This is a genomic window from Helicobacter rappini, assembly GCF_900198625.1.
GTDB classification, from domain to species: domain Bacteria; phylum Campylobacterota; class Campylobacteria; order Campylobacterales; family Helicobacteraceae; genus Helicobacter_A; species Helicobacter_A rappini.
Map to the genome: position 1 here is coordinate 1 of NZ_FZPK01000017.1, position 57671 is coordinate 57671.

General features: G+C 36.1%; 49 protein-coding genes and 2 tRNA genes (1 of these 51 running past the window's edge). 30 read left to right on the plus strand and 21 right to left on the minus strand.

Features of this window, described 5'->3' with window-relative positions; translation table 11 throughout:
* Positions 1–159: 159 nt before the first annotated feature.
* Positions 160–2286, minus strand: coding sequence for a dihydroxy-acid dehydratase (ilvD, locus tag C6H17_RS04305; protein ID WP_005218829.1), 2127 nt, complete (start codon positions 2284–2286; stop codon positions 160–162).
* Positions 2287–2423: 137 nt separating this feature from the next.
* Here ilvD and C6H17_RS04310 point away from each other — a divergent pair, with 137 nt between their 5' ends.
* The 3 genes from C6H17_RS04310 (at position 2424) to C6H17_RS04325 (ending at position 5686) form a co-directional block, all read left to right on the plus strand.
* Positions 2424–3596, plus strand: coding sequence for a lysozyme inhibitor LprI family protein (locus tag C6H17_RS04310; RefSeq protein WP_005218834.1), 1173 nt, complete (start codon positions 2424–2426; stop codon positions 3594–3596).
* Between the two features lie 101 nt (positions 3597–3697).
* Positions 3698–4981 (plus strand): MFS transporter, encoded by a 1284-nt coding sequence (locus tag C6H17_RS04320; RefSeq protein ID WP_020995607.1) that lies wholly within the window; start codon positions 3698–3700, stop codon positions 4979–4981.
* Positions 4982–5164: 183 nt separating this feature from the next.
* Complete coding sequence (locus C6H17_RS04325; RefSeq protein ID WP_005218838.1) at positions 5165–5686, plus strand: cation transporter; 522 nt, start codon at positions 5165–5167, stop codon at positions 5684–5686.
* A gap of 340 nt (positions 5687–6026) precedes the next feature.
* Here C6H17_RS04325 and rimM read toward each other — a convergent pair whose 3' ends face one another.
* Genes rimM through rpsP form a run of 3 tightly spaced genes read right to left on the minus strand, consistent with a single transcriptional unit; the run spans position 6027 to position 7236 of the window.
* Positions 6027–6689, minus strand: a complete 663-nt coding sequence (gene rimM, locus C6H17_RS04330; protein ID WP_005218839.1) for a ribosome maturation factor RimM — start codon at positions 6687–6689, stop codon at positions 6027–6029.
* A gap of 12 nt (positions 6690–6701) precedes the next feature.
* The gene (locus tag C6H17_RS04335) at positions 6702–7004 is read right to left on the minus strand and encodes a KH domain-containing protein (RefSeq protein ID WP_005218846.1); all 303 of its coding nucleotides are present in this window, start codon (positions 7002–7004) and stop codon (positions 6702–6704) included.
* 4 nt (positions 7005–7008) lie between these two features.
* The gene (gene rpsP / locus C6H17_RS04340; protein WP_004084322.1) at positions 7009–7236 is read right to left on the minus strand and encodes a 30S ribosomal protein S16; all 228 of its coding nucleotides are present in this window, start codon (positions 7234–7236) and stop codon (positions 7009–7011) included.
* 226 nt (positions 7237–7462) lie between these two features.
* On the opposite strand from rpsP, the gene C6H17_RS04345 reads away from it, so the two are divergent.
* From C6H17_RS04345 to dnaE, 6 genes are all read left to right on the plus strand, one after another.
* Entirely contained in the window at positions 7463–10141 is a 2679-nt protein-coding gene (locus C6H17_RS04345; RefSeq protein ID WP_005218851.1) for a heavy metal translocating P-type ATPase, read from the plus strand.
* 73 nt (positions 10142–10214) lie between these two features.
* Positions 10215–12815, plus strand: a complete 2601-nt coding sequence (gene bamA, locus C6H17_RS04350; protein ID WP_005218852.1) for an outer membrane protein assembly factor BamA — start codon at positions 10215–10217, stop codon at positions 12813–12815.
* A 75-nt stretch (positions 12816–12890) separates the two neighbouring features.
* Positions 12891–13709, plus strand: a complete 819-nt coding sequence (locus C6H17_RS04355; RefSeq protein ID WP_005218854.1) for a hypothetical protein — start codon at positions 12891–12893, stop codon at positions 13707–13709.
* A 30-nt stretch (positions 13710–13739) separates the two neighbouring features.
* Entirely contained in the window at positions 13740–14063 is a 324-nt protein-coding gene (locus C6H17_RS04360) for a hypothetical protein (protein WP_005218856.1), read from the plus strand.
* A gap of 449 nt (positions 14064–14512) precedes the next feature.
* Positions 14513–15613 (plus strand): 23S rRNA (adenine(2503)-C(2))-methyltransferase RlmN, encoded by a 1101-nt coding sequence (gene rlmN, locus C6H17_RS04365; RefSeq protein WP_005218863.1) that lies wholly within the window; start codon positions 14513–14515, stop codon positions 15611–15613.
* A 219-nt stretch (positions 15614–15832) separates the two neighbouring features.
* Positions 15833–19639 (plus strand): DNA polymerase III subunit alpha, encoded by a 3807-nt coding sequence (gene dnaE, locus C6H17_RS04370; protein WP_005218869.1) that lies wholly within the window; start codon positions 15833–15835, stop codon positions 19637–19639.
* Positions 19640–19767: 128 nt separating this feature from the next.
* On the opposite strand, the gene C6H17_RS04375 is transcribed toward dnaE, so the two are convergent.
* The 3 genes from C6H17_RS04375 to gap all read right to left on the minus strand — a co-directional run bounded on the left by C6H17_RS04375 (position 19768) and on the right by gap (position 23641).
* Entirely contained in the window at positions 19768–20361 is a 594-nt protein-coding gene (locus tag C6H17_RS04375) for a hypothetical protein (RefSeq protein WP_005218871.1), read from the minus strand.
* A gap of 18 nt (positions 20362–20379) precedes the next feature.
* Complete coding sequence (speA, locus tag C6H17_RS04380) at positions 20380–22230, minus strand: arginine decarboxylase (protein ID WP_005218872.1); 1851 nt, start codon at positions 22228–22230, stop codon at positions 20380–20382.
* 409 nt (positions 22231–22639) lie between these two features.
* Entirely contained in the window at positions 22640–23641 is a 1002-nt protein-coding gene (gene gap / locus C6H17_RS04385; RefSeq protein ID WP_005218874.1) for a type I glyceraldehyde-3-phosphate dehydrogenase, read from the minus strand.
* Between the two features lie 188 nt (positions 23642–23829).
* On the opposite strand from gap, the gene C6H17_RS04390 reads away from it, so the two are divergent.
* Positions 23830–24123, plus strand: a complete 294-nt coding sequence (locus C6H17_RS04390; RefSeq protein WP_005218876.1) for an HU family DNA-binding protein — start codon at positions 23830–23832, stop codon at positions 24121–24123.
* 161 nt (positions 24124–24284) lie between these two features.
* Positions 24285–25496: a phosphoglycerate kinase gene (locus C6H17_RS04395; protein ID WP_005218878.1), complete on the plus strand. Its 1212-nt coding sequence runs from the start codon at positions 24285–24287 to the stop codon at positions 25494–25496.
* Here the strand turns inward: C6H17_RS04395 and hemH are convergent.
* Positions 25432–26427 (minus strand): ferrochelatase, encoded by a 996-nt coding sequence (gene hemH, locus C6H17_RS04400; protein WP_005218881.1) that lies wholly within the window; start codon positions 26425–26427, stop codon positions 25432–25434. The two genes, C6H17_RS04395 and hemH, sit on opposite strands and share 65 nt — an antisense overlap.
* A gap of 58 nt (positions 26428–26485) precedes the next feature.
* Between hemH and C6H17_RS12115 the strand changes: the two genes are divergently transcribed.
* Complete coding sequence (locus C6H17_RS12115) at positions 26486–26623, plus strand: hypothetical protein (protein WP_155243502.1); 138 nt, start codon at positions 26486–26488, stop codon at positions 26621–26623.
* Between the two features lie 31 nt (positions 26624–26654).
* Here C6H17_RS12115 and C6H17_RS04405 read toward each other — a convergent pair whose 3' ends face one another.
* The 3 genes from C6H17_RS04405 to C6H17_RS04415 form a co-directional block, all read right to left on the minus strand.
* Positions 26655–28046, minus strand: coding sequence for a methyl-accepting chemotaxis protein (locus C6H17_RS04405; protein WP_020995609.1), 1392 nt, complete (start codon positions 28044–28046; stop codon positions 26655–26657).
* A complete protein-coding gene (locus C6H17_RS04410; RefSeq protein WP_005218886.1) occupies positions 28036–28539 on the minus strand; it encodes a PAS domain-containing protein in 504 nt (167 codons plus the stop codon). Before C6H17_RS04410 ends, C6H17_RS04405 begins: the two co-directional genes overlap by 11 nt.
* Positions 28540–28856: 317 nt before the next feature.
* Positions 28857–29624 carry an exodeoxyribonuclease III gene (locus tag C6H17_RS04415; protein WP_005218888.1) on the minus strand — a complete coding sequence of 256 codons (768 nt, stop codon included), beginning with the start codon at positions 29622–29624 and terminating at the stop codon, positions 28857–28859.
* A 398-nt stretch (positions 29625–30022) separates the two neighbouring features.
* Here C6H17_RS04415 and C6H17_RS04420 point away from each other — a divergent pair, with 398 nt between their 5' ends.
* The 9 genes from C6H17_RS04420 (at position 30023) to C6H17_RS04460 (ending at position 39779) form a co-directional block, all read left to right on the plus strand.
* On the plus strand, positions 30023–30583 hold the full coding sequence (locus C6H17_RS04420; RefSeq protein WP_005218890.1) for a pyruvate flavodoxin oxidoreductase subunit gamma: 561 nt from the start codon (positions 30023–30025) through the stop codon (positions 30581–30583).
* 21 nt (positions 30584–30604) lie between these two features.
* Positions 30605–31012 (plus strand): 4Fe-4S dicluster-binding protein, encoded by a 408-nt coding sequence (locus C6H17_RS04425; RefSeq protein ID WP_005218893.1) that lies wholly within the window; start codon positions 30605–30607, stop codon positions 31010–31012.
* Positions 31013–31023: 11 nt separating this feature from the next.
* Positions 31024–32247 (plus strand): 2-oxoacid:ferredoxin oxidoreductase subunit alpha, encoded by a 1224-nt coding sequence (locus C6H17_RS04430; RefSeq protein WP_005218895.1) that lies wholly within the window; start codon positions 31024–31026, stop codon positions 32245–32247.
* A 40-nt stretch (positions 32248–32287) separates the two neighbouring features.
* Positions 32288–33232, plus strand: a complete 945-nt coding sequence (locus C6H17_RS04435; protein ID WP_005218897.1) for a thiamine pyrophosphate-dependent enzyme — start codon at positions 32288–32290, stop codon at positions 33230–33232.
* Positions 33233–33767: 535 nt separating this feature from the next.
* Positions 33768–34574, plus strand: a complete 807-nt coding sequence (gene rpsB / locus C6H17_RS04440) for a 30S ribosomal protein S2 (protein ID WP_005218899.1) — start codon at positions 33768–33770, stop codon at positions 34572–34574.
* 80 nt (positions 34575–34654) lie between these two features.
* Positions 34655–35722 carry a translation elongation factor Ts gene (gene tsf, locus C6H17_RS04445; protein WP_005218901.1) on the plus strand — a complete coding sequence of 356 codons (1068 nt, stop codon included), beginning with the start codon at positions 34655–34657 and terminating at the stop codon, positions 35720–35722.
* Positions 35723–35908: 186 nt separating this feature from the next.
* The gene (locus C6H17_RS04450; RefSeq protein ID WP_020995611.1) at positions 35909–38230 is read left to right on the plus strand and encodes a secretin N-terminal domain-containing protein; all 2322 of its coding nucleotides are present in this window, start codon (positions 35909–35911) and stop codon (positions 38228–38230) included.
* Between the two features lie 128 nt (positions 38231–38358).
* A complete protein-coding gene (locus C6H17_RS04455) occupies positions 38359–39420 on the plus strand; it encodes a phospholipase A (RefSeq protein WP_005218904.1) in 1062 nt (353 codons plus the stop codon).
* Between the two features lie 282 nt (positions 39421–39702).
* Positions 39703–39779: transfer RNA gene (locus tag C6H17_RS04460), tRNA-Ile, on the plus strand.
* A 326-nt stretch (positions 39780–40105) separates the two neighbouring features.
* On the opposite strand, the gene ggt is transcribed toward C6H17_RS04460, so the two are convergent.
* On the minus strand, positions 40106–41860 hold the full coding sequence (ggt, locus tag C6H17_RS04465; RefSeq protein ID WP_005218905.1) for a gamma-glutamyltransferase: 1755 nt from the start codon (positions 41858–41860) through the stop codon (positions 40106–40108).
* Between the two features lie 221 nt (positions 41861–42081).
* Here ggt and C6H17_RS04470 point away from each other — a divergent pair, with 221 nt between their 5' ends.
* Positions 42082–43377 (plus strand): DUF814 domain-containing protein, encoded by a 1296-nt coding sequence (locus tag C6H17_RS04470; RefSeq protein WP_005218906.1) that lies wholly within the window; start codon positions 42082–42084, stop codon positions 43375–43377.
* Between the two features lie 3 nt (positions 43378–43380).
* Positions 43381–43743, plus strand: coding sequence for a hypothetical protein (locus tag C6H17_RS04475; RefSeq protein WP_005218907.1), 363 nt, complete (start codon positions 43381–43383; stop codon positions 43741–43743).
* A gap of 158 nt (positions 43744–43901) precedes the next feature.
* Here C6H17_RS04475 and rsfS read toward each other — a convergent pair whose 3' ends face one another.
* From rsfS to C6H17_RS04495, 5 genes are all read right to left on the minus strand, one after another.
* Positions 43902–44267: a ribosome silencing factor gene (rsfS, locus tag C6H17_RS04480; RefSeq protein ID WP_040462909.1), complete on the minus strand. Its 366-nt coding sequence runs from the start codon at positions 44265–44267 to the stop codon at positions 43902–43904.
* A gap of 18 nt (positions 44268–44285) precedes the next feature.
* Positions 44286–44885: a nicotinate (nicotinamide) nucleotide adenylyltransferase gene (gene nadD, locus C6H17_RS04485; RefSeq protein WP_040462911.1), complete on the minus strand. Its 600-nt coding sequence runs from the start codon at positions 44883–44885 to the stop codon at positions 44286–44288.
* A 2-nt stretch (positions 44886–44887) separates the two neighbouring features.
* Positions 44888–45052, minus strand: coding sequence for a hypothetical protein (locus C6H17_RS12450; RefSeq protein ID WP_004084278.1), 165 nt, complete (start codon positions 45050–45052; stop codon positions 44888–44890).
* A gap of 27 nt (positions 45053–45079) precedes the next feature.
* Entirely contained in the window at positions 45080–45916 is an 837-nt protein-coding gene (gene lgt / locus C6H17_RS04490; protein ID WP_005218909.1) for a prolipoprotein diacylglyceryl transferase, read from the minus strand.
* Between the two features lie 236 nt (positions 45917–46152).
* A tRNA-Phe gene (locus C6H17_RS04495) sits at positions 46153–46228 on the minus strand.
* A gap of 312 nt (positions 46229–46540) precedes the next feature.
* On the opposite strand from C6H17_RS04495, the gene C6H17_RS04500 reads away from it, so the two are divergent.
* Together C6H17_RS04500 and C6H17_RS04505 are read left to right on the plus strand one after the other, a co-directional pair.
* Positions 46541–47248 carry a cytochrome c biogenesis CcdA family protein gene (locus C6H17_RS04500; protein WP_005218910.1) on the plus strand — a complete coding sequence of 236 codons (708 nt, stop codon included), beginning with the start codon at positions 46541–46543 and terminating at the stop codon, positions 47246–47248.
* Positions 47249–47261: 13 nt separating this feature from the next.
* Positions 47262–48509: an amidohydrolase family protein gene (locus C6H17_RS04505; RefSeq protein WP_005218912.1), complete on the plus strand. Its 1248-nt coding sequence runs from the start codon at positions 47262–47264 to the stop codon at positions 48507–48509.
* Positions 48510–48892: 383 nt separating this feature from the next.
* Here the strand turns inward: C6H17_RS04505 and C6H17_RS04510 are convergent, their stop codons facing one another.
* Entirely contained in the window at positions 48893–49486 is a 594-nt protein-coding gene (locus tag C6H17_RS04510; protein WP_005218915.1) for a UbiX family flavin prenyltransferase, read from the minus strand.
* A gap of 207 nt (positions 49487–49693) precedes the next feature.
* On the opposite strand from C6H17_RS04510, the gene C6H17_RS04515 reads away from it, so the two are divergent.
* The 4 genes from C6H17_RS04515 (at position 49694) to C6H17_RS04525 (ending at position 51872) form a co-directional block, all read left to right on the plus strand.
* Positions 49694–49957 (plus strand): ComEA family DNA-binding protein, encoded by a 264-nt coding sequence (locus C6H17_RS04515; protein WP_004084273.1) that lies wholly within the window; start codon positions 49694–49696, stop codon positions 49955–49957.
* Between the two features lie 127 nt (positions 49958–50084).
* Positions 50085–50222: a hypothetical protein gene (locus C6H17_RS12120; protein ID WP_155243503.1), complete on the plus strand. Its 138-nt coding sequence runs from the start codon at positions 50085–50087 to the stop codon at positions 50220–50222.
* 115 nt (positions 50223–50337) lie between these two features.
* Positions 50338–51342: a 3'(2'),5'-bisphosphate nucleotidase CysQ family protein gene (locus C6H17_RS04520; protein ID WP_005218920.1), complete on the plus strand. Its 1005-nt coding sequence runs from the start codon at positions 50338–50340 to the stop codon at positions 51340–51342.
* A 20-nt stretch (positions 51343–51362) separates the two neighbouring features.
* Complete coding sequence (locus C6H17_RS04525; RefSeq protein ID WP_005218923.1) at positions 51363–51872, plus strand: GNAT family N-acetyltransferase; 510 nt, start codon at positions 51363–51365, stop codon at positions 51870–51872.
* Positions 51873–52135: 263 nt separating this feature from the next.
* Here the strand turns inward: C6H17_RS04525 and C6H17_RS04530 are convergent, their stop codons facing one another.
* Genes C6H17_RS04530 through ppsA form a run of 3 tightly spaced genes read right to left on the minus strand, consistent with a single transcriptional unit; the run spans position 52136 to position 55746 of the window.
* A complete protein-coding gene (locus C6H17_RS04530) occupies positions 52136–52639 on the minus strand; it encodes a hypothetical protein (protein WP_005218925.1) in 504 nt (167 codons plus the stop codon).
* A 45-nt stretch (positions 52640–52684) separates the two neighbouring features.
* Positions 52685–53317 (minus strand): UPF0323 family lipoprotein, encoded by a 633-nt coding sequence (locus C6H17_RS04535; RefSeq protein ID WP_005218933.1) that lies wholly within the window; start codon positions 53315–53317, stop codon positions 52685–52687.
* An 11-nt stretch (positions 53318–53328) separates the two neighbouring features.
* Positions 53329–55746 carry a pyruvate, water dikinase gene (ppsA, locus tag C6H17_RS04540; protein ID WP_020995613.1) on the minus strand — a complete coding sequence of 806 codons (2418 nt, stop codon included), beginning with the start codon at positions 55744–55746 and terminating at the stop codon, positions 53329–53331.
* A 186-nt stretch (positions 55747–55932) separates the two neighbouring features.
* Here ppsA and purL point away from each other — a divergent pair, with 186 nt between their 5' ends.
* Positions 55933–57671, plus strand: the 5' portion of a protein-coding gene (gene purL / locus C6H17_RS04545) for a phosphoribosylformylglycinamidine synthase subunit PurL (RefSeq protein ID WP_005218937.1). 658 nt of this gene lie beyond the right edge of the window; only the first 1739 of its 2397 coding nucleotides appear in the window; the start codon lies at positions 55933–55935; its stop codon lies off the right edge, out of view.

Below are 57671 nucleotides of genomic sequence, written 5' to 3' on the forward strand. Positions count from 1 at the left end.
GTTGAAAAGTTAAACTTTAATCTAAAAGATTAAAAATCTCATCTTCATTAAAAGCAGAGTTAATTCGCCCATCGCGACTTTGTTGGCTTAAATGTAGATTTTGCTGTTGTAAAAATTCCACAATTTCTTCAAGTTTCTTGGGTAAAGTTTTATTCCCTTTTACAACTCCGTCTTTAAAACCGCGCCATTTGCAGCGTTGCTTACAAGTAGTGAGTAGCGTTTAAGCCATTTGCTTGTTATCTCTTTTTTGATTGGCTTCCATTTTGCCTTTCTAGATTCTAGAATCTTAGAATCTACTTTTAGCTCCAAGCTCCCACGCGAGACAGAAATCTCTATAATATCGCCATCTTCAATAAGTGCGATAAGCCCTCCTTCAGCAGCCTCTGGGCTTATATGCCCGATACAAGCCCCCCTTGTCGCCCCGCTAAATCGCCCATCGGTGATGAGTGCCACGCTTTCGCCTAAGCCCATTCCCATAATAAGACTTGTGGGGCTTAGCATTTCTTGCATTCCCGGTCCCCCCTTTGGTCCTTCATAGCGGATAACTACGACGCTTCCAGCCTTTACCTTGCCCCCTGCAATGCCCTTAATCGCTTCATCTTGGGAGTTGAAGCAAATTGCTTTACCGCTAAATTCTTTCATAGATTCTGCTACTGCTGCGACTTTTAGCACCGCCCCTTGCTCGCACAAATTGCCAAAAAGGATTTTTAATCCGCCAACTTGTGAGTAGGCGTTGTCATTATGGCGGATAATTTCGGGGTCTCTAATATTTGCGTTTGCTATGCGTTGCCCCAAAGTCTCCCCTGTAATTGTGAGAGCGTCTAAATACAAGCTTTGCGTTGTCTCTTTGGTGCTGCTGGAATTTACCACCATAGAATCTAGTCCTACAATTGCATTAAACTGCTCTTTATTTGTTTTAAAATATGTGCCTTGTATGGTGTCTCCATACTTATCAAAAAAACCATAACTTTCTTTGTAATATTTTTTTATTTCCAAACTTACATCGTTTATGTCTATATTTAAGTCATTGATGTGTTGCAGAGTGATTAAATCCTCTGTATTCTCTATTATCTCAAAAATACCATCAAATTTTTGCTGACCAAAGGCATAGGTTAGAATCTTATCGCCTTTTTTCATTTCTTCTAAGCATTTTCCATACTTTCTTATATTTCCACTCTCATTATATTTATCCCACTCCCATTTTCCACTTATTCTCAATCGTGCGTCTTCTTCATTGTTGTAATAACCTGCAATCCAATAATCCACTGCATTGCCACGCTTAGAAATCTCATTCATCACTGCCGACACTCCCCCTGCTCGGTTAATATCTTCCATATGGATTGTGCTAAGAGCCGGGGCGATTTTAGCGATATGTGCGACATTTGCAGCGATGTTATTGATAGATTCTAGGTTGAAATCCACTTCCGCTTCTTTGGCAATCGCTAACATATGTAAAATCGTATTTGTGCTGCCCCCCATTGCCATATCCACGACAAAGGCGTTATGCACGGCTTTTGCGTTCAAAATATTGCGGAATCTAAATTTTTCACTTAGGCTAGAATCTAGGGCAATCTCTACAATGCGTCTAGCCCCCTGCCTTAGCAGCTCTTCTCGCTCTGGTGTAAGAGCTGGAATCGTGCCATTGCCAGGCAACGCCACGCCCATAGCTTCACACAGCGTATTCATAGAGTTTGCTGTAAACATTCCGCTACAACTCCCCCCACTAGGACAGGCTTGACACTCTATCTCGTGTAATCTTTTTTCATCAATTTTGCCGCTTTCATACGCCCCCACCGCTTCAAAAGCGGAGTTTAAATCAAGTATTGTGCCATCTTCTAGTCGCCCCGCTTTCATAGGACCACCGCTCACAAAGATAGTCGGCACATTCACACGCAACGCCCCCATAAGCATTCCGGGCACGATTTTATCGCAGTTTGGCAGGCAAATCATCGCATCTAATGCGTGGGCGTTCATCACAGATTCTATACAATCAGCAATCAGCTCTCGACTTGGCAGAGAGTAGAGCATACCGCTATGCCCCATAGCGATGCCATCATCTACGCCGATAGTGTTAAACTCAAAAGGCACGCCCCCTGCCTTGCGGATTTCATCTTTGACAATCTCGGCATATTTGTTTAGGAAAAAATGCCCCGGAATGATGTCAATATAGCTATTTGCCACGCCGATAAAGGGCTTGCTAAAATCCTCATCTTTTAGCCCTGTTGCCCTTAGCAAACTTCTGTGTGGGGCGCGATTATGTCCCTTTTTTACAATATCACTTCGCATAGAATCTCCTTAAGTAATCTCTGCGACATTGTAGCATTAAAGCGTGATTGTGAAGTGTATGTGAGAACATTTCTATAAGAATTCCTATAAATTTAGCTATAATGCAAAGCTACAAATAGATTCTAAGGGGAGTTGTAATGTATAAGATACTAGCAAAATGTTTGGTGATAGTTGTGTTATGTAGTGGAGTTAGCACAGCTGATATAGTGGAGCCACGCAATTTTATTAGCAGAAATGCTGATAGTTTTTCTAAAGGCAGTGAGTGGGAGGGCGTATGGGGAGAGGTGAGCCTGTGCGATCCACTTAATAAAATCGGCTGGTGCTATAAGCAAAGTGCGTTACAAATCTATGACTGCTACCAAGTAAATGAATATAATTATGAAGATAAAAGTGCGGTATGCACGCTTGGTTTAGCAATGCGTCAAATTCTTGACCCCGCTCAGCCTACCGAACATCTCATTTGTGATAGTGGGGCGTTCCCGGGTGAAGTGGAGATTCTCATAAATGGCAATAAGGCAGAGCCTCTAAATCAGATAGAGTATTTTGATCTTGTGTGTGGCCATACAGAAGGAGCAGAGCGGATCAAGTGTGAGAAAAATATGAGATTTACTCTTAGCAAAGATTCTAAAGGGATTTATTTTCACTCTAGTAAGGGGTTAGATTCTAGCACTTGTGAGACGCCAAGTGATGAGAGTAGGGCAGGCACTCTAAGTGGAATCTATCCGCGATTTAGAGGGAGCTTTGATTGTGAGAAGCAGGGTTTGAGTAAGATTGAAAAAGGCATTTGCAATAGCTTTTATACTCTGCGTGATGATGTGAGCTTAAATGCGATGTTTGAATATGCGATGGATTTTGCGTGGAGCAATGAGCAGAGATCTAGGCTTAAAAAAGAGCAACTACAATGGCTAAAAGAGCGTAATATGAAATGTGTTAAGGCAAAAGATGGCGAAGAGCTTTTAACCTGTTTGTATCAAGCGATAAATCATCGTATAAAAGAATTGCACGAAACAATAGATAAATCACAGCAAGTAACGCTAGAGCTAGTAAGCCAGATAGGTGCGGTAAAAATCTATGAAAATCCAAGCCTAAAATCCCCTGTGCTTTATACAAAGATTCTAAATAGTGAGGGGGAAAATGCAAGAAGGGACTATGGGGCGATACTACTTGCACCAAAATCTATTAATGGTTTTACAAAGATTATGTTAATGGAGTTTTCAAAGGATACAAATCCTAATGGTAATGCCATTGTAGGCTATGTGCAAAATGCTAATGTGAAAAGGGATAAGGAGCAAGAGAGTGCGTTGAGATAAGCGGAGTGGTGGCAAAAATAATAGTGATTCAAATGCTAATATTTGTTATGAATAAACTTGTAGAATCTAGCTAACACCAATAAAAGACATAAGGAGTGAAAGTGTCATTACAAAATCTTTGTGCGCAAAGGGAATTATTTCTTGCACAATATGCAGATATGGAAAAACCTATCCAAACTTTGCGTGAGTTGTGTAAAGATAATAATGAAAAGCTTGAGATTATTGAGAGTTTTGATAAGTATATGAGGCAAAAATATGAAATCTTTGCTGATTTGCAAGATATAGATAATAAAAGGCAAAAAATTGATGAGCTTAATAGGCAAATACATTACGCTGTGTGTGCGATATTGCAAAATATCAAAAAGGAATCGCAGACAACGAAAGATACATTAGAGATGACAATAAGATATTTGCGGGAATTGCAGATTCGTTATGATACGCAAGAATTTATTGAGTCGCTTAAAGGTGTGGGAAAATATGTAGGCAAACATTTATCTTTGCTTATTTGGATTCCAATTGTTATTGGAGCATTGATTTTGATGTTTTATTTTGCTTTTAATGCTCAATATTTACCAACTATCAGCAAAGATAGTGTGCTGTATTATGCTTTTGCTACGACTATTTTGGGTGTTTTTATTGCTTTTGTGATGGGTATATTTTTTCTTTATCCTATCTATGCTATTCATCTTATATTTTATGATAAGCCAAGACTAGAAAAATGGGCAAGTATGGCTTTTGGGGTTATTGCTATATTGCCAACATTTGGTTTGTTTGTGTTTATATTGCTTTATTTATTTGATATTCAACTAAATTACTCACTTTTTGCCCTTGTATTGTGTCTTATTCCTTGTGTTTTGCTGATGTATTATTTTGGTTTTAAAAATATAATATTGCTTGTTATATTGTATTTTATGTTAATGCTGAATTATCTTATGATAGTGAGTTGGATCATTGCATTTGATCCTACTATGGAACCCAAAGATTTTATTGGGCTTTCTGTTTTGATTGTTTTGTTATTTGCGTTTTGTGTGGGGGCTTTGGCATCTACTCATTTTAATTTGGTAAAGCTTTCATTTCTAATTGGCATTTTATGCCTAGTAGTTATACCTTTTTTGTTAAGCTCCTTTATTGTAAGCAAATTCCACATAGGCAACTACACAGCAAAAGAGCTTATTTTCACACAAGAAGCTGAAAAATCCATTGCTCCATGTCAGCCGACATATAATGCAAACAACACACTTGCAATTTCTAATGTAAAGGTTATTTCTTCGCTTGGAGAGTATATACTCTTTGAATGCAACGGCATAGAAGGTCGCCGAAAAGTCCCAATGCGATTTTTGGTAGGGGAAATGTTACAATCAAATGCAGACAAAGATAAAAAGTAGATTCAATAAAAAAATCAATAATGGGCTTATGATAGCCCATTAGTAAGCCGACTTCATTGCTGTGTTTGGATAGGGCAATAATGATTCTAGAATCCTTAATACATATACCCCCTATATGTATATTTACAAATATGTGGAATAATGCCTAAAAATTGACACCACGATATAAAAAAGGCATTGCAAATGGATAGGCAAACAACACTAGCACAGCATACGACTCAAGCATTTTTAGCGGACAATGAAACTTTAACACAGGATAGCACTTTAGCAAACCCTACATATAAAGACTATACGCTTTCAATCTCTGGGCTTGATTGCCCAAGCTGTGCTTCACGCATAGAAGATTCCCTAAACGCCCTGCCGCAAGTGAGTAAAGCAAATGTTGATTTTAGCACTAACACACTTTATCTTTCAACAAGTGATTTAAGCCTTGCTAAATCCACAATTTACGCCATTGAGCCACAAGCTAGGCTTACTTCGCCCCAAGATTCTATAAGCATAGATTCTACACAAGATTCCACGCAAACGCCACAACCACAAAAGGGCTTTGTATTTTTAGAATCTGTGTTTATATTCACGCTTATAGGGATTTTTGGCTTATGTATGGGGGTGTTGCACTTGACAACTTTTGGGGAGAGTAATGCCCCTTATGTGTATGGAGTTTTAGCTCTTTTGTATCTCATTGCCGGAAAGCCTATTTTTTAAACATGCTCAATAGAGTTTTTTGGATATTTTACGCAGCAATTTATAAAACGGACACATAAAAATTGGCTTCTACACAGCATTCAGGACTTTTATTTCCCAATTAGCCCTATTAGTTTAGGAGTCAACGCGATAAGCTAACATTATCATCTCTCTTTAGCATTTTTCTGCCACATACTTCATTTTATTTTGCTACCACATTTGCCCAATCTAAAAATAACATAATTTTAACACCACTAACCCACTTTAATCACGCTTGATTGCCATAGTGATACAAACATTGATGATACTGGTGAGACCATTCTTAGCAAGATAATCCTCTCAATCTTGTTCAAATTAAAATTCAAGCCATGCGTAAAAAGCGTGCGTCTTTTGTGATTATTTGTCTATTTTCTAAATCAACTGAAAGCACATAGCGGTCAATATAAGGTATCAAAAAATGCTTATCAAGCACGAGATAATGTGTATTTGCTATCTCTTGTATGTCTTTTACAATGCCAAGATTTATGCCATCCTCCACTACGCACATGCCGATAATATCAAAGTAGAAAAACTCATCTTTTTCTAGCGTGCATAGCTCTCTTGTATCATCAAGTGTGCTATAAAAAAGCATATTGCATAAAAGTTCTGCTTCTTCGCGTCTTATGATTTCTTTAAATTCTACAAGCTTTTTTGTGGAATGAAAAGTTTTGAGTATTAGGGGCAAATATGCCCTTGTGTTCTCTTGTGTGGGGTTATGTTTTGTAGCTATTAAACCAGCCTTATTCTGCGTGTTGTTTGTGTTGTTAGAATTCAGCTTATTGTTAGAGAGAATAGTTGAGAGTTTATCCACATATTCTATATAAAATACATTATCACTTGCTAAAATCTCGGGAAAATCTGTTAATATCGTAGCACGAATACCGCCTTTTAATCCTACGCTTCTACCAAACTTGCCGACAACAACCATATTTGATGGTGTGAAGTGCGGTAAAGATTCTATGTATTTTGCATGATTAAGGGGCATTAGAATCCAAAGTTATTGCGACTTTGCATTACCACATGGATTTGTGCTATCATGGGCTACGACTATAAGCTCGTATGAGACATTATCCTTTGCCTTACATGCAGAAACGACATTCTTCAAAGCACTTACCATTTTGCCATCTTTGCCTATTATCTTACCTATATCTTCGTTTGCAACTTGAATGCAAATCATATAGTCAGAATGTTTTCCTGCACTCGTGGTAATTGCCACATCATCTGGATATTTTACAATTTTCTTAACATATTTTTCTAAGAAGTCTTGCACAGAAAACTTTTGCATACTACTTACTGCCATGTAACTATTTGCTCAAAATTGCAACTCTTTCACTCATTTTTGCACCGACACTTTTCCAATATTCTAGTCGCTCTCTATCTAGCTTTACAACTGCTGGATTAGCCACAGGGTTATAAAAACCAATAGATTCAATCCAACCACCATCTCGTCTTTTTCTTGAATCTGTAACTACTATTCTATAAAATGGTTTTTTCTTACGACCCATTCGTGTTAATCTAATTACTGTTGCCATTGTATTCCTTATAAATGAAAAAAATTTTCGCTATTCTATCACAAAACTATGAATTTTTATAAATATTTTCCCAAAATTAAACTCTTCTTTCCAAAATCTAAACCAGACATACTATGATAGTAAAAAGCAATCAAGCAAAATCAATAAACACACAAGGCAATAAGCAAGTAAAACAATGCTAAAATTTTTTATTGTAAAATTCATTTATTAAAGATAAAGGCAGAATATGCAGATCCCATGCTCTCATTGTAAGCAAGTATATAATAAAGACGCATTAAAAGAAGTAAAAGATACAGAATCTAAAAAGACTTTATATTTTTGCTGTAATGGCTGCGAGCTTGCCTATTCGCTATTAAAATCATGTAATTTAGAATCTTTTTATACAAAGTTAGGCGATAATACCCTGCAAACAAAAAAGCTACAAGATTCTAAAGTGGCTACAAACTTTAACTCCATAAATTTCACACAAAAATATCTAAAAGATTCTAATGGCTTAAAGGAAGTGCATTTCATAATAGAGGGCGTTGTATGTGCGGCATGCGTATGGCTAAATGAGCAGATTTTAGCAAAAATGCAAGGTATAAAAGAACTAAAGATAAACTACACTACACATAAGGCAAAAATACTTTTTGATCCAAATGAGACAAGCTTTCAGCAAATCTATGATGAGGTTGCAAAGATAGGCTATAAGGCTATCGTTTATGACCCGCAAGATAGGGAGCAAAATGATAATGTGAGAAATAGGGAATACTACATTAAACTAGCCGTAGCAATATTTTGTGCAATGAATGTTATGTGGGTAAATGTAGGGCAGTATAGTGGCTTTTTCTCTGGGATAGATTCTATATCAAGTAATATTTTAAATCTTGCGAGTTTTATCCTTGCTACACCTGTGCTTTTCTTTTGTGCGAGTGATTTTTATAAACAAGCATATAGGGGGCTAAAAAATGGTGTGATAGGTATGGAAATGCTTGTTATAACAGGCACGAGCCTTGTGTATTGCTACTCGATTTATGCGTGGCTTAGTGGGAGTGGGCATACCTATTTTGAGTCTGTTTGCATGATTATTTTATTTGTGCTAAGTGCGAAGTTTTTAGAATCTTTAAGTCAAAAAAGAGCAAATGATAATCTCTGTAAATTAAATGCGATACTACCGCTTGAGGCAAGAAGAGAGAATGGCGAAATAGTATCAGTATATGATATAAAGGCTGGGGATACCCTGCTTGTGTTGGCTGGAGAAATGCTTTGTGTTGATGGAATCTTGCTTAGTCCAAACGCACATTTAGATTATGCTAATATTAGCGGTGAGAGTGTAGCTATCACAAAAGAAGTGAATGAAGAGATTATGGCAGGAGCAATTGCCCTTGATAAGCCACTTATCTACAAGGCACAAAAAAGCTTTGAAGATTCTAGCATGAGTAAGTTAGCAAGGCTTTTAAAAGAGAGTGAGTTTAGCACGCCACAAATCGCAACGACTGCTTTTAAAATCGCTGGGAAGTTTAGCCGCATTGTTTTAAGTATCGCTTTACTTAGCTTTTGCTACTACTATTTTTTCACACAGAGTGGCTTTGAGTATGCCCTGCTTATTGCGGTATCTGTGATTGTGATTGCTTGTCCTTGTGCGTTAGCCCTTGCTACGCCTATTGCTAGTGTAGTGGGCTTAAATGTAGGCTTTAAAAATCATATTATTTATACAAAGGCTGACTTTTTAGAATCCTTAGCAAAAGCAGATTCTATAATCTTTGATAAGACAGGCACACTCACACAAGGAAATATGAGTGTAGTGAGTATGACTCAACATAATGGTTTTAGGGAATTACTTGGGGGTTGTGCTTTAGATTCTAAAGATTATCATATTGACCTTGAGCAAAGCGAAAGGGAAATATCTAGCATAGAAAATATAGAATCTAAACAAAGCTTAGAGTCTATAAACAAAGATTCCATAAAAGATATAGAATCTACAATAAGCACCAAAACAAAACAAAGCCGCAGTTTCTTTAGCAAAGAGACAATGCAGGTAAAGCAGAAAGAAAAAGGATTTCTATATGCTTTACTCAAACACAACAACCACACAATCGCAAAAGCTATATTACAATCTTTATATAAGGATAATGCAGAATTAGATTCATTAAAAGATTTAGCAAATACATATAATTTTAAAGACTTTTCACTTATTGCAGGTAGTGGATTTGAATCTTATTATAACAATACACATATTATAGGTGGTAGCAGGGCATATATGGAAAAAATGGGAGTTAGTCTATTAGATTCAAACAAGACAGACACAGACGATGATATAACAGAATGCTTCATTGCCTATAAATTAGAGAATGAAAAAAGCTACACTCTTGCGTATAGATTTGGCTTAAAAGATTCTATAAAAGATGGAGCAAAAGATCTTATCTTGCTTCTGCATAGCTATAAAAAGAAAGTAAGCATTCTTAGTGGCGATAGAGAAAGTGTTGTGAAAAAAGTAGCACAAAGCCTGCATATCAAAGACTATAAACATTCAAAAACACCCTTGCAAAAGGCAGAGTTTGTGAAAGATTTAATAGCAAAGGGGCATAATGTCGTTATGATTGGTGATGGATTAAATGATTCACTTGCATTAAAATACGCACAAGTTGGCATTGCTATGGGGAGTGGCAGCGAGATTGCCCTGCAATATAGTGATGTGATTATCCTTGATGATAGTTTAAAAAGCCTTTCAAAAGCCTTTAAAATCGCACATAAAACATTGCGTATTATAAAAGGCAATCTTATTATGAGCTTAGTGTATAATGTCTTAGCCATTCCGCTTGCATTTTTTGGCTTTGTGATTCCATTATTTGCGGCGGCATTTATGAGTTTAAGTTCATTATGTGTTGTGCTAAATTCATTGCGACTCTACAAAAGTAGGCTTTAATATTGTTTTTAATCCGCTATAATTTTAGCTTTTTTGTAGGTTATTGAATCTTTTTTGAAAATTTGGGAGCATTATGCGTCTTTTATTACTTATTTTTTGTATGTTTAGTCTATCTTTTGCAGAAGTTATACAATCTGTAAAAGTGAATAATATAACTTATATGTCAGAATCTCTAGCAAAAGATATAATCAATATAAAATCAGGCGAAAAGCTTGATTATGGCAAGGTGGATACCGCTATCCTAGCCCTTTATAAGCAAGGCTACTTTAATGATATTTATGCGACTTTTGATAATGGAGTCTTGCAGTTTTTTGTGAAAGAGAAACCAGCCATTGCAAGTATTGAGTTAAAAGGCTATGGCACACAGAGTGAAAAAGAAACAATTTATGGACAGATTGGAATCAAAAAGGGCGATACCTATGATGATATAAAGCTTGATAAAGCCCTTGAAACACTCAAGCAAATGTTAGAATACAAGGGCTATTATGGCAGTGTGATTGAGCCTAGCGTAGTAGAGCTTAGTGAGGGCAGAGCAGTAGCAATAACGCTAAATGTTAATCGTGGGGATACAATCATCATTGAAAAAAGCTATTATGAAGGTGCGACAAAGCTACCAAAAAGAAAGCTAGAATCTCTTAGTGCGAATAAGCAAAGAGACTTTATGGGTTGGCTACCCGGGCTTAATGCTGGTAAGCTTATGCTAGGCGAGATTGAGCTAGATTCTTTAAGGATACAAGATTCTTATATGCGTAATGGTTTTTTAGACGCACAGGTGTCAAATCCGCTTCTTTCAGTCAATATGACAAATCACAAAGCACAGCTTTACTACAATGTAAGCGAGGGAGAGCAGTATAAAGTCAGTGGAATCTCTTTTGTAATTGATAGTGAGCATAAAGATGAAATCACAGAAGAAGAGCTAAAAAAAGATTTAAGTGCTAAGATTGGCGAAGTCTTTAATATACAAAATGTAAGAGATGATTCTCAACGCATAAAGCTAAAAGTAGCAGATTTGGGTTATGCTTATGTCGCAGTGAATCCGGATTTAAAAAAGAATGCTGAAAAGCAAGAAGTGGAAGTTGTATTTCACATTGACTTTGGTAAAAAAGTGCGTATTAATGATGTCTTAATCACAGGCAACACACGAACAGGGGATAGAATCATACGCCGAGAGATTCTCATTGCACCGGGTGATATTTACTCTCTAGGTAAGATTCAAAGCAGTGAGATTGCATTAAAGCGTATTGGATACTTTGAAAATGTCCGCATTGATGAAAGGCGTATTAGCGAAGATTCTATGGATTTAGTCGTAAATGTTACAGAGGGTAGGACAGGGGAGCTTACCTTTGGTATCGGCTATGGTAGCTTTTATGGACTTATGGTAAATGCGAGTGTAAATGAGCGCAATCTCTTTGGTAGTGGCTTTGGGGCAAGTTTATATGCAAATGTAAGCTTTGGGGGCGATTTCTCTTTTTATAATACAAGCAGGACTAGCTTTTTTACCGCTACACAACAAGCCTTTAATCTAAGCCTTACAAACCCTAGAATCTTAGATTCTAAATGGAGTTTGTCTATGAATCTTTATTATAGTCGCTATCTTAACTATGTTTATACGCAGCAAAGCGTAGGTGGTGGCTTCACTGTTGGGCGATTATTACTTCCTACTTTAAGGCTTAATGTAGGCTATGATATTAATAAAACAGATACCTTTGGATTCTACAATCTTTACACAGGACAAGCCCAACCGCAGTATCAAAAGTATTATGATTCTGGAAATATTGATTACACAATTAATAATCCAAATTGGGACGGAAAGACAAATGCGGGACAAACAGAGGATTGCACTGCCGTTGGCTCTTGTAGTAACACCATCACGAACAAAGAATTTCTAAAATACCGCACACAAGGCTTATGGGATAGAAGCTATTCTGGTTGGGATAATGCACCTATTAAAAGCTCTATTACCCCAAGCCTTGTATTTGATAACACAGATGACTACTATTTTCCTAAGAATGGTAACTCTACAACGCTTTCTTTAAATATCGCAGGTATCGGTGGTGATGTGTATTATACAAAGCTGTATGCTAAGACTGGATTCTATTTTGATATTAGTAAATGGACTAAAATCGATTTAATCGCACGATATAAGGCACAAGGGGGCTATCTCTTCCGCTATAGTCCAAACCACTTTTTACCGCTTAATGATACTTTCTATATGGGTGGTGTAGGCACAATCAGGGGATATTCAAGCTATTCTATTACACCGCTAGACATTGATGGCTTACGCGTTGGTGGTGATGGAATCTTTACAAATTCAGTAGAACTTAGCTATGGCTTAATCCCTAGTGCAAAAATGCGTGTAGCCTTATATGCAGATTATGGAATCTTAACCTATCATGGTGCAAATGGTGCGGCAAACTTTAAGCAATATGGCACAATTTATGGTAACTCAAGTATATTAGCAAGGGGTGCAGCAGGTGTTGCAGTCGAATGGGTATCGCCTATGGGACCCATTGTAATAGTAATCCCTATGCTATGGTATGGACCAACAGACCCTATGGGTATAGGACCTAGCAAAATCTTTAGCTATGGCACAGCAAACGACATTCGTGCAAGTGGTGGCTATCTTACAAACTATCCTAGCTTTTTTGAATTTACTATGGGGACTAGATTCTAATCTTTGTATTCCTATGTGTAATGCGGATTCTAAAAGCTATTTTGAAAGTGTGCGGACAAGTTTGCAAGGATTTATATGTCATTATCATCATATATTTTGAACGCATTATCTTTGCGACAAAAGATAGTCATTATTCTGCTTTTTAGTAGCGTTATGCTTGGTATTGTAAGTGTGTGTATTATGCGTAGTGAGTGGATATTCTCACTTCTTTGTGGCTGCTTATCTTATATACTACTTATGATAGTAACATTTCAGTCTATCCGCACAAAGATTACACAAAAGATACAAGAAGCCGACACAGAAGAAAAGCTACTCAAATATGCAAGCAAATATGATGATGACACACAAGATATTACACAAAAAGTTATCTCACAAGATTCTAAGCATAACTTAAAAACTACAGAATCTATGCAAACACAAAACGAAGCGGTGCAACATAATGAGAATTTGGAATCTTGTCATATTGAGCGAAGCGAAATATCTAACACAGAATCCAAACAAAGTAAAGATTCCATAGACACAAATTCTTCACTCTCCCCAAACATTCAAAACAGCACAAACTCACCCAAAACAACAGAAAATACAGAATCTAATCCCAACACAAAGCAAAGCAAAAAAGAAAAAAGCAAAGAGAGATTAAAACTCCTTGATTTATCAAAGGCGAGTTTGGGTTTTGAACTCAGCTTTTCACTCCCTAGAATCTTTGTATTCATCGGCATGATTGTGTGTTGTGTTGTGCTGGTGTGGTTTAGGGCATTCTATCCACTTGTATATCTTTTTGGTGTATTTCTTGGCGTTGTGATTATTATGTGCTTTTTACTTATGAAGCGATGGCATGATGATTTTATGCAAAATTCACACAAACACGACACCAAATCATGTAAAACTTGCTAGAATCTACAAAATCTTTTAATAGGAGCGGTTATGAAACATGTAGGTTTTGTATTTTTTGTGAGTGCGTTTCTTATGGTAAAGTCGGCTTTTTGTGTGCCTGCTACAATGCAAAATGCGTATGATAATATTTGCTGGACTTGTTATAGCCCAGAAGTTGCGGTGCAGAATTTTCTCTCAAAATACCGCGAACCATTGCGGAATCTATGCTTCAAAAAAGATGCGAAAGCATGTGAAATGATGGCTACTCTCTACTCGGCATTACAAAATGACATAGACGCACAGGACTACTACCAAATGGCTTGCAAACTTGGTGTAAAAGACTCTTGTGCTAGGGTGGATGTAGAAGAAGAATAGAATGTGATTCTGTCTCGTCTTTTTCTTACATGATAAAGCTATATTCTCGCTTTTTAAAGTGGGAATCTTTTTATTGCATATATACTTTTACAATATAGCTTAGAGATTAAAATCTTATTGCAATGTGTTTTTGATGTCATAGATTAGACTTTATAACACACATACATGGATAAAAGCAGAAAATAGACAAGCATATCCTTAAAGTCTATGTAAATATGATACAATCTTTCTTTATTTTAATATGAGTCTTTGCATAATGTTTGTTTGCAAAGGCAATTGATTCTAAATATAGCAAAGCCACAAATGGATTAAAAATGACAATACAAAAAAGAGATGAAAAAGATAAAAAAACACAGGATTCTAAAGCGAAAAAAGATATAACAAATACGCAAGATTCTAAAATAAAGACTCATGCAGTAAAAGCACAGAATCACAATGTAAAAAAAGATATGCCAAATCTACAACATGTTACCGCAAAAGAAGCACAAGATTCCAATATTTATTCATATCATTTAGATGAGTTAGAGAGCCTTATAACCCCAAAATTTAGGGCAAAGCAGATATACAACTGGCTTTATAAACATTATGTCAGCAACATAGAATCTATGAAAAACATTCCAAAAAACTTACAAGAGATTCTAAAGCAAACCTTTAGTTTCCCAAATCTAAAGCCCATACGCATAGAAGAAAGCGGGGACGGCACAAAAAAATATCTCTTTCAAACAAGCGATGGTGCGACTTTTGAGAGTGTGTTTATCAAAATGCGAGAGAAAGAGTATGATGAAAATAATCGCGTGAAAAAAAGTGAAAAATATACTTTTTGCGTGTCATCGCAGGTTGGTTGCCGTGTCGGCTGTGCGTTTTGTTCTACCGCAAAGGGTGGCTTTGTCCGCAATCTTAGTGCTGGTGAGATTGTCGAGCAAGTCGTAGCACTCAAACGCGATAACAACCTGTCTGCACACAAGAGCATAAATATCGTGTTTATGGGTATGGGAGAACCACTGGATAACCTTAATAATGTCGCAAAGGCTATAAAGATTCTGAGTCATGAAGAAGGGCTTTGTATCGCTACTCGCAGGCAAACTATCTCTACAAGCGGCATTGCCCCGCAGATAGAAAAGCTGGGAGCTATGAATCTTGGCGTGCAAATCGCCCTTTCATTACACGCAGTAGATGACTCGTTGCGTAGTCGCCTTATCCCTATGAATAAGGTTTATAACATTGAGCGGGTGTTACAAGCGTTAAAAAACTTTCCACTTGATACTAGAAAACGCATTTTATTTGAATATTTAGTGATTAAGGATATAAATGATGATTTAGCAAGTGCGAAAAAGCTAGTGAAACTTCTACATGGATTTAGGGCAAAGGTAAATCTCATTCCATTTAATCCACATGCAGAAAGTGAGTTTCAACGCCCATGTATTGATAAAATGCAGGGCTTTGCTGACTATCTTTATAAGCGGGGTATTGTGGCAACGATACGAGAATCTAAGGGTATTGATATTAGTGCTGCATGCGGGCAGTTGAGAGCAAAGCAGATGAAAGCATAATTAAAATGCAAGAATGTAGCTAAAATCATCAGGGTATGTTTTATTTGATTAGAGTCTAAACATCACGCAACATTATAGCATGTTAATAAAAAAATGCTTGGTGTAAGCGAACATGACACATAAAATCTTAAAGCAGTATAATGCAAAATCTATAGATTCATAGCTTTTTAATCTTATGTAGTGTAACATTGCAATCATGGTTTATAAAAAGGAAAAAATATGAATAATACAGAAAATATACCATTTACACATTTGCATTTACATACAGAATATTCACTACTTGATGGGGCAAATAAGCTTGATGTCTTAGCAAAACGCATAAAAGAGCTTGGCATGAATAGTGTTGCAATGACAGACCATGGCAATATGTTTGGGGCTATTGAGTTTTATAAGATTATGAAAAAAGCAGGGATTAAGCCCATTATTGGCATTGAAGCCTATATTCACAATAAAGAGGATTTAGGCGATAAATCCCCGAATACACCAAAGTTTCATATCTGTCTTTACGCAAAGAATGAAGAAGGCTATAAGAATCTTATGTATCTATCAAGCCAAAGTTTTATACAAGGATTCTATCGCACTTCAAGGATTAATAAAAAGATTCTAAGAGAGTATTCTAAAGGCATTATTTGCTCTTCTGCATGTCTTAATGGCGAGATTTCATGGAATCTAAACTTAAGTCCATACATGGATAGCAAAAAAAGGGATAAAAAAATCATCATGGGGGCAAAAGGCTATGATGGGGCAAAAGAAGCTATACATGAATATCAAGATATTTTTGGAGATGATTTCTATATTGAGATTATGCGACATGGCATAGCAGACCAACGCTTTATTGATAATGATTTGTTGCGATTAAGCCTTGAGACAGGGGCAAAGCTCATTGCTACAAATGACGCACATTATACAAATAAAGAAGATTCTAGTATGCAAGAAGCAGCCATGATGATAGCTATGGCAACTGATATTAATGACCCAAAGAGATTGCGACACACCGTTCAAGAGTTTTATATCAAAAGTCCAAAGCAAATGCTTGATTTATTCATGGATATACCAGAAGCAGTATTTAACACACAAGAGATAGCAGATAAATGCGACCTTACTATCGACTTAAAAGATGATAAGAATCCACCCACCCCACCAAGCTTTAAGTTTGCAAAAGAGTATGCAGAAAATGAAGGGCTTACAATACAAGATGAAGCAGAATATTTTGCCTATAAATGCAAACAAGGTTTAGTAAAAAGATTAGAGCAAGTAGAAAAAGACAAGCATGAAATATATCACAAACGCCTACAAGAAGAAATAGATATTATCACACAGATGAAGTTCCCCGGCTATATGCTTATTGTATGGGATTTTATCAATTATGCAAAGCAAAATAAGATTCCAGTAGGACCGGGTAGAGGAAGTGCGGCAGGTAGCCTTGTAGCCTATTGTTTAGAAATTACTGATGTTGATCCTATTAAGTATAATTTGCTTTTTGAGCGATTTTTGAATCCAGAGCGTATATCAATGCCCGATATTGATACTGACTTTTGCCAAAGAAGACGCCCAGAAATGTTTGAATACATGAAAGCAAAATATGGTGAATATAATGTAGCACAAGTTATTACCTTTGGTAAAATGCTAGCAAGGGGAGTGATACGAGATGTTGCTAGAATCTATGGCATGTCTATACCAAATGCGGATAGATTTGCAAAGCTTATCCCCTCAAAGCTAGGCATTACACTCAAAGGCTATAATAAAAACGGGAATTTTATAGAGGGAGCATACGAGCTAGAGCCAAAGATACAAGAGCTTATCACAGAAGGCGATAACGATAGAGATGAGAAAAATAGGGGACTTGCAAGAAAAGTATGGGAAATGGCTTTAAGGCTTGAAAAGCTAAATAGAAATACCGGCAAACATGCCGCAGCCCTTGTGGTAGATTCTGAAAAAGAGTTATGGCATAAAGTCCCCTTATATGTGAGTGAGCGGACAAAAGGGGTTATGGTAACGCAATACTCTATGAAATATTTAGAGCCAGTGGATTTAATCAAGTTTGACTTCTTGGGCTTAAAGACACTCACGGTTATTCAAGACGCACTTGATATTATAAAAGATACAAATAATATTGATATTAATCTCTCAACACTTGATGTAAATGATGAAAAGGTATATAGGACATTGCGTAGTGGGAATACACTTGGGATATTCCAGCTAGAATCTAGTGGTATGCAGGAATTTAACCGCAGATTGCAGCCAAGCGGCATTGATGATGCTATCGCCCTTTTAGCACTCTTTAGACCCGGTCCTATGGATAGTGGCATGAGTGATGAATATATTAATAGAAAGCATGGTAGAAGTCCTGTAAGCTATACTTTCAAAGAGTTAGAGCCGATTCTAAAAAATACCTATGGGGTAATAGTCTATCAAGAACAAGTTATGCAAATCGTGCAAGTTATAGGTGGATTCTCACTCGGTGAAGCGGACCTTGTAAGAAGGGCAATGGGTAAAAAAGACGCACAAATCATGGCAGAAAATCGCACAAAGTTTGCCGATGGTGCGGAGAAAAATGGCTTTGATAGGACAAAAGCGGAAGAGCTTTTTGACCAGATAGCAAAGTTTGCAGAGTATGGATTCAATAAATCGCATTCAGCCGCTTATGGAATCTTAACCTTTCAAACCGCCTATTTAAAGACCTATTATGAGCATGAGTTTATGGCAGCAATGCTATCAAGCGAAAGTCATAAAATCGAGGCAGTAGCTACATACATAGATGAAGCAAGGGCTATGGGTATTGAGATTTTACCCCCGCATGTAAATACCTCGCAAACTAACTTTTCTGTAATAATAGATTCTAATGGTAAAAAGAAAATCGTCTTTGGGTTGAATGCAATTAAAGGTGCAGGAGAAGGGGCTTTACAAAGCATTATTGATGATAGAAAACAAAAAGGTGCGTTTAAGAATCTTGAAGACTTTATCACAAAAGCAGATTTTAAGAGAATCTCTAAAAAAGTGCTTGAACCCTTAGTAAAAAGTGGTAGCCTTGATAATCTTGGCTACACGCGTGCAAGTATGCTTGATAATCTTGATTATATTTGCGATTTAGGCAGGAGAATGTCTAGGGAACGCAGTGGTGGTGGGCTATTTGGTGCAGAAGAGCTATGTCCGGAGTTGCAAATAAAGCCTTTGCCAGAACTACATAATAAAAGCCTACTTGAATATGAATATGAGAGTTTGGGAATCTATCTCAGCGGACATCCGCTTGATGACTTTAGAAGTGAGATAGAACAAATAAAAAATGTTGTAAAAATCGCAGAGTTAGAGAATATCGCCGATGGATCAAGGGTTATGCTTATAGGAAAGCTAGAAGACTTACAGCGAAAAATGAGTAAAAATAACCGCACTTATGGCACAGCAAAGATTATGGACTTTAGCGGTAAGCAACCTTTAACTTTATTTGAAGATCAACTAAACCTGCTTGATAGCTTTGATCTAAGCAATCCTATTGGCATAGTAGGCAAACTTGAAAAAGAGAGAATGGTAACAGAGGGCGAAGATGGCAGTGCTGAGGTAAGCTATAAAATAGAAATAAGAGTGCATGAAATCCACACATTACAATCATGCAAAGAGATAAAATTGCGTGTGAAAAAAGATAATGCAAAATCACAGACAAATACACAAGATTCTAAAACTTTTACAAAACAATCTATGGATTCTAAGCTGCATAATAACGCTGTATATGGAGATTCTATCCTTGATGAAGCAAATGGCATTGAGCCGCTTAATCTCGTAGCAGATATGGATATAAGAAACTCATGTTTATGTGCGTTAATGCAAAGCGTTATCACAGAAGAACAAGTGAGTGCCATAGCAAATATTATGCGTTCATCTCAAGGTGATACGAGATTTGGTATCGGCTTTCAAGATAGTGTGAGTGGTAAAACCTTTATTTTTGAGAGTAGCATGTATCTTGATGAGAGATTAAAACATAAGATAGAAGAGATACTGCCCAATTGCACTTGGAAATATCTAGCGATTTAATGTTTTTATTCTCTGCAATAAAGTTTTATATTGTTGGCTTTGTAAGTCTTTTATAAAACTTTTTATTTATATATCCCCTCTCCCATTATAGACATTTCATAGACTAAAAATTATGAAAACTATAAAATCTAATACGCAATATGCTCGTATAGTTCTATTACACCTAAGTCATCTTGTATGAGTGTGCGTGTCATTCGTTGATTTTTCTTTTTTAAGCAACCGCTTAAGTCAAAAAAGAGTGTCTTATCATCTTTTTTCCAAAGTGTGTAAGTGCATTTTACATTATATGAGTTTATGAAAGTATAGTCGTGCTCTTTATTATCCTGTGGTAAGCCTAGTTTTAAGATATTTGATAGGTGTGCTATGCGGTCTTTCTCCCTTGCTGCGTGATGGTGTTTTAAGTAAATGACTAGATTTTCTAAAAAGATTCTATGCATCATTTCAATATCTGCTTGCGGATAAAAGCACTTTGTAGCGTAACACATAATGCTGCCATCACACACTCTTTTTTGCCAAGTCTCATCGCATTTTGCATCTTCTACAAAGTCGTTTTGATTGAATAGTAGTTTTATGCGTTTTATGGTTGCCTCTAGCCAGTGTTCTTTTGGGCTAGATTCTGTATTTTTAGTAGATTCCATTTTTTTAGAATCTACTTTAGAATCTGCCATTACAAAGCCACAACACAACACAAAAGCCATAATATATCTACACACAAAACGCATAAATCCCCCCTTTAAACGCTACAATGTATCTGTGCTAATAGTCCTTAGATAGCCATTCTCACTTAGCATAACATAGAGTTTGCCTAGCACCGCTTTTTTTGTCTCTATGTCTAAATCACTATCTTCTATATGCTGCTTTAAGATTCTCTCAATCTCTTTTGTATCATAATCCAAGTCATCTAGCACATCGACTATCGTTTGTGCTTCTAATAGATTTGCGATTTCATAGCCTTTATTTAACTCATCATCAAAGATAACGCTAAATTCTGTTGGGTGCGTAAAGAGATTATGTCTCATACCTAGCACTTCTTGATACGCTCCAACAAGGAAAAAGCCTAGAAAATACTCTTCTTTTGACACATCGACATCATGTAAGAAAAGGGGCATTTGCGGATTGAATGAAATCTCACCATCACTATCGCAGGTAATATCCCAAAGGCTTGCGGCACGCGTTGGACGGCGGTTCAGCCTATCAAGTGGCATAACGGGGAAATTCTGCTCTAATCCCCAGTAGTCTGGCAAACTTTGAAAAAAGCTACAATTTAGCAAATATCTCTCTTGCACACTTTTTTGTATCTTTAGAATCTCATTATGATTTTTATACTTTAAAAGCTTAATCACTTTTTTGATAATCAAATGCACTAGCACTTCAGTATTACTTCTATCCTTTAAGTCGATATAGCCCAAGTCAAAAAGTGTAAGTAAAGATTCCATGTGATCGAGGCTATCATGCAGGTATTCAATCGCATTTTTCTCTGTGATAGAGTTATATAAGTCATTTAGCTCTTCTACAAGCGGGGGATTAGAATCTTCTTTTAATTTCAACGCACTTTCTTCATATTCTTGTGAAAATAGCTCTAATACAGGGGCTACCAAAACCGCATGTGAAGCAGATATAAAGCGACCAGATTCTATAAAAATATCTGGCTCTAACTCATTTTTATTTTTCGCTATCTCTTTTAAGCTAAAGACGACATCGCCGCTAAATTCTGTCAAAGTGTAGTTTTTGCAATTCATACTTTCATGCTGTGCATATTCCACTGCTAAACCACCGCCAATATTTACTGCGGTAAGATTCTTTGCCCCCATTTTCCTAAGCTCTGCATAGATATTGCCTACTTCTCTAATCGCCTTTTTTAGCGGTGAAATATCGCTTATTTGACTGCCGATATGAAAATGTATCATGGTAAATTTATGCAGAAGTTTTGAATACTCTAGCATTTTCATAGCTTCTAAAAGCTCTGTTGAAGTTAGTCCAAACTTAGAGGTAATACCCCCGCTTTTTGCCCAAATGCCCGTGCCAACGCTATGCAGTCGTATCCTTAAGCCAATATTAGGATAAGGCTCTGCCATCTCACTTGCGATTTCTATGATAGTCTTTAGCTCATTTAGCCCCTCTATTGTAAGCGTAATATCATGCCCCATATTTGCCGCGATAAAGCCTAGCGAAATCATCTCTTTATCTTTAAAGCCATTCACGGTTATTGGACTGCCCTTATTTGTATAAGCCATAGCTACGATAAGCTCTGATTTACTCCCTGCTTCTAAGCCATAGCATTTACCCTTGCTAAGCTCGACTAAAGGCAGGACAAAATTTGGCATTTGATTAACTTTTAGGGGGAATACCGCTTTGAAACAGCCTTGATACTGATACTCTTTAATGGCGGTATGAAAAGCATCATAAACCTTTGTGATTTGATTTTCTATTAAATGCGGGAATCTTAAAAGCAGTGGTCCTTTATAGCCTTTTTCTCTTGCCTCTTTTACAATATCAATGAGAGCGGGTTTTACCTTATAATTCACCTTTACCACACCATCATCGATAATAAAATCATCATTTGACCAAAATTTAATGCCATAATCAACCATAATGCCTCCAGATTCTAACACTTCGTTATTTGCTTTGCTATGGATAGCAAAAAGCTTTAAAACATGAAGCACAGATTCTAGCAAATTTTAATTAAAAATGAAAAAAATACTTTCATAAATGACTTGGTTGTGATATTTTTGGGAAATACTGCTGGGGTAGAGTAATATAAAAAGATTTATGACTACTTTAAGTAGACTGATTGCAATCCTTTGTTGCTTTGGTGGCTTTACTTTATGGGATAAAACATGTTATGTTATGCAACCATCTAAAAACATATTTTAATTTTTTGCACCTATCGGATTTGACATAAAGATTAGACGCTCGCAAATGCGCATAGAAATCCACATTCTCTACAAATAAAATAGCCGGGGATCCTATCACTTTAATCTAAAATTTTACAAAGACCTGCTACAAACCCTTACACACATACACGCTCATATCCACAAGCCTATGTGTATAACCCATTTCATTATCATACCACGCAAGGATTTTTGCACTTTTGCCAATGGCGATTGTCTTATCTGGCACGATTACCGCACTTGCATTGCTGCCGATAAAATCACTTGATACACGCATTTCATCATCAACGATAATAAGCCCTTTAAATGCCCCTTCAAAACTCTCGCCACTTTGAGCCTTATAAAATGCTTCATTAATAGAATCTTTGCTTACTTCACTTTTAAGATTCACGCTTAAATCCACCAAGCTCACATCAGGCGTTGGCACACGCACAGCGATACCATTAAGCTTCCCTGCAAGATGTGGCAATACAAGCCCAATCGCCTTTGCCGCACCTGTGCTTGTAGGTATCATAGATAGGGCTGCTGCACGCGCTCGGCGTAAGTCTTTGTGTTTCACATCAAGGAGATTTTGGTCGTTCGTGTAGCTATGGATAGTGCTCATAAGGGCATTTTCAATGCCAAAAGTAGAATCTAGCACTTTCACAATGGGGGCAAGGCAGTTTGTAGTGCAGGACGCATTTGAAATCACACTTTCATTATTGTATTGCGTATGATTGACGCCATAGACAAAAGTTGGCGTGTTATCCGCAGGAGCAGAGATTATCACGCGTTTGACATTGCCTTTAATATGTGCTTTTGCTTTATCAAGGGCATTAAACTTGCCCGTGCATTCAAGCACCGCTACCGCTTCACCAAAGTCAAGATTGAGCGGATCTCTATCGCTTAAAATCTTTACATTTTTGCTTTTACCAATGCGGAGTGTGCTTTCATCTAACTTCTCAACATCATAGAATCTATGCACAGAATCATATCGCAGCAAATGCACTAAAGTATCTATACTTGCCGTGGTATTCATACTTACAAGCTCCACATCATCGCGTTCCCCAATAATCCTAGCCGCACATAGCCCAATGCGTCCTGTGCCATTAATCGCAAGTTTGATTGCCATGATTTATATCCTTTTTTGCTTAAAATATAGGTGTTTAAAGGCTGCATTGTAGCAAAAACTTGCAATTTTTTATAATTTAACTCTAAAATAACTTGATTTTCATACAAAAATCAAATACAATGCTAGTTTATCTTTTTAGCCTTGTGTGCTGTTTAAAGATAAATATATTTTATATAGGAGTTTTCGTTATGAAAAAGAGCGATTTTGTAAAAACTATCAAAGAAATCGGTGGTTATGCAAAGAAAGAGGATGCGGAAAAGGCACTTGATTCTGTTGTAGATGCAATTACACATGTATTGAAGTCAAATGACACAGTTGAGCTTGTAGGATTTGGTAAATTTGAAAATGCGGTGCAAAAAGGTAAAGAAGGTAAAGTCCCCGGAACTGATAAAACTTACAAAACAGCGGATAAAATGGTGCCAAAATTTAAGCCCGGTAAAGCCTTAAAAGATGAGGTTGCAAGTATCAAGGTAAAAAAATAGACTTACGAAAAATTATGCTTTATAATTTCTAAAATTGTTATCCCTCCTTCAAACAAAAGTCGGCAATTCTTACTTTTTGATTTAGCCGTGATTGGTATGGTTAAATTGCTTGTGCTACAATGTTGTTTTATAAAGTTATGCAACATTTTCAAGGAGTAATTATGCCAAAAACCACAAGTATCACTTTAATGCAAGAAGCAAAAAGCATACGAGATATTACTATCAAAGACCAAAGAGTGTTAATCCGCGTTGATTTCAATGTTCCTATGGATAAAGATTTCAATATCAGCGATGATACGCGTATGCGTGAAGCCTTGCCAACAATTAACTATTGTATTGACAATGAAGCACAAAGTATTGTTTTGGTGAGTCATCTTGGCAGACCAAAAGGGCGTAGCAGTGATTTTTCACTCAAGCATGTTGTAAAAAGGCTAGAGAGACTACTCAATAAAGATGTATTTCTTGCCGATACAATAGAATCTGCAAAAGCCGCACAAAATGAAAATAGATGTCAAATCATCTTGCTTGAAAATATTAGATTCTATGAAGGTGAAACAAAAAATGATGAAACACTAAGTAAAAATCTCGCAAGTCTTTGTGATGTTTATGTGAATGACGCGTTTGGGACGAGCCATAGGGCGCATGCTAGCACTTATGGTATTGCGAAGTTTGTGAATCATAAAGTTGCAGGTATATTGTTGAAAAAAGAGATTGATTCCTTTGCAAAGGTGATTAAGAATCCATTGCGACCGCTTTTATTGATTGTTGGTGGAAGCAAGGTAAGCTCAAAGCTTAGTCTTTTGCAAAGAGTGCTTGATGTCGTTGATAAAATCATTATCGGTGGAGCTATGAGTAATACTTTCTTAAAAGCGTTAGGCTATGATATGCAGAATAGCCTTGTAGAAGATGATTTAATAAAAGATGCGATAACGATTCTAGAAAGCGCAAAAGAGAAAAAGGTAAAGGTATATTTGCCTGTGGATCTGGTAAGCACAAATAGCATTGATAGTCCAAGTGAGATTAAAATCACACCATCACAAGACATACCACAGAATCTCATCGCAGTTGATATTGGTCCTGCAAGCGTTAAACTTTTTAGTGAAGTGGTTACAGATTCTCAAACTATTATTTGGAATGGTCCGCTTGGTGTGTATGAGATTCACCAGTTTTCTCGTGGGACTTTTAATCTCGCTCATGCAATTGCTAATACTTATGCATTTAGCTTTATCGGCGGTGGCGATACCGCAGACGCGATTGATAAAGCTGGACAAAGGGATAATATGAGTTTTATATCCACGGGTGGTGGTGCTAGCCTTGAGTTATTGGAGGGGAATATTCTGCCTGCATTTGAGGTGCTTGATAAGAAGTCATAGATTCTATAAATTCTACAAATAAATCGCTATCATTTAAGCATTCGCATACAAGGTATTCTTTTATGCCAAGCGATTTTGCAAGCTCGGCATATTGTATAGCAAGCTCATATTTTGTTTCAGAGTTATCAATGGTAAAACTTAGCGGATATATAATCATATTGTTTGGAGCAAGGGATTTAATCACAGAATCTGTATAAGGACCAATCCACTTCACAGGTCCCACCTTTGACTGATAGCATAGCTGTATATCTTTAAATATAATATCATTTTTCTCTAATTCAGTTTGCAGCAGGGCTTTGCAATCTTGGCATTCTTGCTGATAGGGATCACCTTTTTTAATGCGACTTATAGGCACAGAGTGTGCGGATAGAATCAGCACAAAATCCTTTGCATTTCTTCCATTTAAAGTGTCCTTAATGCTTTGTGTAATTGCCTTTATAAACAAGGGGTGGGTTGCATAGCGATCGATTGCTCTTATGCGTGGAGTAAAGTTTAGTGTCTTAAGGGCAAGTGAGATATCGCTAAAAGATGAATAAGTTGTAGTTGAGCTATATTGCGGATACATGCTAAAAAGCGTAATGTCATGAATGTTTTTTTGCATGATTTCTTGTATAACAGCTAATGAATAGGGTGGCACATAACGCATAGCATAAGTGTAGAATGTGCTTGGATTCCTCTTTTGCAATTTCTGTGTAAGTTTAAAAGTGATTTCTGTTAATGGGCTACAACCACCTATCTTTTCATACATTTTCTTGCTTTTTTCAATGCGTGAATTTACTATAACATTGCCTAGCATAGAGCGAAAAAACTCATTTTTAACGCTAAGGATACATGGGTCAGCAAACATATTTTTGAGAAAAGTGGCGACTTCATCTAAATTATTTGGTCCGCCCATATTGAGTAACACTACGGCTTTGTTTTGGTTTTGCATATATTTCCTTGTAGGTTTTGGGTGTAAAGATTCTATACTTGTCAATGTGGCATTTTGCATGGGTATTATAACAAAACTCTTTGAGTTTGTTTGTATGCTGTCTCTACATGGTAGTAATACGCATATAAAGTTAGATTCTAGAATCTTATTCTACATAATGCCTAGATTAAATCAAGAATCTCTTAATTATTTATAGCGCTTAGATTTTAAAGATATAGATCTTGCTTTCAAGATTGTTTAATCGCATTGTCTAACTTTTGTATAAACTGCTGGCTTGCTTCTTCCATAGCATTCAAATGCGTAACGATATAATCAATATCTGTGCTATCTAGCTCTTTATCTATTTTTTGTAATGCGTCAGTTACATTTTGAGTGATAATATCTCGGCTTCTATCGACTTCTTGGCTACTTACAAGGCTAAAAAGGACTTTTTGGCATATTGGGTCTTCAAAAAGATGTGATATAGCATGTTTGCTAAAATCTTGTGCTGGTTTGAAAAGCTTAAAGCTCAAATACGCATTGGATTTATACAGAATATGCTCAATTTTTGCTACATTGATAATAAGGCTTTTTTGCAAGATATTAAATGCACTATGCAGGGCGACACTTTCATTGCCAAGATTCTCAAACACATCGGTAAAAGAAGCGATTTTACTTTGCGTGTCATTGATGATACGATAGACTTCTTCACTTCCTGCTTGAATGGTTGTAATCTCTTGTTGCATAGTTTGGATAACAAGTGAAATCTCATCAGTTGCTTTATGTGTATTTTCAGCAAGCTTTCTTACCTCATCAGCAACGACTGCAAAGCCTCTACCATGCTCTCCTGCCCTTGCTGCTTCAATACTTGCGTTTAATGCTAAGAGATTTGTTTGTGCTGCGATATTGATAATAAGTTGTATAACATTGCCAATATCATTTGAACGCTGTGCGAAGCTATTAATCGCATCATTGCTTTGGGCGATAAGTGTTAGGAGATTTGCTATACTATCAGCTATTTCTGTGATATTTGCTTTATTTTCATCTGCGATTTGAGTAAGCGATTGGATATTATCACTTACGCCGTGCATTTTACTCATTTCATGTGTTAAATCTGTGCTAATGCTATTTAAGTCGTGATTCTGATTATCCAAGCTCATGTTCATAAGTGATCTTGCAAGTGAGTTTTGGATACTCTCTTTTGCATTTGTCTCAATACTATTTAAACAAAAATTAATACTATCTATGTTTTTTACAAATGTGCCTTTCAAGCCCTCACCTAAGGCTCTTCTATAAAATTCATGGTTTTGTGATGCACTCACAGAAGTATTTACCTCACGCAGAAAGGCTTCAAGATTATCCAGTAAGACATTTAGATTCCCACCAAGTGTAACAAGCTTAGAATCTCCATGCAAATGGATAACGCGACTTTCAAAATCACCATCTTTCGCATGCTCTGTTACTTCAATAATGCGATCTAAAAATTGTGCATGTCTAGTCTCAAAAAATAAGCTCACACCTTGTGCCACACATGCAAGAAGTGCTATGCTTCCAGCAATAATGCCACCATTTAAAAAGCTTAATAAACCCGCAATGAAAGAAAGCAATATGCCTACTACCAAAAAGATTCTAAGCGACATGTCCATTCCTTTGAAGATTTAACACGAGATTATTGTAGGTTAGATTTGCATTTTTTGCATATTCAAGGATAAAGTTATACGCCTTATCTATCCCTTGTGCTTTTTCAATCCGCAAAGTCTCTTCATAAATCTTGCTAATAACCGCTATGGCTGCTTCATTTGGTTTTCTACGCACAGAATAGTAACCTATGACTTGATTATGCTGATTATAGTTTGGTGTAATGTTGGCAAATACCCAATAGAAATTATTGTGTTTAGTCTTATTTTTCACAAAAGCAAAGACTTCTTTGCCCTGCTTAATATGCTCCCATAGAATCCTAAAAACACACTTTGGCATGTCTGCATGACGCACAATATTGTGGGATTTAAATAAAACTTCTTCTTCATCATACTCTGCATAATCTAAAAATGGCTTGTTGCAATACAGCACATTACCTTTTAAATCCGTTTTTGAAGTAATTAATACATCTTTATCAAGTATAAGTTCTTGCATACTAACTTCCTTGTAAGTAATTAAATTGAATAATCATAGAACATAAAAGCGACTTGGTATTATAACATGTTAGGCTTAATGCAATATTAACGCTAGAACATATACTCTTTGTAACCCTAACTATTGTCTAGTATATCCACAATAAAAATAAGTAAAATCATAGTTTAAGGTTTATAAGAATATGACTTTGTTTATATTTTAATCATTTTGCTTACACTTCCAGATAGCAAAAGATTCCAAGTTATTAATTTAATTTTAGCTTTAACAACTATCGGATAATCGAGATGTGGCTATCTATAAGCGGTAATATTTACACATTACACAACCGCATTCTCATCAATCACAATGCCAACAGGGCAGTGATCACTCCCCATTATCTCGGGATAAATATGTGCTTCCTTGAGATTCTTGGCAAGACATCTTGAGAGTAAAAAGTAATCAATTCTCCAACCCGTGTTATTTTGCCTTGCTTTGCCCATGTAGCTCCACCATGTATAAGCATGCTCTTTATCCGGGTAAAAATAGCGATAAGAATCAATAAAGCCGCTATCTAAAAGCACACTCATTTTTTCTCGTTCTTCATCAGTAAAACCCGCATTTCTGCGATTTGTCTTTGGATTCTTTAAATCTATCTCTTTATGTGCTACATTTAAATCACCACATACAATCACAGGCTTATATTGCTCTAATCCCTTTAAAAAAGAGCGAAAATCATCTTCCCATTCTTGTCTGTATGTAAGCCGCTCTAGCTCTCGTTTAGAATTTGGTGTATAAACATTTACAAGAAAAAAGGTCGCATATTCTGCAACGATAATTCGCCCCTCTTTATCATGGTGTGCTATCCCCATATCATTACACACGCTTAATGGCTCTGTTTTGCTAAGAATGATTGTGCCAGAGTATCCCTTTTTTTCCGCTTCATTCCAAAACTGATAATATCCATCAAATACAAAATCACTTTGACTTCTGTGCATTTTAGATTCTTGAATACAAAATACATCAGCATCTATTGTGTTAAAAAAGTCCATAAATCCTTTCGTCATACATGCACGCAAACCATTTACATTCCAAGATATCATTTTCATATTACTATCCTAAAGTATAAAAGTAGATTCTATATAAAAGAGTAAATTATAACCACAGAAATACAACATTACTTAATGCAAATATGGAATCACATTTCTAGCTACAATGTGTAACAAAAAGTAATAAACATGTTATTGAAAGTAAAAAGATTTCTTAAAATATGTTTCTTTTTAACACATGAAAATCCATAGATATCGTGTAAGCAAAATGAAAATCCCAAGAATTTACAAAATATTTGTTACAATTAAGATATAACAAGCTCTTTACACACAGCAGCATAAACTAACAACATAGTCTTTTAGAGTATTTATTATGCTTCATTCGCAATACAGGATAATGTTTAAAGAGAATGTTTGTGTTTCCATTTGAAACGATAACCCAAAACAAGGAGAAGATAATGTTAGAAATCAGATGGCATAGTAGAGCTGGTCAGGGTGCTGTAACAGGTGCCAAAGGGCTAGCAGATGTAATCGCTGGCACAGGCAAAGAGGTGCAGGCTTTTGCGACTTATGGTTCTGCAAAACGCGGTGCTACAATGGCGGCATTTGATAGGTTTGATGATACCCCCATTCTTAATCATGAGAAATACATGGAGCCAGATTATGTATTAGTGATTGACCCCGGTCTTACTTTTATCGCAGATATTTTTGAGAATGAAAAGCCTACAACAAAATATATTATCACAACGCATTTAAGTAAAGAAGAGTTGCAAGAGAAAAAGCCGGAGTTAAAGGATCGAGAGTTTTACATAGTGGATTGCATTAAGATTTCTTTAGAGGCATTGGGTAAGCCTATCCCAAATGCGCCTATGCTTGGTGCTTTCATTAAAGAATCTGGTCTTTTACCTATTGAAGAGTTTAAAGAAGCGTTTAAAAAAGTGTTGGGAAAAAAATTACCACAAAAAATTATTGATGCAAATATGGTGGCAATACAGCGTGCGTATGATGAAGTGCATTAATAAAGTATGAAAGGATAGATTATGCAAAATGCGAATAAAGGTTGGAATGACTTATTACCCGGTGCAGTTGTATTTCCACTTGAAACAGAAGGTGAAAAAAGCCTTGACATGCACCAAGAGGAGAGAAAATATACAGATAATAGCTCTTACACACTAAGCGTAGCACATTGGCGGACAGAAAAGCCCGTGCATAATGTAGAGCATTGCATTAATTGCTATTTTTGCTGGGTGTATTGCCCTGATAGCTCTATTTTAGTAAGAGATGAAAAGATGACTGGTGTAGATTACAAGCATTGTAAAGGTTGTGGTGTGTGTGCTGATGTGTGTCCTACAAATCCTAAATCTTTAATTATGTTTCAAGATTTTGTTACAAAAGAAGATGCGATTAGTCAATGGCCAGCAAAAGAGAAGAAAGAGAAAAAGGCATAAGGAGTTAAGCAATGGCAAAAGTATATGATTTACAAGAAGTTGAGGTATGGGATGGCAATGTCGCCGCTAGTCATGCCCTGCGACAAGCACAGATTGATGTAATGGCAGCATACCCTATCACACCATCAACACCTATCGTGCAAGATTATGGCACATTTGTTGGCAATGGCTATATTGATGGCGAGTTTGTGCTTGTAGAATCTGAACATGCGGCAATGAGTGGTTGCGTTGGTGCAGCAGCAGCAGGTGGTAGAGTGGCTACTGCTACAAGCTCACAAGGCTTGGCATTAATGGTTGAGGTATTATATCAAGCAAGCGGTATGAGACTGCCTATTGTATTAAATCTAGTTAATCGTGCATTAGCAGCACCGCTAAATATCCATGGCGATCATTCAGATATGTATCTATGCCGTGATGCAGGGTGGATTCAGCTTTGCACTTGTAATCCACAAGAAGCTTATGACTTTAACCTTATGGCGTTTAAAATCGCAGAAGACTATGATGTAAGAGTGCCTACAATAGTGAATCAAGATGGCTTCCTAAGCTCACATACCGCACAAAATGTGCGTCCTTTAAGCGATGAAGAGGCATATAAATTTATCGGTGATTATAAGGTAAAAAACGCATTGCTTGATTTTAGCAAACCTGTTACTTATGGTGTGCAAGCAGAAGAAGATTGGCATTATGAGCATAAGGCACAATTACATGCGGCAATCATGGATTCTATGCCTGTTATTGAACGCGTATTTAATGAGTTTAAAGAAAAGACAGGCAGAGCATACAAGCCTGTAATGAGCTATGATATGGACGATGCGGAAGTAGCAATCTTTGCTATCGGCACAACCGCAGAATCTGCAAGAGTTGCAGCAAAGGCTATGAGAGAGCAAGGCATAAAAGCTGGAGTTGTAACTATCCATGTATTACGCCCATTCCCTTATAAGCAAGTAGGCGAGGCATTGAAAAACGCAAAAGCAGTGGCTATCATGGATAAGTCTTCACCAGCTGGGGCTATGGGTGCTATGTTTAATGAAGTGAGTGCAGCTATCTATCAAGCCGCTACAAATAATCGTCCTATACTTTCTAACTATGTGTATGGCTTAGGTGAGAGAGACTTAACACAAAAAGATATTAGAAAGATTTATAGCGAACTTGCGGAGAATGCTAAGGCTGGAAAGCTTACGCATAACGCACAGCAGTGGATTTGTTTGCGTGGTAAGGAAATGGGTTTTAATTAAGATTCTTAACTTTGAAAAGTTGTATTAAAAAGGAAAGATAATGACAAAAGAGATAAAAAATCTAAAACAATTTAGCAAAAGTGCTGAAAGATTTGAAGGTGCGCATTTATTGTGTCCGGGTTGTGCGCATGGTATGATTGTGCGTGAGGTTTTAAATGCAGTTGATGGACCAATAGCTATTGGAAACTCCACTGGCTGCCTAGAGGTTTCAACAGCGGTATATCCGCATACCTCATGGAATGTGCCATGGATTCATATCGGTTTTGAAAATGGCTCGACTGCGATTTGTGGTGCTGAAGCTATGTATAAAGCCCTTGAGAGAAAAGGCAAATACAAAGGGCAAAAGCCTAAATTTGTAGCATTTGGTGGCGATGGTGCGACCTATGATATTGGATTCCAATGGATTAGTGGCTGTTTTGAAAGAGGGCATGATTTTACATATATTTGCCTTGATAATGAAGTGTATGCTAACACTGGCGGACAGAGAAGTGGCTCTACACCACTTGGGGCTAGCACTTCCACAACACCAGCAGGAAAAGTAAGCTATGGTAAAAAGCAAAAGAAAAAAGACTTGCTAAGCATTATGGCGGCACATGGAAGCCCCTATGTCGCACAAGTCGCACCAAATAAATGGAAAGATATGAATGCTAAGATAAAAAAGGCGATTGACACAGAAGGACCTACTTTTATCAATGCTATGAGTGCTTGCACGACTGAATGGAAATTTAACTCAAATCACACCGTTGAAATGAGTGATTTAGCCGTAGATAGTCTTGTATTCCCATTGTATGAAATCATTGATGGGCACGAATTGCGTATCACTTACCGCCCTAAAAAAGTCATTCCCGTTAGAGATTATCTAGCCGCACAAGGCAGATTCAAACATTTATTTAAACCAGAAAATGAGCATATCATCGAGCAATTTCAAAAAGATGTTGATGCTAGATGGGAGCTACTACAAAGAAGAGAAGAAGCAAAGTTGTAATACACTTTTCGAGTTTGCTATTCTCCATTAACTATTCTTTTAAAACTATTAGGATTTAGATTTACTTGATGAAGTAGATCCAAAATCCTTGAATTTCTACATGCACTCTCCATGCTATTCAATCGCTTTTTTATTAACCCTAGACACTACAACTCTTAAGTTATATGAAGTTATCATAGAGTATATAATTCAATCCGATTTTATAGCCATTTGAGTGGACTGCTGAGGTCCAGCGTAACCGCGAGTCTTAGTTTCTAAATCCTACATTCATTGTAGTGTTTATGGAATCTAAAAGTATAGTGTATCTATAAAATAACCCACAAACAAATTTTCACAAACAAAAAATCACAAAACTTGCAATTTTGTTGTATAATTTCTGCTTTGTGGAAAAACTCACATGTCAATCCTAAAAGTTGGTTGCCCTTTTTTTGTGTGTTCAAGCTTAAGCTTGGTTTTACTGCAAATTCAAGGGTTAATGGGCATGGTGGCAAAACCAATTCACAAAATTTACTATTAAATTTTAAGGAGCTGTAATATGGTTACTATGAAAGATTTGTTGGAATGTGGTGTGCATTTTGGACATCAAACAAGGCGATGGAATCCAAAAATGAAGAAATTCATCTTTGGTGTGCGTAAAAATATCCACATTATTGATTTGCAAAAGACGCTGCGTTACTTCCGCTACACTTATAACATTGTGCGTGATGCGGCGAGTGAGGGCAAAGTGATTATGTTTGTTGGGACAAAAAAACAAGCAAGTGATACTTTGAGAGAGTATGCTGAAAAGGTAAATGCACCTTATGTAAATTATCGTTGGCTTGGTGGTATGCTCACAAACTTTAGCACGATTAAAAAGTCAGTGAGAAAGCTTGAGATTATTGAAGAGATGGAATCAAGTGGGCAAATTGATCTTTTAACAAAAAAAGAAAAACTTATGCTTATGCGTAAAAAAGAGAAGTTAAATAAATATCTTGGTGGGATACGACATCTTAAAAAAGCCCCTGATATGCTGTTTGTTGTTGATGCACTGAAAGAAAAGATTGCAGTTGGCGAGGCAAGAAAGCTTGGAATTCCAGTAGTTGCACCACTTGATACAAATTGCGATCCAGATTTAATCGACTATCCAATTCCGGGCAATGATGATGCGATTCGCTCTATCCAGCTTTTCTGTAAAGAAATAAGCGATGCGATCACAGAAGGGCGTGAGATGAATGGCATTGAGGGTGAAGAAAATGCAGAGAGAACAGAGCCGCTACCTGCTACAGAAGCTGAAAAAGATGAGGTAATGGCAGAATTACAAGCAGAAATGGAAAAAGAGTTTCAAGCAAAAGAAGGAGAATAAAAATGCGTGATGAGACTAAAGAAGCATTGCAAAATGCAAAAGATGCAATTAGCGAAGCAGGAAAGCAAATAAAGCAAGAAGTGCAAGAGATTTCTGCAAAGGTTGTAGCAGAGTTGCGTAAAAAGACTGATGCAGGTATCATGGAATGCAAAAACGCATTGAAAGAATGTAAAGGAAATATTGAAGAAGCAATAGAGTATTTACGCAAAAAAGGGTTAAGCAAGGCAGCTAAAAAGGCAGATAGAATTGCAGCTGAGGGCGTTATCGCAATGAAAATTGCTGATGATTTCACAAAGGCTACTTTGGTTGAGGTGAATTCTGAAACAGACTTTGTAGCTAAAAATGAAGATTTTCAAGAGATTGTTGCAAATATCCTTGATTTGGCATTCAAACGCTCGTTAAACACAACAGAATCTTTAATGCAGCTTAGCGTTAATGGCGAGTCTTTTGAAGATTATTTAAAGCAAAAGATTGCCATTATTGGAGAAAATATTGTTATCCGCCGTGTTGCCACTATCACATGTAAGCCAAATCAGCTTATTAATGGATACTTGCACCATAATAAAAAGGTGGGAGCAATCACGCTTTTAAGCGTTGAAAAAGATGAGAATGTGTCTAAATTGAATGAATTTAGCAAACTTTTGAGTATGCATATCGCGTCTATGAAGCCAAAGTTTTTGAGTTATAAAGAGCTTGATAAAGATTTTGTAGCAAAAGAGAGAGTAGCTATTGCTGCGGAATTAGAGAAAGAAAATGAAGAGTTAGCAAGACTAAAAAAGCCATTGCACCGCATTCCAGAATTTGTAAGCCGCAGTGAGCTTAGTGAATCTGTATTGAAAGCAAAAGAGGAAGAATTGCGTGCTACATTAAAGCGTGAAGGAAAACCAGAGGCAATATGGGATAAAATTATTCCCGGACAGCTAGATCGCTTTATCCTTGATAATACGATTTTAGACCAGAGATTAACCCTATTAGCACAGCTTTATGCCCTTGATGATAAAAAGACTATCACGCAGGTGCTGAATGAAAAAAGCAAAGAGTTAAATGACAATATACAAGTAGTATCTTTCATAAACTTTGAGCTAGGTGAAGGTATCGAAAAGAAAGTGGATAACTTTGCTGAAGAAGTTGCTGCACAAATGAAGTAAATTTTTGGTTAATGCTGATGGATTTGTTAAGATTATAACAAGTATGGATTCTGCGAAATCCATATAGCATTCTTAGTGAAATTGATTTCATCACGACTCACATACATAAGCTAAAGATTATTTTTGAAGACATATTGAAGCAGGGCATATAGCATTATGATACAGCAAGGTAGTTATAGGATCTTTATGCTATATGTGAAAAGATTCTATATTGTTTTTAGCTATATATCCTTTTTTATGATTGCATTCTATCAAGTTCTATATGCTAAACAGAGTATAGATAAAGCACAAGATTCTATAAATACACAGCAAATACAAACCTATCCAAACACTACGCATAACACATTGCAAACCTATTCGATTATACATGATCTTCGCACAGCATTTGAGCCTTACTCTAGCATGGATACACAATATCAGGCTATACTAAAAAACTATAATGAAATGCTAAAAAATACACAGGATTCTAGCACTTATCCGCAAAACACTATGTCTATACAAAAGCGATTAGATTCTAAATCTTTTCATACCCAGAACTCATCTAAATCACTAGGGCTAGATTCTAAAACAAATGCTACAAGCCACACACAAACAAAACAAGATTCTATACCACGACAAGAAACACAAGATATAGAATCTAACTTTACGCCAAATACCAAAGAAGCTAGAGAATCTACACTCCATGTATCTACACAAAATACCAAACATTCACACAATGTAGCACCAGATTCTACAAATAGCCCCTTAAATCCTATCATTACGCAAGGACTAGATTCTACAAATCGCTATGCTACTTATAGGGATTTTCTAGCTATCCTTGATACATTTTGTTGTTCTGTGTCCCTGCCAAACACCATTATTAATAGCTTTGATTTAAGAGATTCTAAACAAGCCTTGCAACACATAGAATCTAGACTAAAAGATTCTATCCCGCAAGATTCCCCATTAAAAGATTCTATGCAAAACACGCAGAATCTAGCACAAAAACAAGACACAAAAAGCAAACAAAATAACACAAAGACAACTATCAACACAAGCCTGCTAGCCCCAAAATGTGTAAAAAAGAAGTTTAATATTACAAAAGATGAAAAGCTAAATATCCACACCCTACTACACGCCCTAGCAAAAGAGTGTGATTTCTCCATACAATACACACATAATGCCAAACAAAACCTACATAATCAGCAAAATATAACGCTAAATATACGCGACAAACCGCTTGACTTTGTGCTAGAAATGCTTTTAAGTGATATGTTTTATAGTATAGATAGAAATCGCTTGATAATCAGTGATATTTCCATGCAAATGTTTGCGATAAACTACATTTCAAGCACAAGAATGGCTCAAAGCAACACTGATGTCCTATTCGCACAAGAGCAACATGAAAACTACGGCTTAGGATACAATGGATTCTACAACAGCATGATTCCAAACTACACACAAAACTATTCTACACAAAACTATGCTTGGCAGAATCTAGCAAATACACAAACTTCACAAAGAGAAAATCAAAGCATGTCAGGCTACCTTGACAATCTTTCATTACGCAATCAACTTCGCTCTCAAATGAGTTCGGCTAATACGCGTTTTGGCAAAAGTGGGACAAAGGTGTATTCACTTGATGAGATTAACTTTTGGGCAGATATAGAATCTAAACTTCACATTATGCTTGATACAAAGCTTGGCGATAAATTTATGATTGACAAAGGGGCAGGGCTTATTGCAGTATGGACTACAAAGCAGAAGATGAGAGAAGTCTCACAATTTTTGCAAGATTTAGAGCAAAAGATGAATATGCAAGTAGCCATTGATGTGGAGATTCTATCACTCATACATTTTCAAACAAATAATGTTGGCATTGACTGGCAGCAAATATTTTCTATCTTAAATCCTACGCAATCAAGTCTTAATATCGCATTTGGCGGTGGGGGTGCAATGCTTACACTTGGTAATAATAATGCTGATTTACAAAGTATTTTTAATCTCCTACGCACTTATGGCGATTTGCGTAGTCTTAGCAATCCAAAGATTATGGCATTAAATAATCAACCAGCATTAATTAGTGTCGGCTCTGTCCTTCGTTACACACAAAATCTTGTATATCAATCAAATAATACAAATACGACAATCCAAAATACAAGCACGCAATACCCAAGCGTTTTTGCGGGAATCTTGCTTGATATTACCCCATCAATTAGCCATGATTCTGTAATCTTACGCATTAATCCATCTATCACAAAGACAAAAGACCCAGATATGGAAAACGCCGCAGAAGCCTTAAAAGCACCTCCAAACCTTAGCACAAATCAACTCTCTTCAATCGTGAAATTAAAAGATGGCGAACGAGTGATTATTGGCGGATTGTTAAATAATGTCGTCCAAAATACAAGCCAAGCTATACCAAAGATAGGCGAAAACAAATGGCTAAAAAATATCTTTGGCAAACAAAGTCGCACAAATCGCAGCGAAGAGTTAATAATCATCATCACACCGCATATTATACGATAACATTTTTTACATGCAAGATTACACGAGTAAGCATATCTCCACCACAAAGAATTTACATTTTGTTGTTACAATACACGCTTTGCAAACACAAATCTAATTTTATTTCAAGATTCCATAAAGGTTAATACATGCGTATCAGACAACTATGTATCATATATATACTATTGCATATACACATAGCCTATGCGATAGACAATATAGAAAGTCGTGCTAAAGACTTGCAAACAATAGATTCTACAAAAGACTCTCAAGAAAACACGAAAGAAAATCCTAAAGAAGATTCCAAGCAAAAAGATTCTAAACAAAACGCACTAGACCAAAATAGAAGTGATGATTATGCACGCATACAAACACCACCTTTTCATTCAAAAACACTTGATGTAAGATCATTCTTTTCACATTTTAAGTTTTATGAGCCATGGTATATATTACCTGCATATTATAGCTTTAGTGATATGTATAGCCCGGATTTAACACGCACAGAGATTAAAGCACAAATAAGCTTTCGTTTAGAGCTATTAAGCGATGTGATGTGTAAATATTGTGCTTTTAGCTTTGACTACACACAAAGAATCTATTTGCAAACCTATAATGACCCACAAAGCGCACCTTTGCGTGATACAGATTTATCACCTGCGATAAGCTTTATATACAAAAAGCCCATTCCCATTGCAAATGGCGATGGTGGCTATTTTAACTGGTTTTCTATTGGATATCGACATGTAAGCAATGGTGAGAGAGAAAATATATATGATTCTGATCCGCGTCAAGAAGCATGGGGTGGTAAGTTTGTAAGATCTAAAGCATTTGATAGAGTGGTATTTGAAACAAATTATAAATATAAGGATTTCAATGCTAGATTGCGTGCGTGGATGAATATCTCTGCGATCGCTTATGATGGTGCAAAAACAAATGGAGATATTGGCAAATATATGGGATATGGAGATATAAAGCTATCTTACACATATAAAAATAATCATTTTGAGCTATATCTAAACAATATTTTTAATAATTATTTTAGCCGTGATTACTGGGATTGGAAGGGGCATGTAGAACTTGGATATAGCTATGGTGTAAGTAAGCATTATGCCATTTATGTGCAGTATCTCTATGGACACGGCGATAGCTTATATGAATATAGTTTGCCTGTAAATCGAATTGGCGTAGGCGTGCGTTTGCGTGATTTTTAGATTCTGGGTTTTCATAAAGATTTAAGTTAATATAGTTGCTTACACATTCTAACTTTCAATGATTGCCATGCTAAATGTAAAAAGATCTCTAAATTTAGAATCCAACTTTAACCTTAGGTAAATACAGATCTAAAAGTTAAAATGTTATGTGTGTTAATATTGTTTGAATTAGTGTTTGAGTATTTTTAGCGATTTAAAGTGTAGGTAAAAATATTTTTTCGCTAAATTTATTTACCATAATACTATTTTTTATGTTAGAATAACTCTTCCGTTTTACATAATGGATCTTTAGCTCAGTTGGTTAGAGCGCTCGGCTCATAACCGAGTGGTCGTAGGTTCAAGTCCTACAAGATCCACCACTCTCTGTTTTTTATATACAATAATCTTGAAAATCTGTGTAGTCAGAATATCTTTTTGTTAATAAAACTACCCGGCAATATAATCTAGGTATTATCAAGAGTTCATATTGCACCATGCATGTGACACAAGATAGGTAATTTATTATTTTTGTAAGTATAGATTTAATAATCATCAATAGACTCGAGCCTATATAAAATCTTTACCGATTATGCATATAGTAACAAAATAAGCAATTCTATTGATAAGTGCTTTAACATCGCAGTAATTAATATCTAAGATATTAAATCTCTGCGGTATATTAAGATTTGAAACAATATTGATCGCATTATATCTTCCTTCTAGGGTCTAATGTGCCATAGATAATGCCTGTTTTTGGGTCAATTAAGATAGCATTGACATCGCCCATTGTGTCAGTTTCAACGACTTTATATCCCATTCTTTTTAGAATCTCTTGCGTGTCTTTATTGATAGAAAACTTCTCAATATCTAGTGTATCTGGCTGCCATTGCATGTGAAAGCGTGGAGATTCTACGGCGGTTACAAGATCCATTTTATAATCAATGAGATTTACAATCACTTGAGCTACAACGCTTATGATCTTCCCACTTCCTGGGCTTCCAAGCACAACATACAGCTTGCCATCTTTTAGAATCATAGTAGGACTCATCGTGCTTAGCGGTCGTTTGTTTGGTGCGATAGCATTATTTGTGCCCTCAATCATGCCATGCCTGTTTGGATAGCCGACTTTGATAGAGAAATTCTCCATTTGATCATTGAGTAAAAAGCCATAGCCACTCACAGCCGCCCCAGAGCCATAGCGTCTATTGAGAGTATAGGTAACACTGACTGCATTACCCCATTTATCAACCACAGAAAAATGCGTGGTATTGCTGCCTTCGTGTAGGTTTGGATTATTTTTTTGCTTTATTTTGCCTAAACCCGGGATTATCCTATCGCTTGGTGTCGCCCTATTTGTCTTTATGGAGCGATAGACTTCTCTAGCATATTCTTTGCTTAAAAGCGTATCTAGAGGTAAATCAATAAAGTCTGGATCGCCCATAAAACTAGATCTATCAGCTTGTGCTTGTCGCATGGCTTCTGTTAAGAGATGAATGCTTTTTGATGATGCAAAGCCGAGTTTAGCCATATCCACATTTTCGATAATATTTAGAATCTCAAGGATATGCGCCCCACCACTGCTAGGTGGAGGCATGGTGATAATATCATATCCACGATAAGTCCCGCGTAAAGGCTTTCGCCATTTCACTTCATAATCTCTTAAATCTTGCAGTGTGAGTATGCCCCCACCTTTTTGAATATCGCTTACCATCGCTTTTGCAATCTCGCCTTGATAGAATGCACTCTCGCCTTCTTTTTGCAAGATTCTTAAGGTCCTTGCTAAATCTTTTTGTATGAGTATATCGCCATCTTTATAGACTTCGCCATTCTCTTTTAAGAAGTATTTAGAAGAAGATTCAAACTTTGCAAAGTCGCTTTGGACTTCCTGCATAGTCTCTTGCTGCCTTTGCGTTACCATAAAGCCTTTTTCTGCTAACATAACTGCGGGTTCTAAAAGCTCACTAAGCGTTTTTGTGCCATATTTATCAAGCATAGCACTCATGCCTTTTACACTACCCGGGACGCCAACAGAGAGATAGCCTGTAACAGCGGCATTTGGGATAACTTCACCCCTAGAATCTAAAAACATATCGCGACTAGCTGCCTTTGGTGCGACTTCTCTAAAATCAAGGGCGATGTCTTCTCCATTTGCTAAATGGATAAGGGCAAACCCACCACCGCCAATATTTCCTGCCGCAGGGTGAGTAACTGCTAGGGCATAGCTCACTGCAACCGCCGCATCAATGGCATTCCCACCGCTATCTAGCACGGCTTTACCAATGGCATTTGCATAAGGACTGCTTGTCATGGCAAGCCCGCTTCCCTCTCTATCTTTTATGGGAACATAGCTTGCAGCATGTATATGCGTTATGCCAAATAATATAACACAAAGCGTGAGAATGCCAAAGATTCTATTTTGTCTTACAATGCAATCTAGCGGTTTTAGATATGATAATAGCATGTTTATCCTTTTTATGATTTCATCTCAAAAGACTTTTATTATAACTTAGTTTGTAACTAGAAATATAATATTTTATATATTTTTAATTTTGCTTCATAAAAATACGCTTGTAAAGACAGGCTATAATACAGAATCTATGTTATTATTTTTTGCGTTTCAATATGAAATATTTTTAGATTCCATATTTATACTATTTTTATAATACACTAAGGATTAAAAGCATGAAACTCCAACTCTTACATGATATTGCACGCTTATTTTGCACGCATAAAATGGTTACTTATATCGCACGGATTAGTGATAATGTGATACATATACGACTTGATAGCATAAACTATTTTATCGATTTAAATAAAGGCAATCCGCGTATATATAGCAGTGAAGGCATACTTAAAACAAAGCAATATAATGCACCATTTGACATTGCAATGAGTAAATATATCTACAAAGCTAACATTAAGACATGCAAACTTGATGGTATGAATAAGATTCTAAAGCTATACTGCACATACAAAAGCACATATAAAAGCATTGAAACACTTTTTCAAATCGAACTCATAAATCGTGCTACAAATGCGATCATTGTGCAAGATGATAGAATCATATCTGCGTTACGATTTAGCGATTCTTTAAAAAGAGCAATCTTACCTAAAATACCACTTGCACCATTAGACCAACCGCATTTTCTAAAAACTTTTACTGATAATAGCACTGAAGATACATTGCAAATGCTTAGAGAAGAATATAATATTATGCAAAAAAGTTTGCTAGACCAAAAGCGAGAGAAAGTCTTACAGAATCTAGAGACAAAAAAAGCAAAGCTTACCAAACTCTTAGAATCCCTGCCAGATATTGACACGCTTACAAAAGAGAGAGAGACAAGCTTTATGCTTGCAAACTATATTTTAACGCATTTAGATTCTATACCAAACTACGCGACAAACCTTACTATTGACAACATAACCTATGAAATCCCATGTATGAATAAACCAAGTCTAGCAAGTGATAAGCTTTTCAAACAAACAAAAAAGCTAAAACAAAAAATAGAACATATACACAAACAACAAGAAAATCTAGAATCTAAAATCACTTTCTTAAACAATCAAATCGATTTTGCAAAATATGCAAATAGCCAATCTCTAGACATACTCGCACCAAAAAAACACACTACAAAGAAGTTACAAAAAAGCCATTATGCAAGCTTTTATATCGATGGGGTAAAAATCAGCATAGGTAGGAATGAGCGAGAAAATATCAGGCTTTTGCAAGATTCTAAGGGGGATTTTTTATGGTTACATATATGCGATATCCCATCATCACATTTAATTATCCATGCAAATAAAGTGAGCGATCAGGTGCTAGAATACGCAGGAATACTGCTTGCAAAACTTTGTGGCATAAAAGATAACAAAATTGTGATAGACTATACAAAACGCAGGTTTGTGAGACTGACACAAGGCGCACATGTAGTCTATGCGAAAGAAAATAAGCTACATTTACAGCTAAATAAGGAGTAACAAATGGCTTTAAATACTATTGGGAATATGACCTATATCAATCAAGCAAGCAGTGCGACATCAGCCTTGCACGCAAACAACATGCCACACCAAACTCCGCTCAATCACGCCATCTTTCACGAGCAAATGCAAAAAGTAGAAGAAGTACGACCCGCAGAAGAAATGCATAAAACAGATGATAGAGAGGGCAGTGCTAAACGAGAGTTTGATGAAAAAGAAGAGAAAAAGGAAGAAGAGAGTAAGGACTTCCAAGAGCAAATGGAAAATGCAGCAATAGCCCCGAAGAAAAAGAAAGATGATAGAGTAATCACAGAAGATGAAATGCTTATGCGACCAGAAACACATTTGCTTGATGTGAAAGGGTAGGGGGCTACAACTCTCATTGTGTTGCAATGAAATTAGATTAGAAAGCATATATTCTTAATAAGAAGTCTCATCGCGTGAAGATATTGTTGCAATAAGAATCTTTTTTAGAATCTAGGTTTGAATAAAAGTTTCTTAAAATAGATTCTGTTATCTTATTTTCAGGCTTGAGTATTTGCCACTTCTCCAAAAGTCTTTATCAAAAATTCCTCAATATTGTATTTCTTGCGGTGATTTTCTGTGAAAATATGCACGATAACTTCGCCTAAATCAATGATAATCCAATCCTCACTCTCTTCATCAATCGCATAGAATCTTACCCCCTTTGCTTTAAGATCTTCTTTAAGATAATGTAATAAAGATAGTGCGTGTTTGCCTGCCATAGCGGTTGCCACGACTACAAACTGCGATAAATAGCCCTTATTTGCGACATCAATCACTTCAATAGACTCTGCCTTTTTGGAATCTAAAATATCTTTTACCGCTTGGGCTAGATTCTGTGCGTTAAGCAATGAATTTTCTGTCATATATGTCCTTTTTATAATTTAAACTTTATGTAATAACTTATAAGATTCTATCACATCATATCGAATATTTTCTGGAATCTCATCTTTATAATACTCTAAATTTTGAATGATAAGGCTTGAGGCATAAGGGTATGAAAAATGTAAAAATTGCATGTTTATATTGTGCTTTTGTGCGAAGTTTTCACATATTTTTTGACTATCTGTATTTGGGTAATCTTTAGTTATGCGATTAAAGACTATGAAGCAAAGATTCTCTCTTAAAACTTCAAAATAGTTCCATTGTGGCAGCTGTAAGAAGTTATCCTGCCCTAAGATAAAATACATGGTAGATGGCTTATAAAGATTCTTAAAATACTCCATACTTTCTTTTGTCGTTACAGGTTTGTTTTGCAATATTTCATAATCACTGCATAGAATCTTATCATATTTTTCACATACTTTTTTTATCCATGCAAGTCGTTTTTGCGCGGAGATTCTAAAATGTGCTTTAAGTGGATTTTGATAGGCTACAAGCACGATTAATAAATCCAGATTCAATGCAGCCAAAGCCTTCTCAATAATGCCTACATGCCCTTTGTGTGGCGGGTCAAAACTCCCACCAAAAATAGCAAGATTCACCCTTATTTGCCTTTTTTAGAATCTCTATATTGCTTTGCTTTTTTTGATAGCACAAGAAAGATTATAAACGCACTGCCCGTTACAATAAGGATTGTACTCCATGCTTCAAAATGTGAGAAAGGCATACTAAAGTCAAACACTCTTTTTCCAAATATTTCAAATCCCATAACTTTCCTTTCTATTTAATATCATTTCTACTTAATATCACTTTTGCGAGTTTTTATAATCCATAATAAAAACAATGCAATCCCCATCATAACGCAACTTAGAATCTGCCCCATACTAAGCCCTAAGAAGTAATAGCCCATCTGCACATCAGCTTCCCTAAAATACTCTGCTATAAATCGTGCAAGACTATATGCAAACGCATAAATAACGATAAGCATACCTTCGGTTTGATTTTTTTTAGAAGCAATCCATACGATAATAAAGACAACAATGCCCTCTAAAAATGCCTCAATTAGCTGACTAGGATAACGCAACGCCCCTTCCACATAGATTCCAATAAATTTTAGTGAATCTTCTTCAATCACCCTGCCATACAGCTCTTTATTTAAAAAATTCCCAATTCTCCCAAACACATAGGCAAGCGGCACACTCAAAGCAACTATGTCAAGCAAAGCAAAAATATTTGCCTTTTTCACATAAAAGAACAGAAATGAAGCAAGCAAAAAGCCAAAAACAGCACCATGAAAGCTCATACCCGCAATACCTACAAATCGCCCATCAACATAGGGGTTGAAAGCTTCCCAAGGGTGTGTGAGATAAAACATAGCAGAATCTGTATAAATAAAAAGATAGCCAAAACGCGCCCCAAGCAAGATTCCAATCTCAACCCATATAAAATAACTATCTATAATCTTTGAATCTATGTGTGAAAAACGCGGCATAGTTTTAACAAAATATTTAGCAAGAAAGAAGCCAATAAGCAAAGCCGACACATACGCCAAGCTATACCAATGGATATTAAAGCCAAACGCGCTAAAGGCAATGGGACTAAAATGAGAGTAGATTTCATTCCAAAAATTCATAATATAAACTCTATAACTATTAAATTAAAAAATCTCAATTATACATAATGTGTGATGATTTTTTAGCAAATAGTGTATAAAATTTGATTTTTGCGATATTTTTCAAGTCGATACCATAAGGTTTTTTAAAATTTAAAAATAATTAAAACAATATATCTTTCCAATACTTCATGCAATAGACAAAAACTACTAAATTTCGCGAAAGAATAAAAATGATAACTGAATACAAAGGAAGATGGTGGCTCGAGGCAGAATCGAACTGCCGACACAAGGATTTTCAGTCCTTTGCTCTACCGACTGAGCTATCGAGCCATTTTGAGTTTAAGCAATAAAAAGAAATAATTCTACTAGAATAAATATTAAAAACAACTTAAAATAATTATAAAATTTGATTTTAATGACTTATTTTAAGTAGCATTTTTAATGTTGATTCTAAAAAAGATAAGTTATGGAATCTAAAATGTCAAATACGAGTGTTTTAGAGAGATTGCTGGAATAAAGTCATAGAATCCTTCAAAGCAAATCTAGAAAATTTCACATTTGTTGTAGATATTCTAAGACATTGAGTATAATTTTATTTCTATACTATATTTATAAGATTTATAAGCTATTTGGATTAACTCTATGGACTTTTTACAAAAAATATTTTTTGAATTACCGCTTATTGCAAGTTTTTTGGGTGGGATTCTAAACTTTCTTGCACCTTGCATTCTGCCGCTTATACCATCTTATATGAGCTATATTTCTGGGAGTGTGCTACATGATGAGACAAAGTATTCTCGTTTTAGCATGTTTCGCAATGCAATGCTTTTTGTTTTTGGATTTGGGCTTGTATTCTTTTTGCTTTTTTTAGCTATGTTTCAAATTATCGATAATTTTTTTAATTATCCCATTGTGCGATATATTTCTGGCGGTATTGTTATCCTTTTTGGTATCCATTTTTTGGGAATCTTTCATATTGCAATGCTTAATCAAACAAAGCAATTAAACCTACAAAAGCTAGAACAACATAAGATTCTAAGATTTATCGCACCATTTATTATAGGCGTGGGTTTTGCGGCGGGCTGGTCGCCTTGCTCTGGTCCTATCATAAGCTCTATTGCCCTGCTTGCTTCTATGAATGAGGGACTTGCTATATATGCTAGTTTAGCTTTTATAACCGGGCTTTCACTCCCTTTTTTATTATTAGCACTTTTTTTAGACAAGGGCTTAAATCTCATACGCAAAGCAAAAAAGCAAATGCAAATTATTGAGAAAATATGTGGTATCTTTTTAATTGGCATTGGAATCTTAATCATTTTAGGTGATACTTCTTTATTTATGAGTTATTAATGAAAGGATAGATATGCAAGAAGATAAAATACAATGTTTTAAAAATGCGAAAATATTTGATGATGAAAAGGGCTTTGTGCAAGGCAGTGTGTATGTGCAAAATGGCAAGATTATACAGGTTATACAAGATTCTATTTCGTTTAGAGATGATTTGCGAGAATGTGAAGAGATTGATTGCAACGGATATGCGATATTGCCAGCTTGTATTGATATTAATGTATTTCCACTTGATAAAAAGCTTGGAGCAAAGCCCATACACACACTTGCAAATAAGGCACTTTATGGCGGAATCTCTACTATCTTTCTTAATCCATACACACAGCCAAGCATTGATAATGAAGCTATGAATGCCCTTATTGAAAGCATTAATTCACACAATAGTGTAAATATTTATCCACTTATTGCAAGCACAGATTCAGAATCTAGACTAAGCAATATCGATACATTGCATAGTCTTAATAAAAATGCAAAGGCAATTTTTAGTAATTCTGCGATTGGGTCTAATCTCTTATATCAAAGTATGCAATATGCTAAAATGCTTGATTTACCACTTTGTGTATTTGCATTTGATTTCAATATCGAGCAAGGTGTGGCGTATGAAAGTGCGTTTGCAAGGGGGCTTGGGCTACCTATGATAACGCCTATAGGACAAATTAAAGAAGTGGCAAAGATAAAAGAAATGGCAAAGTTTCTTGATATTGAAGTCATTTTTATGTCTATGAATATAGCCCATACACTCGATATGATTTGCCATGAAAAAAACATGCACGCACAAGTTGGACTCCCACATTTAATCTTTAATGAACAAAGCATAAAAACCTATGATACACGCTATAAAATGACCCCGCCCCTGCTTACTCGGAGTAAAAAAGAAAAACTTGTAAAAAGATTGCAAGAGGGCAAAGTCTCTCTTCTAACAAGTATGCAACAAGAAGTCTCAAAGCAATATAAAGAGCAGGTATTTGAGTATGCAAGTGAGGGTGTATCTGGTATTGAATACTTTTTTAGCCTTGCCTATACTCTGCTAGTAAAAGAAGAGATTCTAAGACTTAGTGATTTAGTAAAGCTTACAAGTAGCAATGCAAGTAATCTTATGCGACTAAATAAAGGGCATATTGCTACACAAAGAGATGCTGATTTTATGATCGTTGATTTGGAGGAAAAATTTGAAGTTTTAGATTCTACGAGTTTGTATCATGGTTTAGAGTTATATGGGAAGATTAAATATATGGTAGTTGATGGTAAGTTGCATAAATTGTGATTGCATTGTAATGAAAGTTTAGTGTTTTGCTTTTTAGAAATCAGCTCGCATGAATTAAAAATAACTCTGTGGGATATGGTGTTAGAATCTATAGTTAAACAATGTGTAATTAAGTTTATATATCTTTCATTATTTTCGTGGAATCCAGTCTCTATTCAAGACATCAAAACAAACCTATGGAATCTGCTTATCACACCATCCAATCTGTTAACCAAACCTCATGAGTTACCACACATTAGTCAGTTTGTAAAAGCTAATTTTTATGGAATCTAGCTAGAAATACAAATGAAATCGTAATAACAAAGCTATGCCATAGATTTCCAAAATAAACGATGTTTTCTCAATCTTAGAAAGAATTTTAACTGCTCTAATGGGCTAGAAATCTAGGGTATAATCAACTGGTTTCTAACATTTCCATCCCAACGCACAAATAAATCATGTGGTATATCAAGCATATCAAAATATTTACCGACTAAAAAATCATGCAAGGATTCTAAATCACAAATACCGCCATAATACCCAGCAATAGGTGGTGCGATATATACACCAAGATTAGCAAGCTTTGCCATATTTTCAAGTAAAATAGCGCTTAAGGGCATTTCTCTTACGCCAAGTATTAGTTTCCTCTTTTCTTTCAAACACACAGCACCTACACGAGTAAGCAGATTGCTTTGCAAGCCATTTGCAATGCTTGATAGTGTGTTGCTGCTTGTTGGTAAAATAATGCAGGTTTCAAAATAAAAGCTGCCACTTGCTAAAGGGCTTGTCATAGAATCATGAATCACGAGATTATCCGTGCGTATCGCATTGATAAGATTTCTAAGATTTTGTTTCTTTTCTGCTTGGCAAAGCATGGCTGCATTTTGCGTTGGCACAACATAGAGTGTGCGATCTTTTGGGAATCTCTTTATAAAATGCAATGCCAACTCAATACAGCTTCCACCGCTTATACCAAGCACAATAGGCGTATAACTCACTCAAAAATTCCTTATATTGTTAAATAATCGATGATTTTATAGTAACTTTGTCGCGATATATGAAACTTCATGTGTTAAACCTGCATGAAATAATTCACATTTTTACACATAATGCATAAAAATGCAATAAGCATTGAAATGAAAAAAGTATTATAGGATTTTTTATGTTATGCTGTAAGTCTAATCTTTAATTTGGGAGTTTTAGTTATGAAGAGATTTTTGCTGTTATTTGTTATGTTGTCCGGTTTTCTTTTTGCGGCGGTAAATATTAACACTGCAAGTCAAAAAGAGCTTATGACATTAAATGGTATCGGTGAAGCAAAGGCAAAAGCGATTATTGAATATCGCACAAAAAATAGATTCAAAAAGATTGAAGATATTATGCAGGTAAAAGGCATAGGGCAAGCGATCTTTGATAAGATTAAAAAAGATATTGTTGTAACGAGCCAACCACAAACAACAAAAAAATAATTTTTGTATCTGCTTTTATGTGATAAATATCACAATGGTGTGATTATATTTTTTTGCTGTAGTGCATGATTAATCCATGTTTCATGGTATTTGCTGTGCTAGATTTTGTGAAGCAAAAAGCAGATCTTTGTGTCAAAATGCAGATGAGATTGTGTTTGATTTGCATAGTTTAATTGAAAGCATGGAATTGGAATTATTGTCATTTTTGAGCTTTTATAAAGAATCTAAAGTTATTGAAACATGGAGTATTTTGAGTTCATATTAAATACAACATGTATAATCCGTTGCCATTGGAGTATTATTTAGCTTTTATTTAATCTAAATCAATGAAAGTTTTATATCATTTTCCTTATTTATTAAATAAGGAAAATATTGTGAATATGCTTGAAAATCTAGTCTATGAAGCCCTTTGCATAGCTATTGAGGCGGGAAAAATCATTATGAAATTCCATGGTGATACTACACATATACAAAAGGCAGATAAAAGCCCTTTAACACAAGCAGATTTAGAATCTAATGCTTATATTACGCAGCATTTACAAGCAATAAGCCCATATAAGGTATGTTCTGAAGAAGCAGTTTTAGAGTATAATGAAAGAAAGGATTTAGAGTATTTTTGGCTTATTGACCCGCTTGATGGCACAAAGGATTTTATAAGTGGCAATGGTAACTTTACAATAAATATTGCTTTATTGCATAAAAATGAAGTCGCACTTGGTGTCGTATATGCCCCATGCCTTTATGAAGCCTATATTGGTTTAAAAGGCTTTGGTAGCTTTTCATATAATATTTATGATTTTAAAAACTTTGCGTGTATGAATCTTGAGAAAAAATCTCGTATTGAATGGCTTAAAACACATAAGATTCTACTTGCAAAAGAGTATGTAAAAAAGATTTATGGAGATAATTTAGAGTTTTTAAGTGGCGTAGATTCTCATATTAAACAAGAGATTCTAAAAAATATTGATGAGTATATAGAATCTAGCCATGCTTCTAAAAGTGCAGAGAGTTTTGAGAAAATAGATTCTATACCCCTAGCTAATCAAAAAAGGCTTATTGCTTGTGACTCTATCCACCATAGCACAAAGGCGACAGAAGAGTTCCTACAAAGATATAATGCCCTTGTGTTAAAGAGAGGTTCATCGCTTAAGATTTGTGCGTTAGCAAGTGGTATTGCTGATATTTATCCGCGTATGAATGGCACGAGTGAATGGGATACTGCCGCAAGTGAGATTATTTTACTAGAATCAGGTGGGATTACGCTTGATTTACAGACAAAAAAGCCCTTGTGTTATAATAAGGAAAATATCCGTAATAATCATTTTGTAGCGTTTGCAAAATCACATAAAAATGGTGATATTTATAGGGATATTATTGAATCTTGATAGTAAATAAAGGCGAGTGTATGCAAGAAATATCTATTTGCTCCCTAAAAGATAATCCAAGTTTGCTAGAGAAAGCACAAATTTTTCTGCTAAAAGCATGGGCAGATGAGAAATCAGAAAACTTTTATAAAGAAGTTTTGCAGCGTTGTGTTAAAACAAGCGATTTTACCCCACATTTTCTTTTTGCAATAGATAAAGACAGAAAGATTATTGGTTGTGTTGGTATAGCATTGCAAGATTTTGTCTCATGTGTAAATCTTTATCCATTTTTAGTGGCATTATATGTGGAAGAATCCTATCGCAACAATAGTATTGCAAGTATGCTTATTGGGAAAGCAAAAAGAGATTGCAAAAATGTAGGTTTTAGCAATCTATATCTTTGCAGTGATTTATGTGGTTTTTATGAGAAGTTTGGTTTTGTGTTTCATAGCATGGCTTATGATGTTTTTGGCTTTAATAACCGCATTTATCATTGTGTTTTAAAGCCCAATGTGCCACATTTGGACTTTAAAAATATAGAAGTTTTATGACAAGCTTCTTTATATCCTTAATAAACTTCTAACCTTATGTTTTTAAACGCTAGAAGAAATATGCCAATAATGTATTAAAGATGAAGCTGCTTGTAATTCGCATCAAATGTATTGGTAAATAGGAAAAAGGCGAAGTCGCATAATAGGTCATAGCCAAACTCCAATGCTTCACAAAGGCATTATGCAAGGTATATTACATATAAATATAAGTATTTGTGATGCATAAAGGGTGGTATTGATAATGTGCCGTATAATAATCGCTATCAAAAAAATCCACGAAATCCAACTTGTATTCTACCAAAACCCTGCATAACACCCAGTGTATTGCCATTTACGCCCCCACCAGCTTCAATGAACACACTTGCATGTTCTCCACCATATATATCAGCCCCACCTCCCATAAAACCTTCCCACGCAAACGGCGATTTAAACATATCCTGTTGTTCTTGCATGGTAAGTCCAAAGCTACCGCTAATAAAGCCATATAATCTAGCCATATTAGAATCCCTTGCTCCACCAAATGTGATTTTTTCCTGCAATAATAAAAGAGAATTTGTATTTTCTGCTGCATGGGCAAATACGCTTATGTAGTTACGGATAGTAAAGCCTTTTTGTAGTAATGGAAAGCCCACTTCAAAGCCGCCACCAACATGCTTATTATCAAGGGTAACCACACCACCAAGAGAAAAACCATCTTTTGCCATGCTTACATGAGTAAGACATAAAAATACACCTACATATAAAACGCCTTTATGTGCTTTTTTCATATAAAATCCTTTTTAAATCATTCCCAAAGAATAAAAGTGTAGAATCTAAGAAGTTGCGATTGGTTTATTAGTATTTGCGTTGCCGCCAAAGAAGCCGCCTTTTGCATTTTGTGGTGTTGCTTTTGTGGCTGTTGTATTGCTACTTGGGCTAGTAGTTCGCGGGGTGCTAGTTTGTGGTCTTTGATAGGCTGAAGGTGAGCTATATCCTCTTTGTGCGTTTGCTTTATAATTTGCATTATTAAAAAGTTTATTACCAATATAGCTTCCAATCAACGCACCAGCCGCACTCGCAAGGATAGCCCCGCCAATGCCAAGCCCACCGCCATCACCGCTTGTGAGCGTGCTTGTGCCATTATCAATCTTTTTTGCTTCTTCAGCGACAAGGGCATCAACTTCTTCTTTGCTTAAAATTCTCTTATTGCCTTGCATATCTTTTACAATAATTGTCGTATCGCCATCACTACTTGGTTGTTCATCAATAATCTTGTAGCTACCATCAGCTTCTTCTTGCAGGGTAACAGTAACGCCCTGCTTTTTGCTTACTTGCTGTGCTGTGTCGGCATTATTTGAACCACTATCACAACCAAGTAATCCTGCGACTAGCACTGCACTCATACCACCCAAAATCGCTGCATCAGAGATTTTTCGTAAATAACTTTTTGGTTTTTGCTTTTCCATATATTGTCCCTTTATTTTTGCATTGTTTTTTCAAGTTTTTCTATGCGTTCCCAAGTTTTCACAACGGAATCTGGATTGAGTGAAATAGAGCTAATGCCTTGCTGCACTAAAAACTCGGCAACTTCTGGATAATCGCTTGGTGCCTGACCACAGATTCCACAATATTTGCCATGCTTTTTACATGCTTGTATTGCTTGTTTAAACATCTCTAGCATAGCAGGATTTCTCTCATCAAATATATGACTGACTAAATCACCATCTCTATCCACGCCTAGTGTAAGCTGCGTTAAGTCATTCGACCCGATAGAATAGCCATCAAACATGCTTAAGAAGTCATCAGCTAAAATGATATTTACTGGTAATTCACACATGACATAGATTTCTAATCCATTTTTGCCAGATTCTAAGCCATTTCTTCGCATAATCTCAAGCACTTTTTTGCCCTCTTCTGGTGTGCGTAAGAATGGGATCATAATCCGCATATTTGTAAGCCCCATATCATCACGCACCATTGCTAAGGCTTGACACTCCCATTCAAATGCGGTGCGATATTGTTCAGAGTAATATCTACTTGCACCACGATAGCCAAGCATTGGGTTTTCTTCTTGTGGTTCGTAATGCTCCCCTGAAACCATGCCGCGATATTCATTGCTTTTAAAATCACTTGTGCGGACAATCACTGGATTTGGATAAAAGGCTGCTGCGATCATACCCATACCTTCAGCAATTTTTTTAATGAAAAAATCTTTAGGATTATCATAGCCATGTATGAGTTTTGATACCTCATCATGATTATGTATAGGTTTATCATTCTGTAAATCTAGCAAGGCTAAAGGGTGTGCTACAATCTGGTGTAAGATGATATGCTCCATACGCGCTAAGCCAACACCATGATTTGGAATCTGTGCAAAGCCAAATGCTTTAGCAGGATCGCCAACATTCATATAAATCTTTGTCTTTGTTTTGCCAAGATGATCGAGTGAGATAGTCTCTATTTCATAAGGGTGTATCCCCGCATACACAAGTCCTTCTTCACCCTCACTACATGATGCTGTTACTTCCATACCTGTATAGAGTCTCTCTGTCGCTCCATGTGCACCAACGATTGTTGGCACACCAATTTCACGCGCAACAATAGCTGCATGGCAAGTCCTACCACCACGATTTGTGATAACTGCTGCTGCCTTTTTCATGACTGGTTCCCAATCTGGATCGGTATTATCAGTTACTAGAATCTCACCTTCTTTAAAGGTATTCATGTGCTCTATGTTATTAATAATCCTTACTTTACCATTGCCAATCTTTGTGCCAATCGCCATACCTTTTAAAACGACTTCACGCTCTTCATCTGGATTTTTAAAGTGGAATTTCTCAATCTTAGCGCCACTTTTTGTCTTTTGACTCTGCACTGTTTCTGGTCGTGCTTGCACGATGAAAATCTCGCCACTTTGTCCATCTTTTGCCCATTCCATATCCATCGGGCGATACTCACCTGCTTCTTTTGTGTAATGCTCTTCAATACTTATGGCATACTTTGCAAGTGTTAAAACATCTTCATCGGTGATTGAGAATGTTTCCATTTCTTGATGTGTTGTTTTTACATTCATTGTAGGCTTTTCGCTACCTGCTGGGGCATATACCATTTTTACATCTTTTGTGCCAAGTTTGCGTTTAAGTATAGGTCGCTTCCCTTCTTTTAATGTTGGTTTAAATACATAAAATTCATCTGGATTCACGGTCCCACCAACGACATTCTCCCCAAGCCCCCATGATGAAGTGATGAATACTGCATCTTTAAAGCCCGTCTCTGTATCAATACTAAACATAACACCTGCTGCACCTTTATCGGAACGCACCATTTTTTGCACACCAACACTTAAAGCAACTTTAAAATGATCAAAATTCTTACTCGCACGATAGCTTGTAGCACGATGGGTAAAGAGTGAAGCAAAACATGATTTAATATAATGCACTAAATCTGTTTTCCCTTTAACGCTTAGATATGTATCTTGCTGTCCTGCAAAGCTTGCATCTGGCAAATCTTCAGCAGTAGCCGAACTGCGGACTGCAACATCTGCTTCTGCCATATTGTATTCTTGGCTTAACATATCATAAGCTTGAAAAATCTCATCTTTTAAATCTTGGGGTAATGGGGTGCTAAAAATAAGTTCTCGAATCTTACTGCAACGATTACGCAATACATCCATTTCTGTATAATCAATATCTTTTAAAAGATCCTTTATCTTATCCTCAATGCCACCACTTTTAAGCAAATACCAATACGCATCACTTGTGATTGCAAAGCCATCTGGGACTTTAATGCCAACGGGGACAAGCTCTTGAAACATCTCACCAATGCTTGCATTCTTACCACCTACAAGGGGAACATCTCTATTATTCAACTCTTTAAAGAATTTAATATACTTCATTGCTATGGACTCCATTTAATGTAAAAAGGTTATGCTTATTATTGTAGTCAAAAAAAAGTCAAAAAATGATTAAAAATTTTTTAAAAACCAAAAAAATATAATTTTGCATATCTATTTCCTTGCAAACTTTAGTTAAAATCCTTGTTTTATTTTGAGTAAATATTTGCACTTTCAAAAAGGGATAATATGGGCGAATGGAGTATTAAAAAGGAACAATTAGATTCTATCCTAAAAAAGCATAAACTAGATTCTAGTGATTATGAAAAAATTGTAGAAATTTTAGAGAGAGAGCCAAATCTCATTGAGCTTGGAATCTTTTCTGCAATGTGGAGTGAGCATTGCAGCTATAAATCAAGTAAGATTTATCTAAAAGGCTTTCCAACAGAGGCTAGATGGGTATTGCAAGGTCCCGGAGAGAATGCAGGTGTTATTGATATAGGCGATAATCTAGCTGCTATCTTTAAGATAGAATCTCATAATCACCCAAGCTTTATTGAGCCAAATGCTGGAGCTGCAACTGGAGTTGGTGGAATCTTGCGTGATATTTTTACAATGGGGGCAAATCCTATAATAAATCTTAATAGCATTCGCTTTGGAGATATTTTAGATTCTAATATGAGAAAAAAGCATATCCATTTATTGCATGGTGTTGTAGAGGGTATCGGGCATTATGGTAACTGCATGGGGATACCAACTATTGGCGGTGAGACTAGCTTTGAGTCTTGCTATAATGGAAATATTCTTGTCAATGCGTTTAGCTTAGGCATTGCAAAGCAAGATGAGATTTTCTATGGCAAAGCAAGTGGCGAGGGCAATCCTATTATGTATGTTGGGAGTAAGACAGGTAGAGATGGCTTGGGTGGGGCTGTGATGAGTAGTGATAGCTTTGATTCTGCTAGTAAGGCATTGCGACCAACGGTGCAAATTGGCGATCCATTTGTAGAAAAATCGCTTTTAGAAGCATGTCTTGAAGTCTTTCAAAAAGATTTAATCGTAGGCATTCAAGATATGGGTGCAGCAGGGCTTACAAGCTCAAGCTTTGAAATGGCAAGTAGAAGTGGTAGCGGTATGATAATGTGGCTTGATAAGATTCCTATGCGAGAGAGTGGTATGACCCCTTATGAGTTAATGCTATCAGAATCACAAGAGAGAATGCTTTTGTGTGCGAAAAAGGGGACAGAAAAGCAAATAAAAGATATTTTTGCAAAGTATGAATTAAGCGCAGAGATTGTCGGCGAAGTGCGTAACACAGGAAAAATGGAGCTTTTATGGCATGGAGGGTTATGTGCTGCACTACCCATTGCTCCCATTGTAGAAAATGCACCTATACTAAATCGTGCTATACAAAAGCCAAAATATCTAGAATCTTGTAAAACCCTAGATTTAAATATTACAAATACAACCTTACAAAAGCAGTTAAATACAGATAATATAAACACAATGCAATGCAGTAGCACTAATTTAAACACGCTAACTAAAAGTATGCTAAAAAGCCTTGATATATGTGATAAAGCATGGATTTATAATCAATATGATGATAGCATTAAAGCTAGCACGATTAAAGGGGCTGGTATGCTTGGCTCTAGTCTTGTAGCTTTGCATAACTACGATTCAAAAAAGGCTATTTCAGTAAGTGTAAAATGTAATGTAAGATACTGCTATCTAGACCCAAAAATAGGGGCTAAAATCGCAGTGGCACAAGCTGGAAGAGATGTCGCGCTAAGTGGGGCAAAGCCTTTAGCAATTACAGATTGTCTAAACTTTGGTAGCCCTGAAAATCCAGAGGTTATGTGGCAGTTTAGAGAAACTTGTGAGGGCATTAAAGAGGCATGTAAAGCGTTACAAACGCCTGTTGTAAGTGGTAATGTCTCACTCTATAATCAAACAAATGATGAGGCGATATATCCTACACCAAGTATTGTAAG

Coding starts and splice junctions, on each gene's coding strand:
- C6H17_RS04505 (WP_005218912.1), top strand. CDS start 47,262: ATGCAAGAAGATAAAATACAATGTTTTAAAAATGCGAAAATATTTGAT.
- C6H17_RS04335 (WP_005218846.1), bottom strand. CDS start 7,004: ATGGCAGTAAGTAGTATGCAAAAGTTTTCTGTGCAAGACTTCTTAGAA.
- C6H17_RS04525 (WP_005218923.1), top strand. CDS start 51,363: ATGCAAGAAATATCTATTTGCTCCCTAAAAGATAATCCAAGTTTGCTA.
- rlmN (WP_005218863.1), top strand. CDS start 14,513: ATGCCAAATCTACAACATGTTACCGCAAAAGAAGCACAAGATTCCAAT.
- C6H17_RS04515 (WP_004084273.1), top strand. CDS start 49,694: ATGAAGAGATTTTTGCTGTTATTTGTTATGTTGTCCGGTTTTCTTTTT.
- C6H17_RS04355 (WP_005218854.1), top strand. CDS start 12,891: ATGTCATTATCATCATATATTTTGAACGCATTATCTTTGCGACAAAAG.
- C6H17_RS04345 (WP_005218851.1), top strand. CDS start 7,463: ATGCAGATCCCATGCTCTCATTGTAAGCAAGTATATAATAAAGACGCA.
- C6H17_RS04390 (WP_005218876.1), top strand. CDS start 23,830: ATGAAAAAGAGCGATTTTGTAAAAACTATCAAAGAAATCGGTGGTTAT.
- rpsB (WP_005218899.1), top strand. CDS start 33,768: ATGGTTACTATGAAAGATTTGTTGGAATGTGGTGTGCATTTTGGACAT.
- C6H17_RS04500 (WP_005218910.1), top strand. CDS start 46,541: ATGGACTTTTTACAAAAAATATTTTTTGAATTACCGCTTATTGCAAGT.
- C6H17_RS04435 (WP_005218897.1), top strand. CDS start 32,288: ATGACAAAAGAGATAAAAAATCTAAAACAATTTAGCAAAAGTGCTGAA.
- C6H17_RS04405 (WP_020995609.1), bottom strand. CDS start 28,046: ATGTCGCTTAGAATCTTTTTGGTAGTAGGCATATTGCTTTCTTTCATT.
- C6H17_RS04375 (WP_005218871.1), bottom strand. CDS start 20,361: ATGCGTTTTGTGTGTAGATATATTATGGCTTTTGTGTTGTGTTGTGGC.
- ilvD (WP_005218829.1), bottom strand. CDS start 2,286: ATGCGAAGTGATATTGTAAAAAAGGGACATAATCGCGCCCCACACAGA.
- hemH (WP_005218881.1), bottom strand. CDS start 26,427: ATGCAAAACCAAAACAAAGCCGTAGTGTTACTCAATATGGGCGGACCA.
- C6H17_RS04420 (WP_005218890.1), top strand. CDS start 30,023: ATGTTAGAAATCAGATGGCATAGTAGAGCTGGTCAGGGTGCTGTAACA.
- C6H17_RS04425 (WP_005218893.1), top strand. CDS start 30,605: ATGCAAAATGCGAATAAAGGTTGGAATGACTTATTACCCGGTGCAGTT.
- C6H17_RS04535 (WP_005218933.1), bottom strand. CDS start 53,317: ATGGAAAAGCAAAAACCAAAAAGTTATTTACGAAAAATCTCTGATGCA.
- rsfS (WP_040462909.1), bottom strand. CDS start 44,267: ATGACAGAAAATTCATTGCTTAACGCACAGAATCTAGCCCAAGCGGTA.
- rpsP (WP_004084322.1), bottom strand. CDS start 7,236: ATGGCAACAGTAATTAGATTAACACGAATGGGTCGTAAGAAAAAACCA.
- C6H17_RS04455 (WP_005218904.1), top strand. CDS start 38,359: ATGCGTATCAGACAACTATGTATCATATATATACTATTGCATATACAC.
- C6H17_RS04470 (WP_005218906.1), top strand. CDS start 42,082: ATGAAACTCCAACTCTTACATGATATTGCACGCTTATTTTGCACGCAT.
- C6H17_RS04520 (WP_005218920.1), top strand. CDS start 50,338: ATGCTTGAAAATCTAGTCTATGAAGCCCTTTGCATAGCTATTGAGGCG.
- gap (WP_005218874.1), bottom strand. CDS start 23,641: ATGGCAATCAAACTTGCGATTAATGGCACAGGACGCATTGGGCTATGT.
- C6H17_RS04410 (WP_005218886.1), bottom strand. CDS start 28,539: ATGCAAGAACTTATACTTGATAAAGATGTATTAATTACTTCAAAAACG.
- speA (WP_005218872.1), bottom strand. CDS start 22,230: ATGGTTGATTATGGCATTAAATTTTGGTCAAATGATGATTTTATTATC.
- C6H17_RS04430 (WP_005218895.1), top strand. CDS start 31,024: ATGGCAAAAGTATATGATTTACAAGAAGTTGAGGTATGGGATGGCAAT.
- bamA (WP_005218852.1), top strand. CDS start 10,215: ATGCGTCTTTTATTACTTATTTTTTGTATGTTTAGTCTATCTTTTGCA.
- rimM (WP_005218839.1), bottom strand. CDS start 6,689: ATGCCCCTTAATCATGCAAAATACATAGAATCTTTACCGCACTTCACA.
- C6H17_RS04325 (WP_005218838.1), top strand. CDS start 5,165: ATGGATAGGCAAACAACACTAGCACAGCATACGACTCAAGCATTTTTA.
- C6H17_RS04395 (WP_005218878.1), top strand. CDS start 24,285: ATGCCAAAAACCACAAGTATCACTTTAATGCAAGAAGCAAAAAGCATA.
- C6H17_RS12450 (WP_004084278.1), bottom strand. CDS start 45,052: ATGGGATTTGAAATATTTGGAAAAAGAGTGTTTGACTTTAGTATGCCT.
- C6H17_RS04450 (WP_020995611.1), top strand. CDS start 35,909: ATGCTATATGTGAAAAGATTCTATATTGTTTTTAGCTATATATCCTTT.
- C6H17_RS04530 (WP_005218925.1), bottom strand. CDS start 52,639: ATGAAAAAAGCACATAAAGGCGTTTTATATGTAGGTGTATTTTTATGT.
- ppsA (WP_020995613.1), bottom strand. CDS start 55,746: ATGAAGTATATTAAATTCTTTAAAGAGTTGAATAATAGAGATGTTCCC.
- C6H17_RS04360 (WP_005218856.1), top strand. CDS start 13,740: ATGAAACATGTAGGTTTTGTATTTTTTGTGAGTGCGTTTCTTATGGTA.
- C6H17_RS04475 (WP_005218907.1), top strand. CDS start 43,381: ATGGCTTTAAATACTATTGGGAATATGACCTATATCAATCAAGCAAGC.
- C6H17_RS04415 (WP_005218888.1), bottom strand. CDS start 29,624: ATGAAAATGATATCTTGGAATGTAAATGGTTTGCGTGCATGTATGACG.
- lgt (WP_005218909.1), bottom strand. CDS start 45,916: ATGAATTTTTGGAATGAAATCTACTCTCATTTTAGTCCCATTGCCTTT.
- dnaE (WP_005218869.1), top strand. CDS start 15,833: ATGAATAATACAGAAAATATACCATTTACACATTTGCATTTACATACA.
- ggt (WP_005218905.1), bottom strand. CDS start 41,860: ATGCTATTATCATATCTAAAACCGCTAGATTGCATTGTAAGACAAAAT.
- C6H17_RS04310 (WP_005218834.1), top strand. CDS start 2,424: ATGTATAAGATACTAGCAAAATGTTTGGTGATAGTTGTGTTATGTAGT.
- C6H17_RS12115 (WP_155243502.1), top strand. CDS start 26,486: ATGGGTATTATAACAAAACTCTTTGAGTTTGTTTGTATGCTGTCTCTA.